The organism is Nocardia sp. NPDC056611, from assembly GCF_042792755.1.
Classification (GTDB): domain Bacteria; phylum Actinomycetota; class Actinomycetes; order Mycobacteriales; family Mycobacteriaceae; genus Nocardia.
On sequence record NZ_JBHTVV010000001.1, the window covers coordinates 1061353 to 1119023 of the forward strand.

The following is a 57671-nucleotide window of genomic DNA, read 5'->3' on the forward strand; positions in this document are numbered from 1 at the left end:
AGCGGGTCCTTGCCGACCTGCTCGGGACCCGAACCCAGCGAGTCGTCCCAGTTCGCGCCCCAGGTGACCTTGGTGTCCTCACCGGTGATCAGCGACTTGGGCTTGGCCACCGGGGTAGTGTCCATCTGCGGGGCGGACAGCAGGTTCTCGTAGTCGTAGCTCCACGGGTCGTAGTAGTCCGACACGGTGGGCAGGTCCGGGTTGGCGAAGATATTGAGCAGCCGCTTCATCCGGGAGCCGGACTTGAGCGTGAGGCGGCCCTTCTTGTCGAGGGTCCACCCGCCCTTCCACTTCTCCTGGTCCTCGTAACGCCGCGGATAACCCTGTCCCGGACGGGTTTCCACATTGTTGAACCACACGTACTCGGTGCCGGCGCGGTTGGTCCAGGCCTGCTTGCAGGTGACGCTGCAGGTGTGGCAGCCGATGCACTTGTCCAGGTTCATGACCATGGCGAGCTGAGCCATGACGCGCATATCAGTACTCCACTTCCTGCGAGCGCTTACGAATCGTGGTGACCTCGTCGCGCTGATTTCCGGTGGGGCCGTGGTAGTTCAGCGCGAACGACTGCTGCGCGTAGCCACCGATGAGATGCGAGGGCTTGATCATGATCCGGGTCAGCGCGTTGTGGATGCCACCGCGCTTGCCCTTGCCGACCTTGGTGTTCTCGCTGCCTTCGATGCGGGGGACATTCACCGCGCGGTCCTGGGCGTGATACATGAACACGGTGCCCTCGGGCATGCGGTGCGAGACGATGGCGCGCGCCACGACGATGCCGTTGCGGTTGATCGCCTCGATCCAGTCGTTGTCGGCGACGCCGATCTTCTTGGCGTCCACGTCCGACATCCAGATCGCCTGCCCACCACGGGAAAGCGTGAGCATGTGCAGATTGTCCTGATACGCGGAGTGGATGGACCACTTGGAGTGCGGCGTCAAATACCGAACGGTCACCCCGTTGCCATCGACGTTGCCGATGCCGGGTTCGGCGAACAGCGCGCTCATGTCCAGCGGCGGCCGGTAGATCGGCAACTGCTCGCCGAGCTCCATCATCCAGTCGTGGTCGAGGTAGAAGTGCTGGCGGCCGGTGAGGGTGTGCCAGGGCTTGGACCGCTCGACATTGATGGTGAAGGGGGAGTAGCGGCGTCCGCCGGTCTCGCTCCCGGACCATTCCGGTGAGGTGATCACCGGAACGGGCCGGGCCTGCGTGTCGGCGAAGGTGATTCGCTTACCCTCGTGCTCGGCAGCCAGATCGGCCAGCTCGGTTCCGGTGCGCTCTTCGAGCGCATGGAACCCTTCCACCGCGAGCCGGCCGTTCGTGGTGCCGGACAGTGCCAGGATCGCCTCGGCCGCGTGGGTGTCCTTGGCCAGAGACGGACGGCCCTGCGCGACACCGGAAACCACCGTGCCGTTCACGCCGCGCAGGTAATCTACCTCGGCATCGGGAATAGTGGTGACACCCTTCGTGGTGAGTCCCAAGGTTTCCACGAGCGGTCCGAGCGCGGCCATCTTCTCCGCGACCTTCGGGTAGTCGCGTTCGACGACAACGAGTTTCGGCATGGTGACACCTGGAACCGGCTCGCATTCACCATATTTCCAGTCCAGTACCCGGCCACCGGCCTGCGCCATGGCGTCGGCGGTGTCGTGCTGCAACGGCATCGCGACCAGGTCCTTGCGCACGCCGAGATGCTTCTCGGCCAGCCACGAGAACCCGCGGGCGATGCGGTGGAACGCCTCGAAATCGGTCTTGGCCTCCCACGGCGGGGAGATGGCCGGGGTGAAGGCGTGCACGAAGGGGTGCATGTCGGTGGAGGACAGGTCGTGCTTCTCGTACCAGGTGGCGGCCGGGAACACGATGTCGGAGAACAGGGTCGTGGACGTCATGCGGAAGTCCATCGACATCAACAGGTCCAGTTTCCCGGTGGCGGCCTCGTCGCGCCATTCCAGTTCCTGCGGCCGAATGCCGGTGGCCTCGGTGGTCTGCAGATTGGAATCGGCGCCGAGCAGATGCTTGTGGAAGTACTCGTTGCCCTTACCGGACGAGCCGAGCAGGTTGGCGCGCCACACGGTGAGGACACGCGGAAAGTTCTCGGGCGCGTCGGGATCCTCGCACGCGAAGCGCAGATCGCCCGACTTGAGTCCATCCACGACGTAGTCGGCGGGCGCCTTGCCCGCCGCGTCCGCCTCGTCGACCAGGTCGAGCGGATTGCGGTTCAGCGTCGGGTAGGACGGCATCCAGCCCAAACGCGAAGCGAGCGCGATATTGTCGGCCGCGGTCCGCCCGGCGAACGCGCCCTTGCTCAACGGCGAGGCGAACGATTCGCTGGTGAACGGGTCGTAGCGCCACTGGTTGTTGGCCAGGTACCAGAACACGGTGCCCTGCATCTGACGCGGCGGCCGCTGCCAGTCGGAGGCGAAAGCCAGTGTGGCCCAGCCGGTCACGGGACGGCACTTCTCCTGGCCCACGTAATGCGCCCAGCCGCCGCCGTTCACGCCCTGGCAGCCGGTGAGCAGCGTCAAGGTGAAGAAGGAGCGGTAGATCTGGTCGCTGTGGAACCAGTGGTTGGTGCCCGCGCCCATGAGGATCATGGACCGGCCCCGGGAACGCTCGGCATTGTCGGCGAATTCGCGCCCGAGGCGTTCGGCCTGTTGGGCGGGGACGCCGGTGATCGACTCCTGCCAGGCGGGAGTGTAGGGCTGAGTCGCATCGTCGTAGCCGGTCGGCCAATTGCCGGGCAGGCCGGACCGTCCGACGCCGTACTGCGCCAGCAGGAGATCGAACACCGTCGTCACCCGTCGCCCCGCGATGACGGTGGTCGGCACGCCGCGGGTGAGGACAGCCGCATCGCTGCCCGCGGAGAGCCCGTCGAAGCGGGGGAACTGCACGGCCGCAACATCATCGGTGCGGCCGTACAGGGTCAGCAGGGGATCGATGTCCCCCAGATCCAGATTCCAACGGCCCTTGCCCGCTTCGTTGAAGCGGTGGCCGAGGGAACCGTTGGGCACCCGGGGAGTGCCGTCCGCGTCCAGCAGGACGGTCTGGTGCTCCACGCCCTCACCGGTGTGGCCGAGATCGGCGGCGGTGAGGAACTTGCCGGGGGTGAAGGTGTGGCCGCTGTAGTCACCGGCGGTGTCCCAGCCGCCGTCGTGCTCGTCCAGCGCCACCAGGTACGGCAGGTCGGTGAAGCGCTTGACGTAGTCGTCGAAGTAGGGAGTCTGCTTGTCCAGGAAGAACTCTCGCAGCACCACGTGGCCCATGGCCATGGCCAGGGCGGCGTCGGTGCCGGGACGGGCGGGCACCCACTCGTCGGCGAACTTGGTGTTGTCGGCGTAGTCGGGGGAGACCACCACGACCTTCTGGCCGCGGTAGCGGGCCTCGGTCATGTAGTGCGCGTCCGGGGTCCGGGTGACCGGGACGTTGGAACCCCACATGATCAGGTATCCGGCGTCGAACCAGTCCGCGGACTCCGGCACGTCGGTCTGGTCGCCGAAGACCTGTGGGGAGGCGACGGGCAGGTCGGCGTACCAGTCGTAGAACGACAGCATGGAGCCGCCGATGAGCGAGATGAACCGCGCGCCCACGGCGTGCGACACCATCGACATGGCGGGAATGGGGGAGAAGCCCGCGACCCGGTCCGGGCCGTACTTCTTGATGGTGTGCACGTGCGCGGCCGCGGCGATCTCGGCGGCTTCCCACCACTCGGCGCGGACGAAACCGCCCTTGCCGCGCGCGGACTTGTAGGTCGTGGCCTTGTCGGCGTCCTCGACGATGGACTCCCATGCCAGCACGGGATCCTTCAGCCGCTCCTTGGCCGCGCGGTACAGCTCGAGCAGCGCGCCGCGCACGTACGGGTAGCGGATGCGCGCGGGAGAGTAGGTGTACCAGGAGAACGACGCGCCACGCGGACAGCCGCGCGGTTCGTACTCCGGTTTGTCCGCGCCCACGCTCGGGTAGTCGGTCTGCTGCGACTCCCAGGTGATGACGCCGTCCTTGACGTAGATCTTCCACGAGCAGGAGCCGGTGCAGTTCACACCGTGCGTGGAGCGCACCACCTTGTCGTGCGACCAGCGGTCCCGGTAGAACTCGTCGGCCTCGCGGCCACCGGTCTTGTGCAGGGTGCGCAAGTCACCGGACACCTCACCGCGGTTGAAGTACTTCCCCAGTCGAAGCAGCGCATCGGCGGACGAGTGTCCGTTCTGCGTGATGGTCATAACGCCCCCTTCGAGCTGGAAAACCGGGCTGCTGGCTCGACTGTAGGGACGTGAAGGGAGGCATCAAAACGGTTTGCTCACAATGCTCGAAACGGATTTGTGAGCTGTGAGATCGCCGCAATGTTCCGGTCACTGAGGGGTAGCGGCCGAGGTCACACGCTCCGGTCGCGACCTGGGAAAACCCTTCCGCGCCCGGTGAAACGTGTTCCCGTGAAGGTGTTTCGGACCAGTGGCGGTGAAGCTTCCGAAACGGTTGGTTCTCGCTTACTTAATATTTGTTAACACACTTTCGAATAGCTGGATGATCGCTGGCAAGGGGACTGGAGATCGGGCGCGGCACGCCTACTCCGCGATCAATTCGGCCTCGGAATCCAGCGCTCGCTGCGCTTCCTCCGAAACTCCCACGGCCCCGGGGTGGTATGTGACGGCCAGGAGCTCACCGCCGTAGCGGAACACACCCCGCCGCTCACGGAGATCCCAGGACACCGGCCCGCGGGCGTCGAGCCCGACCGAGATCCCCGTCCACGGCGACATGCCCGCCAGCTGCACCTGGTCGGGCAGCTCGCCCGCCCGCACCCCGTCGATGCCCAGCGTGAAGTCCCACCGCAGGTGCGGCCGGACCGTCGCCGACAGGGTGAGAAGGCGACTGCCTTCGGCGATTTCGCCCGCGTCGAGGGTGGCATACCGCCCGTAGGCGTTGTAACCGAAGATCAGTCGCCCGTTCTCGACGTAGAGCAGGTAGCCGCCGAGCGGGTCACCGTGCGCGACCAGGACGCCCTCGTCGCCGGCCCGGTAACCGGAGAGTTCGACGGTGATGGTGAAGTCGCGGTAGGCGATGAGCCGCTGGGAGCGGTATCGCTCGAGTGTGGGGGTACCCGGGAGGATCCGGACCGGATCACCGAGCCGCGCCTCCTCGGGCCGCCGCCGCGCCAGATCCTGGCGGGTGAGCAGCGGGAAAACCGTGTTGTGCCAGGCGGCTTCGTCCCACGCGGCGGCCAGCTCGGCCACCTTGCCGGGCAACCGCTCGGACAGGTCGTGCAGCTCGGTCGGGTCGGTGCGGACGTCGAAGAGCTGCCAGCGCGGGTCGTCGATGTCGCGTCCGGGCTCGTGCAGGGCGAGCAGTTTCCAGCCGTCGCGGTAGAAGCCGCGATGCCCGGTCATCTCCGAATACTGTTCGGCATGCTGGGAGATCGCGGACGGGTCGTGCAGCACCCGCGCGGCGGATACCCCGTCGAAGTCCTTGGCGGGCAACCCGTTACGGACACTCGGCCGCTCCAGGCCGATCAGGTCGAGCAGCGTGGGAGCCAGGTCGGTGATGTAGACGTACTCCTGGCGCACCCCGCTGTCGCCGTCGGTCCGCGGCAGCCCCCGCGGCCAGGACAGCACGAACGGCACCCGGACCCCGCCGGCGAAGGTCTGGCCCTTGTAGAACCGGAACGGCGTGTTCGAGGCCTGTCCCCAGCCGCGCGGATAGTGCACGCCGAGCTTGGCGGTGCCGATCAGCTCGTCGTCGTGCGGGACGTCGCGCTCCCATTCCGGCTCGTCGACCTGGGCGAACTGCGCGAAGTAGGTGCGGGTGCCCTCCGGCCCGCCCTCCGCGGTGCCGCCGTTGTCGGAGGTGAACACGATGATGGTGTTGTCCAGCTCGCCGAGCTGTTCGAGGGTGTCCACGATCCGGCCCAGGCTCTGGTCGATGCTGTCGACCATGCCCGCGTACACCTCCATGTACCGCTCGAACCGCGACCGCTGCTCGTCGGTCAGCGCATCCCATTCCTGGGCCTCGTAACCCGGCTCGGTATTGCGCGGCTTCTGCTCGGTCCCGGGCGGGAACAAGCCCTGCGCGAGCTGCGAGGCGAATCGGCTCTGCCGCAGTCGATCCCAGCCCTCGCGGTAGCGACCCCGATATTTGGCCTGATCCTCGGGTTTGGCCTGGAGCGGACCGTGCATGGCGGTGTGCGCGAAGTACAGGAAGAACGGCTTGGCGGCGTCGTGCGCGCGCAGTTCCTTGATGTAGCCGACCGCGCGATCGGTGTAGTCGTCGGTGAGGTAGTAGCCCTCGGGATACTCCTCGATATTCACCGGCGAGCTGTCCGAGATGAGCTGATTCGGGTAGTAGAAGGAGTTCAGGCCCTCCAGGGAGCCGTAATACCGGTCGAATCCTCGTCGCGTCGGCCAGGAATCGCGCCGCGCGGCCGGATGCAGCGTGGCGTCGCGCACCAGATGCCATTTCCCGACCGCGTAGGTCGCATATCCGTTGGCGCGCAGGATTTCCGGCAGCGTCAGCACATCGTCGGCCAGTTCGAGCCGCAGCCCGGGATATCCGGGATCGGCATTGGCGACGAATCCGAAACCGGCCCGGTGGGAATTGATTCCGGTCAGCAGCGCCGCCCGCGACGGCGAGCACAGTGGCGTGGTGTGGAAGTTGGTGAGCCGCAATCCATTCGCGGACAGCCGATCGAGAACGGGGGTGTCTATCTCCGAACCGAACGGGCCGATATCGCTGAACCCCATATCGTCGACCAGCACCACCACGACATTCGGCGCACCGGCCGGCGCGAGCGGCGGATACTGCCATTCCGGTGTGGAATCGGCGGTGGTGCGGCCGATCTCACCGGAGAAACTCTCATAACCACGGGCATGGGCGGGGACTGACATGCTCCCCAGCAAAGGCCGCCCGCCGGTGTGACGGCCAGGGTTTCACTCTGGCTGCGTGCAACCGGTGATCTGTCATGCATTCGCGGTTAGCGTCGCCGCACACAATCCAGCGATCGGTCCACACTCGAGGATTTCCAGATGAATTCGTCCCCCGGCGCCCTCCACCGCCGTCACTTCCTGCGCGGCTCGGCCGTCGCCGCCCTGGCGATCTTCGGCGGCGGGGCGCTGGCCGCCTGCACCTCGGCGGTGAGTCAGCAGAAGGGCGGCGACGACAACGCGCAACCCGTGCGCGGCGGGACCCTGAAGTACGGCGTGCTGGTCGACCTCGTCCCCGCCAACCTGCTCACCAATACCGGCACTACCCCGTACGTGGTCGGCCTGGTCTTCGAGTCCCTGGTGCGGTACCCGCACGACAAGCTCGAACCGCAGCCGCTGCTGGCCAAGAGCTGGACCGTCGCGCCCGACGGCAAGTCCATCACCCTGGAACTGCGCGACGACGTGACATTCCACAGCGGCCGCCCCTTCACCTCGAAGGATGTGGAGTTCTCGCTGCGCACCTACGCCGACCCGAAATGGTCGGGCCAGCTCAAGAGCACCGCCGCCGCGGTGACCGGCATCGACACCAGCGCCCCGCACCGGGTCACGCTCACCCTGGCGCACCCGCTGAGCAATCTGTTCGACCTGCTCGACACCGTGCCCATCCTCGACAGCGAGTCGATCGACCAGCTGGGCACCGGCGAGAAGATCGTCGGCACCGGGCCGTTCCGGTTCGTGCAGCGAATCCCCAACCAGCAGTTGATATTCGAGAAGAACGCGAACTACTGGGTGCCGGAACGCCCCTACCTGGACCGGGTCGAGATCACCGTCATCTCCGACAACCAGGCGCAGCTGAACGCCCTCAAGACCGGGCAGATCCACCTCGCCGACGGCGTCACCTACCGCGACAACGAGAATCTGGCCAAGGCCGACGGCTACCGCGTCCACACCTACGAGGGCGCCGAGCTCGAGATCTACGTCGGCGTGAACGTCGCCGACCCGGTGCTGTCGGACGTGCGGCTGCGGCAGGCCATCGCCTACGCCGTCGACCGGGAGCGCATCATCGCCGAGGTGTTCCGCGGTGCCGGATACGCCGCGAATCTGCCGTGGCCCAAGAACTCCCCGGCCTTCGACGCCGCCCGCAACACCCGGTACTCGCGCGATGCGGCCAAGGCCAAGCAGATCCTGGCCCAGCTGCCGAAGCCGCCGAAGATCCCGCTCACCTACAACACGGCGGTGTCGGCGTACGAGGCCGCCGCGCAGATCGTTCAGGCCAACCTCGCCGAGGTCGGCATCGAGGTGGAGCTCGCGCCCACCGACAACGCCACCTTCGTCAAACAGCTGATCGGCGCGCAATTCCCGGGCCTGTGGATCACCGACCACTCCTGGGCGCAGTTCGTGCCCTCCACCCTCACGGTCAGCGCGTACCCGTTCAACGCCCGGAAGAACGCCTCCCACTTCGAATCTCCCGCCTACGTGGCCGCCGCCGACGCGGCCTGGCAGCTGCCGCGGAGCACCGGCCCGGACGCGGTCCGCGCCTACCAGGCCCTGAGTGATCAGCTGCTGGACAGCCTGTTCCTCATCGAGATCGGCGTCCGGTACTCGCAGGGCTCGGCGACCCGGAAGCTGCACGGCTTCAACTGGACCAAGCGCCGCGAACTCGCGTTGACCGAGGCGTTCCTGGCATGACCGCCTACCTGCTGCGCCGGGTTCCCTCCGCGCTGGCGGTGCTGTTCGGGGCCTCGGTGCTGATCTTCCTGCTGCTGCGGCTGGTGCCCGGCGATCCGGCGACCATCCTCGCCGGAGCCGACGCCACGCCGGAAACCGTTGCGGCCATCCGGCATCAGCTCGGACTCGACCGATCCATCCCCGCCCAGTACCTGTCGTGGCTGCGCGGCGTGGTGACCGGCGACCTGGGCCGGTCGTACCTCATCGGCGGCCAGATCTCCGACCTCATCGGGCGGGGATTGTCCAACACGCTCATCCTCGCGGGGGCGGCGCTCCTGCTCGCGGTCGTCGTGAGCCTGGCGGTGTCGGTCGCGTCGGTGCTGTGGGATCGCCGCTGGCTCAACGCGATCGTGGCCGCCGCGAACACGATCACCGTCGCCATCCCGGTCTTCGTGACCGGTGTGCTGCTGGTGCTGGTCTTCGCCGTGGCCGTCCCCGTCCTGCCCTCGGGCGGCCTGCCGCCGGACGGCTTCCTCACCCGGCCCGACATCGCCGTGCAGTACCTGCTGCTGCCCGCGGTGTGCCTGGCCCTGCCGGTGTCGGCGGCGCTGACCCGTTTCCTCACCGAGGCGCTGCGCACCGAACTCGCCAAGCCGTACGTCCTCACCGCCCGCGCCCTCGGTGTCCCGCGTCGCCGCATCGTCACCCACGACGCGCTGCGCAACGCCCTGCCCGCCATGCTCACCACCCTCGGCATCCAGACCGGCAACCTCCTCGGTGGTGCGGTCCTGGTGGAGGCCGCCTTCGCGTGGCCGGGTATCGGCCGGCTCATCGAAGAGGGCATCAATCGCCGCGACTACCCGGTCGTCCAGGCGCTGTTGCTGTTCTCGGTGGCGGTGTTCGTGGCCATCCAACTGTTCACCGACATCGCCCACGCGTACCTGGATCCCCGAATCCGCATCGGAGGCCGCGCATGAGCGAGAACACCGTGACCGCAAGCGTCCTGCCCGTGGATCCGGTGGCCGATCCGGATCGGTCGCCGCTGCGGGCCTTGACGCGCGGACAGGGGCTGGCCGGAGTGCTGCTCATCGCCGTCATCGCGGTCGCGGCGCTGGCCGCCGGGCCGCTGACGAAATACGGTCCGCTGGAGCAGATTCCGGGGGCCAATCTGCTCGGTCCGAGCGGGGAGCACTGGCTGGGGACCGATCACCTCAATCGGGATGTGTTCACCCGCCTGCTGTACGGCATCCGCGTCGACCTGTTGATCGCCTTCCTCGCGGTCCCGGCGGGCGCGGTCCTCGGCTCGGTCATCGGGCTGGCCGCCACCGTGAATCCGGTCGCGGATGTGCTGGCGCAGCGCGTGTTCGACCTGATCCTGGCGTTCCCGGCGCTCATTTTCGCGATCGCGCTGACCGCCGTCACCGGGCCGGGCGCGCACGCGGTCGCCATCGTGATCATCGCCGCCGAGGTCCCCATCTTCGGCCGGCAGATCCGGACCGCCGTGCTGGCCGTGCGCGAGCAGCCCTTCGTCGAGGCCGCCACCGTGATCGGCGCGAGCACCGCCTGGACCCTGCGCAAACACGTGCTGCCCAATGTGATCGAACCGCTCGGGGTGCAGCTGGCGCTGTCGTTGTCGCTGGCCGTGTTCGTCGACAGCGCCATGAGTTTCATCGGCATCGGGGTGCGGCCGCCGGATCCGTCGCTGGGGTCCCTCATCGCCGAGTCCACCCGCAATCTGGACGCCAATCCCGCCATGGCGGTCGGGCCACTCGTGGTGGTGTCGGCGCTGACGCTCGGATTCCTGTTGATCGCCCAGGCTCTGGGCCGCGCCCGGAGGGTGATATGACCGCCGAGACCTTGCTCGACATTCGTGACCTGGCAGTACGTTTCGGTGCGCGGGAGGTCGTGCACGGCGTGAACGTACAGGTGGCGCGCGGGGAGACCGTGGCGCTGGTGGGTGAATCCGGCTCCGGCAAATCGCTCACCGCGCGCGCCGTGCTCGGGCTGCTGCCCACCGGCGCCACCGCCGCCGGCTCGGTCCGGCTGGACGGGACCGAGATCATCGGCGCCACCGAGGACGAGCTGCGGCCCCTGCGGGGCACCCGGGCCGCCATGGTCTTCCAGGAGCCACAGACCGCCCTGAACCCGGTGCGCCGCATCGGAAGCCAGATCGCCGAGGCCCTGCGCGCCCACCGGCCGATCGGCACGGCGCAGGCCCGCGCCCGCGCCATCGAACTGCTCGGCCTCGTCGACATCCCGGAACCCGAGGCACGGGTCGACTGGTATCCGCACCAGCTCTCCGGCGGGCAGAAGCAGCGGGTCGTGATCGCGCTGGCCCTCTCCGGCGAACCGGACCTGCTGATCGCCGACGAACCCACCACCGCCCTCGACGTCACCGTGCAGGCCGAGATCCTGCACCTGCTGCGGGACCTGCAGCGCCGCAATAACACCGCGATCCTGTTCATCACCCACAACCTGGGCGTGGTGGCCGCCATCGCGGACCGGGTGGTGGTCATGCGGGCGGGGGAGGTGGTCGAAACGCAGCCGGTCCGTGAGCTTTTCGCCGACCCCCGCGAGCCGTACACGCGGGAACTGCTGGCCGCCGTCCCGGTGCTGCCGGAGGACGGCGCGGCGCCGGTGCCCCCGGTGGCCGTGGTGGCCGCCGAGCCCGAGTCGAATGCGGCCGCCGTCGCCGACCCCGAACCGGTGCTGCGCGTCCGCGATCTGTCGGTTGTCTACCGTCGCCACGGCAAGAAGTTCCAGGCCCTGCGGGACGTGTCGTTGACGCTGGCCCCGCGCGAGGTGATCGGCCTGGTCGGGGAATCCGGTTCGGGCAAGAGCACTCTCGGCCGCACCGCGCTCGGCCTGGTGCCCGCGACGGCGGGAGAGGTGGTGTTGCAGGGAGTTCCGCTCACCGGGCTACCGGGTCGCGAACTGCGCGGGCTGCGCAAGAACGTCGCACTCGTACATCAGGACGTGACGGCCTCGCTGGATCCGCGGCGGTCGGTCGAGGACGCGATCGGGGAACCGCTGCGCGTGCACCGGGCGGCCTCGGGCGCGCTGCTCCGCGCCAAGGTCGGCGACCTGCTCGAATCGGTACGGCTGCCGCGTGAGTACGCGACACGCCGCCCCGGCGAGCTGTCCGGTGGGCAACGCCAGCGTGTCGCGCTGGCCCGTGCGCTGGCCCTGGCCCCGCGCCTGCTGGTGGCCGACGAGCCCACCAGCGCCCTGGACGTCTCGGTGCAGGCGCGGGTGCTGGACCTGTTCGCGGACCTGCGCGCCGAGTACGGATTCGCCTGCTTGTTCATCAGTCACGACCTGGCCGTCGTCCATCAGGTGGCCGACCGGGTGGCGGTCCTGCGAGAAGGGCGTATCGTCGAATCCGGCCCGGTCGAGGCCGTGTTCGGCAGCCCGCGCGAGGAGTACACGCGCCGCCTGCTCGACGCGGTCCCCGCCCCGGATCCGGCGCGTTCACGGGAAGCGAAAAACTCTTCCGCGGAACCGCCCCTGGCTGTAGGGGCTTGACGGTAGTTTGGAGATCGGACTCCCCGCCGTCCATCGCCGATCCCGTGTCACATATACCAACAGGATAATTCGGTGATACTGATTGGATTTGCGGCGCTGAGCAGTTCATATCCCAATCTGTGTAAGTATCCGTCCTGAAGCGGATCTCAGTGGTGCCTCTACGGGGAGGCGAGGTGGGCCATCGAGATTCCGAGAAGGAGGGAACCAGTGGGCGCGAGAGCGGTATGCGGACAGGAATTTCGGGAACTCGAAGCACCCACGTTCGGAAACCTGCTGCGGCGGCTGCGTGACAATCGCGGTGTATCCCGCGAACGGCTGGCATTCAATGCGGGCGTAAGCGCCAGCTACATAACGCATCTGGAGAAGGGCGACCGCGGAAACCCGACTCGCGAAGTGGTGACCGCGCTCACCCGCTATCTGGACCGGCTGGACCCGCTGTCCAGCGCAGACCGCCGTCAGCTCGACGACCTCGCCGGCCTGGGATCGGACCAGGTTCCGTCCCCGGCGGAACTGCGCGCGGTCATCACCCCGGAGATGGTCCGCACACTCGATCTGCACAGCCCGAATATGGCCGCCCTCCTGGACATCCGGTCCAATCTGCTGGCGTGCAATGCCTCCTGGCACGACGCGTTCCCGGGGCTGCCCCGGCACGGCAATATGTTGCGCTGGTTCTTCGGTCACGAGCTGGCCGCGAAAGTAATGGTCAACTGGGAGTCGGACGCCCGGCTGATCGCGGGCTGGATGCGTGCATTGATCGGCCGCTCCGGAAATGCCGAAGGATTCGCCGATCTGATCCGGGACCTCGGGGAATTCCCGAAATTCCGGCAGGCGTGGTCCGACGGCGGCGTCGAGTTCGCGCCCCACGTCTTCACCCTGCACATGCGCAACCCGGTCACCGGCGTGCGCCGCCGGGTTTTCGCCCAGACCGGTCGCATCGACGGCGCGGCCTACCCGGGCCAGCTGTTGACCGTTCTCGGTCTGCCCGGCTGAGCCCGGTGGAATGGGGGACGCCGCGCTCAGCCTCGCAGCGGAATGAACTCGGCCAGGACGCCGTCCTCGGCCTCGGCGGGAACGATCACCAGGCCGTCACGGTCCAGCAGATCGGCCAGATGGGCCGTGTGCAGCCGCAGATCGCCCTGGAAGCCGCCACCGGGCAGCGCCCGCGCCGGGACGATGCGGGCCACCGGAGCGGTCAGCTCGGCCGCGTTGGCCAGCGGGCCCAGCACCCGGCGCGCCGGTTTCGCGCCGGTCATGCCCTCCACGGTGGCGCCGATCAGCGCCAGCAGCGTGGAGATGGCCGCGAACGGGTTGCCGGGCAGTCCCAGAACGACTGTGCCGGAGGCGAGTTGGGCAGCCACCGTGGAACCGCCCGGCCGCAGCCGCAGCCGGCGCAGCAGCACGGTGGACTCGGTGCGGTCCAGCGCGGAGCGCAGCTGGTCGGCCGCGCCGCCGCCGGTCGCGCCGACGATGACGAGCAGATCGCAGTCGGCCGCGGCCGCCAGCACCTCGTCGAAGGCATTCTCGGTGTCGCGCAGGTGAACCCGGTCGATCGTGGTGACGCCGTACCAGGCCAGGATGTCGGGCAGCACCGGGCCGATGGCGTCGCGGGTCTGGCCGGTGTGCAGCGGCCCGTCCCCGCGAATCTCGTCACCGGTCATCACGATTCGCGCCCGCACCGGGCCGCGGACCGACGCGGCGGCGACCTCCGCGCTGGCGGCCACCGAGATGAGCGCGGCAGTGACCGGGGTGCCCGCGGGCGCGACTTCCGCACCGGGCAGCCAGTATTCGCCGCGGCGGCGCACATCCTCGCGGATCGGCGTGTCCGGCAGCCGGTACAGGGTGCCGTCGTCATCGATGTGCACGAACTCGTCGCGCACCACCGAACTGGTTCCGTCGGGCACGTGCGCGCCCGTCGCGATGCGGACCGCTTCGCCGTCCAGCAGGCCCACCGGCCGCTCTCCGCCGGCGAATCCGATATCGCGGCGCAGCTGCCAGGGCCCGTCGCCGCTGACGGCGTACCCGTCCATGGCCGACACGTCGAAACGCGGCAGCGCGTCCGCGGCCAGCAGCGGGGCGGCCAGGGTCGCCCCGCGCGCGGCGCGCAGGGTGGCACGGCGCGCCGGCAGCGGGGAGATGCTCCCGCGCAGCACATCCCGCGCCTCGTCGAGCCACAGCGGTTCGGCCGAACGGACCGCGCCGGTGCGCGCCCGGCGCACATCCTCGGGAGTGTCGCAGTCCTCGACGCCGGGCAGCGCGACCATGGCGGTGTCGACCGGCACCAGCGCCTTCATCGGACGATTCACCAGGGAGTCCAGGGACTTCAGCGCGGCGTCCAGGGCGGCACGGCGCCACACCCCGACCAGGTACTGCGGGCGGCCCGAGGCGTCGGCGGCGAAGACCGCGTCGCTCCCGGATTCCCTTGCGTGGGACAGCAGTTCGCTCACCGCGGCCGCGGTGAGGAACGGCATGTCGGCGGCCAGCACCACGATCAGCCCGGCCGGGAACTCACACCCGGCCAGGGCGCCCAAGCCCGCGGCGATGGCGGCGACGGGGCCCGCCCCGGCCGGTATCTCCTGTGCCTGAAGGACTTCCGGCGGCAGTTCGGGCCGGTGCGGTCCGACCACGACCGTGCGCGCGCAGCCGGCCACCGCGGTGAGCGCCGCGTCGAGCATGGATTGCCCGCCGACGACCAGCGCGGGTTTGTCCACTCCGCCCATCCGGCTGGCCTTTCCTCCGGCCAGCACGATGGCGTCGACGGGTGTCACGATCCCGTTCCAGGGTGGGGGAGTGTCAGGGCCTCACTGCGCATGGTTGAAGATCGTAGTGGCACGCTGTTCAAGGGTCGCCGGGCACGCCGGAAACCTGCGCTTGCTAAGCAATTGCCGATAGTCGTTACGTTATGAGATGTGGCACGACACATAGTAGAAATGGTCTTGTTTTAACCTTCGGAACAATCGCATATGGCAGTATCCGAGTCGAGAACTGGCGGAGTATGCGGCGTTCGTCACAGTTCGCACCAGGCGTCACACCGGGTCCCACTGTCCGGAACCAGGAGGACTCAGAGCGATGAAGGTTGGTTTGCTGAGTGTTTGTGGAGAGGGAACGGCGTGGTGCTGGGCGTGAAACCGGATAGGGACTCGGACGATCTGAAGCCGCCGACCTTCGGATTGCTGCTGCGCCGGTTGCGTGATGCGCGAGGCGTATCGCGCGAAAGACTCGCCTTCAACGCCGGGGTGAGCGCCAGCTACATCAGCCATTTGGAGAAGGGCGACCGTGGCCACCCCACCCGCGAAGTGGTGGACGCGCTGCTGCGATATCTGGACCGAATAACCCCGCTGTCCGCCGTCGAGCGCCGCCATCTGCTCGATCTGGCCGGACTCGGCGTGAGTGAATTCCCCACCGTGGAGCAGCTGCGCGCCGAAATCACCGACGACATGCGCCGGGCCCTCGAGCTGCACGAGCCGAATCTGGCCGCGTACGTCGATACGCGCTGGAATGTGCTGGCGTGCAACGAAAGCTATGCGCGCGCATTCCCGGGGTTGGAGCGCGACACCAATATCCTGCGGTGGTTCCTGGGCAACGACGCGGCGCGCGAGGTGATGGTCGAGTGGGAGGAAGAGGTCCGGCTCACCGTGCACTGGTTGCGCGGGCTGATCGCGAGCTCCGGAGATACCGCCTGGTCGGTTGAATTCCTTGCAGAACTCGGACGTTTCGGACTTTTCCGGGAAATGTGGGACGAGGGCATCGCCGCCTACGGACGGCCCCGCGCCACCATGCGCCTGCGCGAGCGGGAGACCGCCCGGCGCTTCGATATCGCGGTCCAGCTGTTCAGCGTCTTCAACGCCGCCTACCCCAGCCAGATCCAGATCTTCCTCGGGATTCCGAGCTGGCACGAGCCCGGGGCCGCTCCCGATGAGACCGCCCCCGATGAGACCGCGTTCGGCGAGGGCGCCGGCCGGCCGTGACCGCCATGGGCACGGCCCGCAGGGTTGCCGCGCGCTCGACCGGCTACTGCGCGGCCTGAATCTCGCGCGCGGCCCGATTCCCGCGCCTGGCCGGCCACGGCGCCGACAGCGCCCGCGCCAGCTTGCCGTCACGCCGCGCGGTGCACTGCTCGACCAGCCGGATCAGCAGGGGCGCAACGACTTCCGGATGGGTCCAGGCCGCACCGTGCCCCGCGCCGGGAATGGTCACCACGCCGTCGGCCCCGGACAGTCCGGCGGTGAGCGCCTCGGACTTCTGGGATGTGCTGTTGCCGTCGTGGCTACCGCGCACCACCAGCGCCGGGGCGGTGATCTCCGATAGTCGGTGCAGTACCGAGCGCCGGTCCATCAGGCAGCGGGCCGCGGGCATGATGGCCGTGCGGTCGGAGCTGTACCAGCGGCTGGTCCAGGCCCGCCACTGCCGCGGATCGGTGCCGCCGATGAGCTGCGGGGCCAATTCGGCCACCAGCGGCGCCAATGGTTCCTCTCCGGTCCAGCGTTCGAAGAATTCGCGGTAGTAGGCCAATTCGGCGGGCGTGCACGCGGTGGCCTCGGTATCGATCAGGGCGAGCCCCTGGACGCGCTCGGGCGCCAGCAATGCCATGCGCAATGCGGAGTAGCCGCCCTGGCTCATTCCGCCGATGATCGCGCGCTCGATTCCGAGTTCATCGAGCACGGCCAATCCGTCGGCCGCGAGATCCCAATAGCTGAACGGTTCGCCATCGGGTGTCTGTGTCCGTCCGTGGCAACGCGCGTCGACCGTTACGAGATTGATACCGGCGGCTGCCAGGGATTCGCGCATCGGATCGAACATCGACTCGTCCATGAAGAAACCGTGGGCGAGCAGTAGCGTGGGGCCGCTGACCTGGCTGGTGGTGTAATGCACTGTTGCTGAACCTGATCGCACATAAGGCATGGTCAGACGATAAACGGCGGAACGCGCCACTCCCTATATGTTTGCCCGCGTGGTGCCAGGCACCCTGCGGTGCGGTTCCCGGCGGGTACCCACACTGGCCAGTGTCAGTACTGCTAGGGGTTTGCCCCAGATTGCCCCAAAACTGGACAACAAGATCACGGGGCCATTTAAATCAGCGCATGGCGCTTTTGGGACAAGCGCATTTTCAAGGGAGGAAACAAATGTTCGACGTCACCACGGCCCGGCGGAACGACTTCCGGATCGACCGCGGCGCGGGATTGCGGGAGTCGCTCGAAGGCCTGTTGCTCCATGACGGTGTCGGCCTCGATGCCCGTATGCGCCACGCGATCGCCGCAGTCGTTCACCTCGCGGTCGACGCGCCGCTGGGCATTCCGGAGGACGCCGAGGAATTCCTGGGCCGGCTGGACGCCTCGTGGTTGTTCGCCGCGTGGAATGACAGTGATCAGGAACTTTCTCTTCTGAATACCCTCGCGGGCGGCGAGGTTCCGGCATTGAGCTGGTGCGAACTCATGTTCACCACCGCGCTCGCGCCGTGGTCGGCGGCTCCGGCGGCTGTGCACGCCCGTCGCATCTTCGTCAATGGTGAGCAGGCGCGGTTGGCTGCGGTCAGTGGTGACTGCGGCATGGGCCGATAAAAACCATACCGCGCGTCTTTCTTTCTGATACTTGTATTGAAGGGATGAGGATTGTGAAGCTGCTTTTCACCAATTTCGATGCCATGTTCGAATCTCTCGCCCGCCGGGACGGAGCCGACTCCGAATCCTGGCACCAGCAGGCCCTGTGCACCCAGACCGACCCCGAGGCATTCTTTCCCGACAAGGGCGGCTCCACTCGCGAGGCCAAGCGCATTTGCTCCTCGTGCGACGTGCGCAAGGAATGCCTCGACTACGCGCTCGCCCACGATCAGCGTTTCGGCATCTGGGGCGGACTCTCGCCGCGCGAACGCCGCCGATTCGAGCGCGGCGCGGCCTGATGGCCGTTCCGGCCCGGCAATTTCGTCGATCCGGCCGGAGTTTTTCCATGATTTTCGTTTGTAAGGAACAGAATTCCTCCGTGGCCCGGGGCCGGTAGCCGGTTCAGTCTTCGAACCGGAACCGGGCCCGCCGCAAGTCCACGCGATCCCCGGCCAGCGGGCAGCCCTCGGCGGCCAGCTGAGCCAACTGCCGGTGCGCCAAATGTGGTGCGGGCGTACCGTTTGCGCGCAGCACCCGATGCCACGGCAGATCGGCGGCGTCGGTGCGCATGATCCAGCCCACCGTGCGCGGTGTGGACAAGCCCGCCGCGGCCGCGATATCGCCGTAGGTGGCGACCCGGCCGGGTGGAATCGCCGCCACCAATTCCCGCACCCGCTCGATTTCGGCTTCGCTGGTGGGCATTTCACGCCTTCCGTGAGATCAGAGCAGAGTGCGGACCAGTTCCGCGGTCCGCGCGGGGCGCGCCTGCGACACCATGTGGTCGCAGTCGAAGTCGTGGACGGTGAGCCGGTCGCCCAGATGCGCGGTCAGCGCCGCCCGGAAGTCCGGGGACACCAGCGGCGGATCCACCTTCATCGCCTGCACCATGACCGTCGGCAGGTCGCGCGGCGGCAGCACGAAGTCGCGCGCGATCTCACCCCAATAGGCGATGATCGCGGGCAGCGTCATCCGCCAGCCGACCCGGCCGTGCGCGGTCGGCACCAGATGCTCGGCCAGCTCGGCGTCCAGCACCGCGGGATCGACCTCGCCCCACGCGGTCTCCAGCTTGTCGAAACGGGCCTGCTCGACACTCTCGTAATCCGGCGACGCCAGCATGGAGGTCGCGATGTCCAGCATGCGCTCGGCGTCCAGGCCGATGGCCGGATCCAGCAGCACCAGACCGCGCACCAGCTCCGGTCGCCGATGCGCCAGATGCACCGCGACGGCCGCGCCGAACGAATGCCCGAGCGCCACCACCGGTTCGCCGGTCCCGAGTTCCGGCAATGCGGCGAGATCATCCACGATCGCCTCGAAATCCCACGGCGGCACGCCGGGCGACCTCCCGTGCCCGCGCAGATCCGGTGCGATGATCCGGACGTCGGGGAGATGTTCGTCGGCCAGGGCCTGCCAGCGCTTGCCGTGGCCCGTCAACCCGTGCAATGCCAGCACGACCGGACCGGTCGGGGGACCGAAACGATGAGTATGAAGCTCCACCACACGCCCATTCTGCTGCCTGCCCGCGCCGTGGGACATCGGGGACCGCGCCCGCCCTGGTCGATCATGAACGCCTCGTGGAATGTGACAGGCGGCACGGACAACTCATGGCAAACGAAAACTGTCGGGCCGGTCTGTTGAAATAGCCGACGTGATGCGATCGGATAGCTCGGTGCAATTGGTGCGCCGAGCCGAGGCGGAGACACTCCCCCGGGAGTGGGACCCCGCCCTCCGGCCGCTCTTCCACGAGCTCGGCGCCGACCCCGGCTGGCGACCCTGGCACGTGCTCGGCGGGCCCGGCACGGGAAAGACCACGCTGCTGGCCGAGGTGGCCGCCGCCCGCATCCTGGCCGGGGCCGCGCCGGAATCGGTGCTGGTCCTCACCTACACCAAGCGGGCCGCCACCGCCGTGCGCGCGGCCATCACCGCCCGCGTCGCCGCGGCCGCCGGCGATCCGGCCGGGTTCGATTCCACCGCGTTCGATCCGGACGTGGCCGGCGTGCCCGGCGCCACCCGGGGGCCGCTGGTGCGGACCGTCCACTCCTACGCCTTCGGCCTGCTGCGCTCCTTCGCGGCCGCCCACGGCAATCCGCCGCCGCGCCTGCTCACCGGATCCGAACAGGACATCGTGATCCGCGAACTGCTGCGCGGCGACCTCGCCGACGGCGCCGCCGGATGGCCCGAACGCCTGCATCCGGCCCTCACCGCGGCGGGGTTCGCTGAACAATTGCGGGACCTCATGTTGCGGGCCACAGAACGTGGTCTGGGACCTGAGGATCTGATCGAACTCGGCCGCGAACATCGTCACCCCGAATGGGTCGCCGCCGGCTATTTCGCCGAACGCTACGAGCAGATCATGATGCTGCGCTGGTCGGTCGGCATGGACGTGCCCGAGGCCAGCGCGCCCGCCCTCGATGCCGCCGAACTCGTCACCGCCGCTCTCGACGCCTTCCATGCCGACCCGGAACTCCTTGCCGCCGAACGTGATCAGCTGCACTGCGTGCTCGCCGACGATGCCCAGCACCTCGATCCCCATGCCGCCCAACTGATCCGCCTGCTCGGCTCCGGCAACGCCGCCACCATCATCGCCGCCGATCCGGACCAGGCCGTCTACACCTTCCGCGGCGCCGACCCCCGCTTCGCCGCCGACCCAGGAGCCCCAGCCGACCGCCGCCTCATCCTCCGCCGAAACCACCGCTCGGCCACCGCTGTCCAAGAAGTAGCCGACCGTATCGCGTCCCGCCTCCCAGGCTCCGCGACCCATCGCACTGCACCCGGCGCGCCCGCCGGACCCACTCGCGACGGGGCGGGGCGTTCGCACGGCGCCCGGACCATCACCGCGCCCGAAATGCCCGAAATGTACTGGGGTGCCGCGCACCTCGAGGGCGAAGTGCGGGTGCAGGTCCTCACCACACCCGCCAAGGAGGCGGCGCTGATCGCCGACCACCTGCGCCGTGCCCACCTCACGCACGGCGTGCCCTGGTCGCGGATGGCCGTGATCGTGCGGTCGGTCCCGCTGTCCCTGGCCCCGCTGCGCCGGGCCCTGCTCGCCGCCGGGGTGCCGGTCCGGCAGCCGCCCGCCGATGTCCCGCTCGCCCGGCGGCGGGGCGCGGCCTGGATGTTGTTGGCGCTGCGCGCGATCACCGCCGGTGACCCGACCGCCGTCCGGCACCCACGACCCATCGCCTTCACCGCCGACGACGCGCTCGACCTGCTCGCGGGCCCCCTGGGCGGCGCCGACCAGATCAGTCTGCGCCGGCTGCGTCGCGGCATCCGGCGCACGGTGATGGAACTCGGCTATCCACAGCGTGACGACGCGGACGCCGCAGCCCCAGCGCCCGCCGACATGGCCGAACCTGTTGTGGTGGAGTCCGATTCGAGTCGTTTCGCCGATCTGGACCGGTCGTCAGCCGAGATCCTCCGGGATCTGCTGGTGGGAACCGGGAATCGGGTCCTGCTCGAGAAGCTCACCACCGTGGAGGCCGCGCCCCTGCGGCGCGTGCTGAAGGCGCTGGGCCGGGCGCGCAAGCTGCGGCGCGAAGGAGCCGGTCTCGAGGACGTGATGTGGGGCGTGTGGACTGCCTCCGCCCTGGAACGACGCTGGGTGGGCCAGTCCGAGCGCGGCGGCGCGGGCGGCATGCAGGCCGATCGGGACCTCGACGCGGTGGTCGGGCTGTTCGAGGCCGCTGCGGCGTACGTCGACCGGCTGCCGCGCGCCACCGTCGAGGGCTTCGTGGAATACCTCGAGCAGCAGGTGATTCCGCAGGACAACGCGCCGATCACCGACCCGGGCGAGGCGGTGACCATCTGCAGCGCGCACGCGGCCGCGGGCCAGGAATGGGACACCGTGGCGGTGGCCGCAGTCCAGGAAGGGATCTGGCCCGACCTGCGGCTGCGCGGCACCCTGCTGGGCGTCGAGGAACTGGTGGACCTGCTCGCGGGCGTGGGCGGCTCGGGGGAGAAGGTGAGCCGGTCCGCGCCGCTGCTGGCCGAGGAGCGGCGACTGCTGCTGGTCGCGTGCAGCCGGGCCCGGCGGTCGCTGCTGGTCACGGCGGTCGAATCGGTCACAGGGGACCAGGATCTGGTGCCGTCGCGCTTCCTCGGCGAGCTGGACGCCGACGCCGCCGACGGACGCCCGGGCAAGATTCCACCGGCCGTGGACCCGGGCCGCGCCCTGGCCATGCACGCCCTGATCGCCGAATTGCGCACCGCCGCTTGTGATCCCGAGTCGGCGCCGGAACGTCGCGCCCGTGCGGCCCGGCAGTTGGCGCGGCTGGCCCAGGCGGGCGTGCGGGGCGCACACCCCGACGACTGGTACGGCACCGCCGAACTCTCCTCGGTGAATCCGTTGTGGGACAGCGAATCCGGGGTCATTTCCCTGTCCCCGTCCACCGTCGACCAGCTCGAGACCTGCCCGCTGCGCTGGGCGCTGGAACGCCACGGCGGCAGCGACGCGGAGAACCCGCACGCCCTCAAGGGCAATCTGGTGCACACCCTGGTGCAGGCGCTGGCCGGGCAGGTCAGCGAAGTCCAGGTGAAGCAGGCCCTGGTGAAGGCGTGGAAGAAGGTCGACCCGACCGCCCGCGACGGCGAAAACTGGCATTCCCGGGCGGAATTGCGCCGCACCGAGACCATGGTCGACACCTTCCTGGCCTGGCTGCGCAATACCCGCGACGAGCTCACCGCCATCGGAGTCGAGGTCCCGGTGGACTGCGTGCTGCCCGCCCGCGGCCCCGGCGAGGTGCCGGTGCGGATCACCGGCCGCGTGGACCGGGTGGAGCGAGATGGCTTGGGCCGCTTCGTCATCGTGGACGTCAAGACCGGCAAGACCCCCATCTCCAAACAGGCCGCCGAGGAGCACGCGCAGCTGGCCACCTATCAGGTCGCCGCCGCCGAAGGCGCGCTCGGCGAGGGCGAACCCGGCGGCGCGCGCCTGGTCTACGTCGCCAAACCCAACGCCAAGGAAGGCGCCACCCAGCGCACCCAGCCGCCGCTGGACGCCGCGGGCGTCGAGAGCTGGCGCGACATCGTGCACCACGCCGCCGACGCCTCGAAAGGTCCCAGCTACCTCGCCATGCGCAATGACGGCTGCCGCCACTGCAAGGTGGCGGGCAGCTGCCCCGTGCAGGACCGCGGCCGCCAGGTGACCGACGAGTGACCACCGCATCCGACGGCGAACCCGTGGCGGGCGACGACCGGGCCGCCGGAGACCGCGTCACCCCGCAACAGCTGGCCGACGCGCTGGGCCTGCCGCCGCCCACCGACGAACAGGCCGCCGTCATCGCCGCCCCGCCCGGCCCCACCCTGGTGGTGGCGGGAGCGGGCGCCGGCAAGACCGAGACCATGGCCGCCCGCGTGGTGTGGATGGTGGCCAACGGCCTGGTCGAACCCGATCAGGTGCTGGGCCTGACCTTCACCCGCAAGGCCGCGCAGCAGCTCACCACCCGCATCCGCACCCGTCTCGCCCGGCTCGCGGGCGCACCCGTCGTCCGCGACCTCGACCCCACCGGGCATCTGCGCGCCCAGCTCGCCGCCGCCGAACCCGAGATCAGCACCTACCACTCCTACGCGGGCCGCCTGCTCACCGAATACGGCCTGCTGCTGCCGGTCGAACCCACCGCCACCCTGCTCACCCAGACCCAGCTGTGGCAGCTCGCCTACCGCGTCGTCTCCACCTGGGACGGCGACCTGGACACCGACCGCAGCCCCGTCGGCGTCACCGAAGCCGTCCTCGCCCTGACCGGCCAGCTCGCCGAACACCTGGTCCATCCCCGCGAATTGGCCACGGCCCACCTGGAATTGGAGCGCCTGGTCCACACGCTCCCCGCCGGGCCCCGCCAGAAAGGCGGCCCCAAACGCGCCCTCACCGACATCGTCGAAGCCCAGCAGGAGCGGGTGGCCCTGCTCCCACTGGTGGACCGCCTCGCCGAGGAACTCCGCCGCCGCGGCGCCCTCGACTTCGGTGCCCAGATGTCGCTGTCCGCCCGCCTCGCCGCCACCCATCCGGAAGTCGGTGTGGCGGAAAGAGACCGCTTCCGCCTGGTCCTCCTCGACGAGTACCAGGACACCGGCCACTCCCAGCGCATCCTGCTCTCCTCCCTGTTCGGCGCGGCCACCATGGTCCCGGAATCCACCGCGCCGTCCGGTGATACGGCCACGGCCCCGCTGTCAGGTGATGCGGCGGCGCTGTCGAACGACCGTGCCGCGGCGCCGGGCGGCGGCGCGGTGCACCCGGAGCGGGTTCGGAAGAACGGTCGAGACCCGGCACGGCGGCCCACCCGCGCCGATGACGCCACCAGCCCCGGCGAACCGGCCGACTCGACCGCCGCACGGGCACGGCGGCAACGGCTGGCGGTGACCGCCGTCGGCGACCCCATACAGTCGATCTACGGCTGGCGTGGCGCCTCGGCGGCCAATCTGCCGCGGTTCACCACCGACTTCCCCAGTGCGCCAGGGGTTCCCGCGCCGGTGCTGCCGCTGCTCACCAGCTGGCGCAATCCGCCCGAAGCGCTGGATCTGGCCAACCTGGTGTCGGATCCGCTGCGTGAGCGGGCGGCGCGGGGCGGGGGAGTGACGGTGGACGCGCTGCGGCCCCGGCCCGACGCCACCGACGGCCTGGTAGCGCTCGCTCTGACGGAAACCGTTGCGATGGAACGGGAATGGGTGGCCGAACGGATCGCCGCCGAATGGGCCGAGGCGGCCGAGGCCGAGAACCCGCCGCCGACCTCCGCGGTCCTGGTGCGGCGCAATGCCGATGCCGCGCCGCTCGCCGAGGCGCTGCGGGAGCGCGGGCTGCCGGTGGAGATCGTGGGCCTGGGCGGGCTGCTGCACACGCCGGAGGTCGCCGATATCGTCGCCACCCTGCGCCTGATCGCCGATCCGGCCGCGGGCAGCGCCGCGGTGCGCATCCTCACCGGCGCGCGCTGGCGCATCGGCGTCTCCGATATCGCGGCCCTGTCCCGCCGCGCCCGCGAGCTGTCCATTCGCCGCCCGGCCGGGCAGGCCGACGCGATCACCGACACCGCCACCCTGGACGAGGCGCTGCGTGAGGTCGCCCCCGAACCCGCCGAGAAGGCGGGCCTCGGCGACGCCATCGCCGATCCCGGTGAGGCGGAACAGTATTCGCCGCAGGGCTTCGCCCGCATCGTGGCGCTGGGCCGGGAACTGGGCGCGCTGCGCGAACGCTCCGGACAGCCGCTGGCCGAACTGGTCGCCGATGTCGAGCGCACCATCGGCGTCGGCGTGGAGACCCAGGCCCGCCGCACCCACGCCGCCGCCGGGCGCGAACACCTCGACGCCTTCGCGGAGGTGGTGGCCGGCTACACCGCCGACCACCGCTCCTCCCTGACCGGGCTGCTCGACTTCCTCTCCGCCGCCGAGGAGGTCGAGAACGGTTTGGAGCCGGGCGAAGTCGAGGTCGCCCACGACCGGGTCCAGGTCCTCACCGTGCACGCCGCCAAGGGCCTGGAATGGGAGGTGGTCGCGGTCCCTCACGTCGTGGACGGCACCTTCCCCTCCGGCACCGGCACCGCCACCTGGATGGGCGCGCTCGCCGAACTCCCCACCTCGCTGCGCGGCGACCGCGCCCAGGAGGACGCCACCGACGGCGTGCCCGTCCTGGACCTGGCCGACCTCTACGACCGCGCCGACCTCGAACGCGCCCTCGACGAACACAAGAAGGCCCTCGCCGCGCGCCGCCTCGACGAGGAACGCCGCCTGTTCTACGTGGCCCTCACCCGCACCGAACGCGCCCTGTTCGTCTCCGCCCACCACTGGGCCGAGACCGGCTCGAAACCCAAGGGCGCCTCCGGGTTCCTGCTCGAACTGAAGAACGAGACCGAGACGCCGGGCTCCTCGCTGTCCGGCGGCGTGCGGATCGACCGCTGGGACGACGCGCCGCTGCCCGGCACCCCCAACCCCTTCACCGACAACCCGCAGACCGCCACCTGGCCCCGCGACCCGCTCGGCGCCCGCCGCGAATTCGTGGAAGAGGGCGCGGCCCTGGTCAAGGCCGCCCTCGACGTGCTGCGCGACGAATCCCGGCCCGAACAGATCGAACTCGACTTCGGCCCCGGATTCGGCGACACGCCAACCGATCCCGAGACCACCGACGGCGCGTCGGACGACCCCGACGACGAGGACCCCGAGGGCTGGGCCGAGGACGTCGACGCCCTCATCGCCGAGCACCGCGCCGCCGAACAATCCATCCGCGAGGTCGAACTCCCCGGCCAGCTCGCCGCCACCGCTCTGGTCGACCTGCGCGCCGATCCCGCGAAACTCGCTGCGCGCCTGCGCCGTCCGCTGCCCTACCCGCCCAGCCCCTACACTCGCCGCGGCACCGCCTTCCACGCCTGGCTGCAACGCTGGTTCGCGGGCGCCCGCCTGCTCGGCTTCGAAACCCTGCCCGGCGCGGCCGACACCGCCGACACCGACGCCGACCTGATGCGCCTCCAGGAAGCCTTCCTCGCCTCCCCGTGGGCCGACCGCAATGCCGTGGAAGTGGAGATCTCCTTCGAGACCACCATCGCGGGCACCGTGATCCGCGGCCGCATGGACGCCGTCTTCCGCCGCCCCGACGGGGCCTGGGTGATCGTGGACTGGAAGACCGGCGCGGAACCCCGGCGCGGCGAAGAGGATTCGGTCGCCGTGCAGCTGGCCGTCTACCGGCTGGCCTGGGCCCGGCTGGAAGCCGCGCGCAGCGGCCGCCCCGAAGCCGACGTGCTGGCCGAGACCTTTGCGGCCTTCCACTACGTCCGCTCCGGTCGCACCATCGCGCCCGCGCACCTGCCCGGCCCGGCCGAACTCGCCGCCATCATCACCACCGCGGCTCCTCGTCGCGCACCGCAAGCGCCGCCGCCGGACGAACCACCGCTGCCGGACGAACCGGACTACGACGATCCCGGGCACACCGAACCGGTCGAGGTCGAATTGCTGCGCCCCCGGCCCGCTTCGGCGCGTCCCGGAACGCCGGAAGGCGCCGCGCCCTCGGCGCGCCCGGGCTCAGAAGCGCCACTCGGCCCGGATGCGCCGCCGGATTTCGAGCCGCCCGCGGACGCGGACACGGGTTCCCGGTCCGGCGCCCCCCGGGATCCCCTGCCCGACTTCGACTTCCCGCTGTCCGACGTCGATTTCCCACCGGATTTCGAGCCGCCACCGGACCCGGAGTACCTGCCGCCGGACCTCCAGGGATGAGCCTGGTCGCGGTCCGAGTTCGCGACGCGCCCCACTGGGAACCGCCGCGCCCTGTTTCGGCCGGTACGCTCCGGACCTGTGTCGCTGCCAGAAGTGCCAGAAATGAACGGTGATTCGCGTGTTGGGTGATTCCTCGCGCGGACTGGCCGGGCTCACCGATCGGCCCGACTTCGCGCTCGTCGGTGTGCTGCGGATCCCGTCCGCCCAGTCCAGCCCCTGGTATTCGCTGCTGCGGCGGCTCGGCCTGGCGGTGCTGCTGCTGGTCGGGGCCACCCTGGTCGTGTACATCGGCCGCGACGGATACAACGACAACGCCCGCGAGCACATGGGTCTGCTGGATTGCGCGTACTACGCGACGGTCTCCCTGTCGACCACCGGCTACGGCGACATCACCCCTGTCACCCCGACCGCGCGGCTGATCAATATTCTCGTGGTCACGCCACTGCGGATCCTGTTCCTCATCGTATTGGTCGGTACCACCCTGTCCGTGCTCACCGAACGATCCCGGCAGGCGTTCAAGATTCAGCGATGGAGGCGCACCGTGCGTAATCACACCGTGGTAGTCGGCTACGGCACCAAGGGCCGCACGGCCGTGGACGCCATGCTCGCCGACGGCGAACAGCCCAGCAATATCGTCGTCGTCGACACCGACCCGCAGGTGCTCGAATTCGCCGCCAACGCCGGACTGGTGACCGTGCAGGGCTCGGCCACCAAGTCGGATGTGTTGCGGCTGGCCGGGGTTCAGCACGCGTCGGCCGTCGTGGTCGCCGCCAACCGCGACGACACCGCGGTGCTGGTCACCCTCTCCGCCCGCGAGATCAACCCCAAGGCAAGGATTTCCGCCGCCGTCCGCGAGGCCGAGAACACGCACGTGCTGCGCCAGTCCGGCGCCGACTCGGTGGTGGTGTCCTCGGAGACCGCGGGCCGGCTGCTCGGCATCGCCACCACCAAGCCCACCGTGGTCGACATGATCGAGGACCTGCTCACCCCCGACGCCGGTTTCGCCATCGCCGAACGCGACGTGGAGACCGAGGAGATCGGCGGCTCCCCGCGCCACCTGCGCGACATCGTGCTCGGCGTGGTCCGCGACGGCAACCTCATCCGGGTAGGCGATCCCGAGACCGACGCCCTCGAGGCACACGACAAGCTGCTGTATCTGCGGCGCGTCCACGCCTGAGCGGAGCGCCCGTCTAGTCTCGGGGTGTGTCAGCTTTTGAGCTCAATGCCGTTCCGGTGCTGTCGCGGACCTCGCTCGACCGCGCCGAACACCTCCGCTCCGACGAACAGGCGCTGAAAGAGGGCTGGCCCCAGGCCAAACTCCTCCGGATGAACAAGCGCGGCCAGGTCCGCGTCGATCAGGGCGGCGTGGTGCTCGAGGCCGCGCTCACCCTCGCCCCCGAACGGGCCCCCGAGGCCGTCTTCCTCGGCGTCGACGGCGACATCCACCTGTGGGCGGTGCGCGACAACGCCATCGAGGGCGAACTGGCCGATCTGCGCGCCTTCGGCGCCACCCTCGACCTCGACGACTTCGGCACCGGCCTGCTGGCCACCGCCATCGCGGTCCTGAACTGGCACGACAAGGCCGCCTTCAGCCCGGTCGACGGCAGCCCCACCACCTCCGCCAACGGCGGCTGGTCCCGGATCAGCGAAGCCGGGCACGAGGACTTCCCGCGCACCGACCCGGCCGTCATCTGCCTCATCCACGACGGCGGCGACCGCGTCCTGCTGGCGCGTCAGCACACCTGGCCGCAGGGTCTGTTCTCACTGCTGGCCGGATTCGTGGAGGCGGGGGAGTCCCTGGAACGCTGCGTCGAACGCGAGATCAAGGAGGAGGTCGGCGTCGACGTCCGCGAGATCCGCTACCTGGGCAGCCAGCCCTGGCCGTTCCCGCGCTCGCTCATGCTCGGGTTCGCCGCGGTCGGAGACCCTGACCAGCCCCTGGCCTTCAGCGACGGCGAGATCGCCGAGGCGTACTGGTTCACCCGGGCCGAGGTGCGCGACGCGCTCGCCGCGGGCGCATGGGGATCGCCCACCGGAGCCACCGGCGGCGAGGCGAAACTGCTACTGCCGGGCTCGATCTCGATCGCCCGGACCATCGTCGAATCCTGGGCCGCCGAGAACTGAGGCGGCGCAACAGGAAGCCGCACACCTACGGGTGTGCGGCTTCTTCGGTATCCAAGAGGCTCAGCCGATGGCGGCGAGGGCTTCCTTGACCTGATGCAGGCTCGGGTTGGTGGCGGTCGAGCCATCGCGGTACTTGATCGTCGGCACAACGTGATTGCCGTTGTTGACGCTGCCGACGAACTCGGCGGCCTCGGGGTGGTCTTCGATGTCGATCACCTCGTAGGTGATCCCGGCCTCGTCGAGCTGGGTCTTGAGGCGGCGGCAGTAGCCGCACCAGGTCGTCGAGTACATGGTCAGATCGGTAGCAGTCACGGTCGATGCAACATACTCACCGCCGATCGTGTTCCTGCCGCGGGGTCATTGTGAGCGGATCGACCGTGGCTCGGAACCGAGCGCGGACCGGGGGTTGACGGCTGAATAGTAAGCGCGCATACTAATTTCATGACGTTCATCGCCGAAGCCTCCGCCACCTCGACCGCCGCTCCCGCCGCCTTCTTCACCAAGTGGGCCGACATGGCCACCTGGCCGGAGTGGAACCAGGACACCGAATGGGTCACCCTCGACGGCCCGTTCGTCCAGGGCGCGACCGGCGTCCTCAAGCCCAAGGGCGGCCCCAAGACCACGTTCGTGATCACCAAGCTCACCGACTCCGAGTTCATCGACACGTCCAAGCTGCTCGGCGCGCGGCTGATCTTCGCCCACGAGGTCGCTACCGTCGCCGGCGCCACCACCGTCACCGTCCGCGTCACCATGGAGGGCCCGCTGCGCGCTCTGTGGATCAAGATCATGGGCGGCGGCCTGCGCGAATCCCTGCAGCGCGATGTCGACGCGCTGGTCGCGGCCGCCGAGGCGGTGCTGGTATGAGCACCCGGTACTGGCTCGGCGTCGTCTCCCGCGACCACGTCCGCCGCGGCGTCGAACTCGGCTTCGCACAAGCCAATCACGGCAAACGCGCCGCCGTGGAACGCATGCACGCCGGAGACGGACTCGTCTACTACTCGCCCCGCACCGGCATGCGCGAGGGCGAACCGATCAAGGCCTTCACCGCCCTCGGCACCATCGCCGAGGGCCCGGCCTGGCAGGTCGAGGCCGGGCCCGATTCAGCAGCCGGGGGCGGCTGCTTCCGCCCGTGGCGGCGCGCGGTCGACTACGACCGCACCGCCCGTCAGACCCCCATCGACACGCTGCGCGGCGAACTGGACCTGACCAGCGTCCCCAACTGGGGCATCGTGCTGCGACGCGGCCTGATCGAACTCACCGCCCACGATTTCGCCGTCATCTCCCGCGCTATGGTCGGCCGGTGATGGCGAATGACGGACTGCACACCGAATTCGAGCATGCCGACGAAAGCCCGGGTCTCTTGCTCTGGCAGGTGACCAACCGCTGGCAGGCCGCCCAGCGCGCCGCCCTGGCCCCCTTCGACCTCACCCACGTCCAGTTCGTCCTGCTCGCCTCCCTGACCTGGCTCACCGGCCGGTCGGGCGGCGACCCCGTCACCCAGCGCGACGTCGCCGACCAGGCCGCCACCGACCCCATGATGACCTCCCAGGTCCTGCGCACCCTGGAACAGAAGGGCCTGCTCGAACGCCACGAACACCCCACCGACAAACGCGCCCGCTCCCTGCGCCCCACCGAATCCGGTGCCGCCCTGGTCAATCGGGCCATCGGCGCGGTCGAAGCCTGCGACCACGACTTCTTCGAACCCCTCGGCGAACAAACCCCCCGCTTCATCGCCGCCCTGCGCCGCCTCCGCGACCGCGACTGAACCGCCTGCGCGACGGCGACCCCCGGCTCCGCCGAACTCGGGCCGAGCCAGCGGCCGCGCAGTCTGATCGAGCATCCGCGCACCGGGGCGGCCGATTCGGAGCCGCCACGCCGATGGCCGCCGGCTATGTCGGAGGGCGCTGTCATGATGGAGCGCGTGACTGCCGCTACCACCCAGGCCCAGCTCCGGCTCGACGACCTCGATGCCGAGCAGGCGGCGGCCGTGCGCGCGCCCCGGGGACCGGTCTGCGTGCTGGCGGGCGCGGGCACCGGCAAGACGCGCACCATCACCCATCGCATCGCGCACCTGGTGTCGGCCGGGCACGTCCGGGCCGATCAGGTGCTGTCGGTGACCTTCACCGCCCGCGCGGCGGGGGAGCTGCGGAACCGGTTGCGGGCGCTGGGTCTGAGCGGCGAGGCCGGGCAGGTGCAGGCACGCACCTTCCACGCCGCGGCGCTGCGGCAGCTCAAGTACTTCTGGCCGCAGGTGGTCGGCGACGTGCCGTGGCGGCTGATCGACGGCAAGTTCCCCATCGTGGCCCAGGCCGCGGGCCGCGCGGGCCTGCCCACCGACACCGACAGCCTGCGCGATCTGATCAGCGAGATCGAATGGGCCAAGGGCTCGCTCATCGCGCCCGAGGACTACGCGGGCGAGGCGGCCCGCCGCCACCGCGACGTGCCCTACGAGGCCAAGAAGGTCTCCGCGGTCTACACCTATTACGAGGCGCTGAAGAACACCCCCGACGGCCTGCTGCTCGACTTCGACGATCTGCTGCTGCACACCGCCGCCGCGCTCGAGGACTACTCCTCGGTGGCCGAGGAGTTCCGCGGCCGCTACCGGTGTTTCGTGGTGGACGAGTACCAGGACGTCACCCCTCTACAGCAGCGGGTGCTCGACGCCTGGCTCGGCGATCGCGACGACCTGACCGTGGTCGGCGACGCCAACCAGACCATTTACTCGTTCACCGGCGCGAGTCCCACGTTCCTGCTGGACTTCTCACGCCGCTTCCCCGAGGCCACCGTGGTCCGCCTGGAACGCGACTACCGGTCCACCCCGCAGGTGGTGTCGCTGGCCAACCGGGTGATCGGCGCGGCCCGCGGCCGCATCGCGGGCACCCGGTTGCAGCTCATCGGGCAGCGTCCCGACGGTCCGGAACCGGCCTTCGCCGAATACGACGACGAGCCCGCCGAGGCCGCCGCCGTGGCCAAGGCGGTCGCCAAACTGCTGAGCAAGGGCGTGCCCGCGGCGGAGATCGCCATCCTCTACCGCATCAACGCGCAGTCGGAGGTCTACGAACAGGCGCTCACCGAGGCGGGCATCCCGTATCAGGTGCGCGGCGGCGAGGGCTTCTTCCAGCGGCCGGAGGTGCGGCAGGCGGTGTCCGCGCTGCGCACCGCCGCCAATCGCGACGACCTGCCCGATGCCCGCGGCTCGAGACTGGTGACCCTGGTGCGCGCGGCGCTGGCCGGCGTCGGGCTCACCAAGGAGGAGCCGGTCGGCGTCCAGGCCCGCGAGCGCTGGGCCTCGCTGGTGGCGCTGGTCGCCCTCACCGAGGAATTGGCCGAGGCCGAACCCGAACTCGATCTGTCCGGCCTGCTGCGCGAGCTGGCCGCCCGCGCCGAGGCCCGGCACCCACCGACCGTGCAGGGCGTCACGCTGGCCTCGCTGCACGCGGCCAAGGGCCTGGAGTGGGACGCCGTCTTCCTGGTCGGCCTGGCCGACGGCACCCTGCCCATCCAGCACGTGCTCGGCCCCGACGCGACCGTGTCCGACGAGGCCGCGTTGGAGGAGGAACGCCGCCTGCTCTACGTCGGCGTCACCCGGGCCCGCGAGCACCTCCAATTGTCCTGGGCGCTGGCCCGTTCCGCGGGCGGGCGCAAGGTGCGCCGCCGCTCCCGGTTCCTCATCGGCCTGGTCCCCGACGATTCCCCGGCCTCGCGCATCGCCACCCACACCACCGAGCGGCCCAGCGGCCCCAAGCGGGTCCACCCGACCTGCCGGATCTGCGGCCGCCCGTTGCTCAATACCCAGGCCACCATGCTGGGCCGCTGCTCGCGCTGTCCCGCCGACATCGACACCGGACTGCTCGAGGCGCTGAAGGAGTGGCGCCGCGAGAAGGCCGACGAGCTCAAACTGCCCCATTTCGTGGTGTTCAGCGATACGACCTTGACAGCGATCGCCGAACAACGCCCGGCCGACGATCGCGCCCTGGTCGCGATACCCGGGATCGGCGCGAAGAAGCTCCAAACCTACGGCGCGGAGGTGCTCGCTGTTGTGAGGTCGAAAACCGCAGGTCAAAAATAGGTTGTGCGTATCTGTATGGATACCTAATGTGGTTCAGGTGCACCGGGGAAGACCCCGTGCGCGACAAGCACTGATCGCAAACGAGTGAAGGAGGGAGGCAGACCAATGAACAGCAACGCAGGCATCGCGACGACCGGCATCACCGCCGGCCGCGTCAGCATGGCGTCAGTCATGTCCGTTGCGCCCGTCTCCCTGGGGATCCTCGCTTCGCAGGGGATTCGTGTGTCCGGCCTCAGTGGCGATCTTGGTCTTCAGGTCTTTGCAAGCAAAGCCCAAGCGGATCAGCAGATCGTGATCAAGCAGGACAAGCCCGAGGGCAATTGGTACCCGGCAACCGCAGTCGTTGACACCGTCACCGGCTCGGCCGTCGAAACCGTCACAGGCGCAACCGGATCCGAGCGACCGGTGCATCTGCTGGCAGCCCGCCCCAACACCACCGACCCAGCGTCCGTGAACAGGAGTCGACACCGAAGTCGACTCAGGTAGGGATTCACCTCCCAGACCTCCTGGCCACGGATCGCGACAGACGCGAAACCGTGGCCATAGTTTTATCGGCCTCCAGCCACCGGCACCGGTTTCGCGAAACCTACGAACGACCGATGCACGAGCTGAAGGAGAACGACGTGTCCACCACGGTCATCCGTGAACGAGTGACATGCCGCAACACCGTGGCCAACACGACCGCCCGCACCCGCCGGGCCGTCACCATCAATGTCCCCTGCCGCGCCGGCAACCCCGACCTGTGGTTCGCCGAGGCTCCGGCCCAGCTGGAAGAGGCCAAGGCGCTGTGCGCCAGCTGCCCGATCCGTCAGGGCTGCCTGTCGGCCGCCCTGGATCGTGCCGAGCCGTGGGGTGTCTGGGGCGGTGAGATCTTCGACCAGGGTGTCGTGATCGCCCGCAAGCGCCCGCGTGGCCGCCCGCGCAAGGTCACGGTGGCATGACCGCCCCGGCTTCCGGGGGAATTGAACGCATACGACCCGCTTACCTGGAGGTAGGCGGGTCGTTTTGCGTCTCCTGACAACAACTCTCGTGGCTCTCAGGGGCTTACCCTGAAACCCCTGTCGCCAGAGCGCCGGGGCGAGGCTTCTTCGAAACCCTCTGCCTACGAAGCCGCTCGGCGGGTTTCGGCGTAGCCGGGGACCCAGTCGTTCATCAGTTTCATGAAGGGGACTTCGGCGTCGAGCTGAGCGCAGATGCCGACCGAGCCGCCCAGGACCCGGAAGATCATCACGTGTTCGGCCGGAAGTTGCAGGGAGCGAGCAGTTTTCATCATCTCGGCATTGGAGATGTCGGTGGCCTTGCCCGCGACGCGCTGCATCCAGCGGCGGGTGAAGTGGAAGGTCTCGGTCTTGATCGGGTCGGTGAAGGGGCGGAGATAGTCCTGAATCTCCTGGATGCTCACCGTCTTTCCGGGAATGACCCAGCCATTGTCGTGCAGCAGCGCCACCAGCTCGTCGAAGCGGTCCTCGACCTCCAGCGCCACCAGTTCACCCAGGACCTTGGGGAAGCCGCTGGGCAGCGGGGCGCAGGCGCCGTAGTCGATGACCGCGAGCCGCCCGTCCTCGAGCACCATGAAGTTGCCCGGATGCGGATCGGCGTGCAGCAGTCCCGCGATGGCCGGTGAGCTGAAATGGAATTCGCCCATCAGCGCCGCCACCCGATTGCGCAGCTCGACCGTCCCCTCCGGATCGGCCATGCCCTGCTGGATGATTCGCGAGACCGGGGTGGCGTTGTCGAGCCATTCGGTGACGATCACCTTCGGCGCGCTGGCCACCACCTTCGGCACCAGGAAGCGGGGGTGCCCGTGGAACGCCTTGGCGAACTGTCGCTGGTGCCCGCCCTCGATCCGGTAGTCCAGCTCCTCCTCGGTGCGTTCGCTGATCTCGGCGAGGATCGGCTTGATCTCCGCGCCGGGGATCAGCGCGCCCATCATGCCCGCCATCCGATTGAGTGTCTTGAGATCGGCGCGCAGCGCTTCGTCGGCGCCCGGGTACTGCACCTTCACCGCGACGGTCCGGCCGTCGGACCAGATCGCCTTGTGCACCTGGCCGATGCTGGCCGAGGCGGTGGGCTGGTCGTCGAATTCCCGGAACCGTTGCCGCCAACCGGTTCCCAGCTGCTGGTCGAGCTGCCGGTGCACGGCCGCGACCGGCATAGGCGGCGCGGCGGCCTGCAGCTTGGTGAGCGCCTCGCGGTAGTGCTCGCCGAACTCCTCGGGGACGGCGGCCTCCATCACCGACAGCGCCTGTCCGAACTTCATGGCCCCGCCCTTGAGCTCCCCGAGCACGGCGAACAGCTGTTCGGCGGCCTTCTGATTGAGCTCGGCGTTGATCTCCTGCTTGTCTCCCCCGGCAAGTTTGCGGCCGAACCCGACGGCCGCCCGCCCTGCGATGCCGAGCGGAATCTTGGCCAGCTTGGCATTGCGGGAAGAGCGCTTGCTCACAATCTCTGACACGTTCCCATCATGCCGATGTCCCAGACGGTTCGCCATGGGATTCGGGTGTTCTGCCGGGTGACGAGGGGGAGTGGTTTCCATCACACCACCGCGTCCGCGCCGCAACCGCAGTCGGGATGCGGCGTCCAGGTCCGCCGATCCAGCCGCGGGAGGTCCGGGTCCCATTCCAGGGTGGCGTTCAAACTCGCGGGTGGCCGCTCCGCGCGGCCGCGGGCGACGGTCTCGATCTCGCGCAGCGCCAGCGCCGCGGTGAGCGCGGCCACCGCCGGGGAGGCGCACCCGACCCGGCCCAGCAGCTGCGCGGACAGTTGCGGCCAGGCCGGTTCGGCCGCCGTGCGGTACAGGTCCGCGCAACGCAGGCAAGCCGTTTCGCCCGGCAGCACCAGCGGGCCGACGATTCCGGCCCCGTCGCGGATCCGCACCTGCAGGTGCGGGACGCGCGCCCGCATGAGGTCGGCGATCAGCGCCGGATCGGGCACCAGCGTGTCGGACAGCACCAGCAGATCCGGCCGCTCCGGCCACGGCCCGCCGCTATCCGGCACGCCCGGACGCCCATGAGAGTGCCTGGCCCGCAGCCCGATCCGGTGCAGCCCGTCGAGCAGCGCGTCCGCCAAGGGCCCACGCCCATGCACCCGCACCGTCCGCAGCCGGCTCCGCGGCTCCGCCGCCGCCAACAGACCGGCATCCGCCAGCTCCCCCAGCAGCGTCCGCGTGTCCTCGACCGCGAACCCCAATTCCCGCGCCTGCCAGAGGATCTCCGACTCGGTCCGCGACCCGTCGAGCAGCCGCACCAACGCAGGCCCCGACTCCACGGGACCGCGCGGTCGCAGAATGACCGCGCGCTCCGGACTCCACCCCAGCTGCACCGCGCCATTCGGTCGCACCAACACCGTGATCCGCGGATGCAACATCGGTCCGCGACTGAAGGTGATCGCCCCACGCGAAGGCGTCGTCGCAGGTCGCGGCGAGGTCGCCACCGCCGTGCGCGGTGGAGCTGCGGTTGCCCCGCGTGGGTGAGCCGCGGTCGCGGTGCACGGCGGAGTTGCAGCGGCCCGTCGGTGAGCCGCGGTCGCGGTCCGCGGTGAAACCACCGCTTCCGCATGTGGGTGAGCCGTCGCTGCCGCGCGTGGGTGAGCCGCCGTTGCCGTTCGCGAGGGAGCCGCCGTTGCCGCGCGTGGAGGAGTGACTGATGCCGTTCGCGCGGGGGACGTGGCGGTTCGAGCGGGGGCCGGTGTTGTCGGTGTGGAACTTATTGCCGTCATAGTGTCAGTCTGCGGGCTCCCGGAAAAGCGGAAACCCGCGAAAACGCTTGTTCATCAGCGGTTTCGCGGGTTATCCACAACTCTTATTTGGTGTCTTCCCCGTCCGAGGTTCCGGCCTCGGCGTCGCCGCCCCGGGCCTCCTTCTCGGCCCGTTCGCGCGCCTCGGTCTCGGCCAGCTGCGCCAGCGGATCGTCGAACACCGTCGACCCGCCGCCCAGCACCGAGTCGATGAAGCCCGCTGGGGAGTCCAGATCCGAGGAGTCGGGCAGCAGGTCCGGGTGCGCCCAGACGCCGTCGCGCTTCTCCAGGCCGGTGTCGTCGGTCAGTCGCCGCCACAGCGCGGCGGCCTCGCGCACCTTGCGCGGTCGCAGTTCCAGGCCGACCAGGGTCGCGAAGGTCTGCTCGGCGGGGCCGCCGGTGGCGCGGCGGCGGCGCAGCGTCTCGGCGAGCGCGCTCGCTCCGGGCAGCCGGTCGCCAACGGCGTCGCTCACCACGGTCTCCACCCAGCCCTCGATCAGGGCGAGCAGGGTTTCCAGCCGTTCCAGCGCGGCCTTCTGCTCGGGCGTGGTCTGCGGTTCGAAAGTCCCTTGGGACAGCAGCTCTTCCAGCTTGGACGGATCCTGCGCCAGGGTCATCGGGTCCAGGCCCGCCGCGGCCTGCTCGATGGCCGAGAAGTCCATCTTGATGCCGCGCGCGTAGTCCTCGACCGCGCCCAGCACCTGCTGGCGCAGCCACGGCACGTGCGCGAACAGCCGCTGGTGGGCGGCCTCGCGGGCGGACAGGTAGACCAGGATCTCGCTTTCGGGCTGCTCGAGCCCGGCGCTGAATTCGGAGATGGCGGTGGGCAGCAGCGCGGCGGTGCCGGCGGGACCCAGCGGCAGCCCGATGTCGGTGGAGGTCAGCACCTCCTTGGCGAGCTGGCCCAGGGCCTGGCCCAGCTGCGAACCGAAGGCGAGCCCGCCCATCTGGCCGAGCATGCCCATCATCGGCCCGGCGAATTCGCGGGCCTCGGCCGGCAGCGTCGCGGTCCACATGCCCGAAACCTGTTCGGCCACCGGGTCGCAGAGCCGCTTCCAGGTGGGCAGCGTCTCCTCGATCCAGTCGTTGGCGGTCCAGGCGACGGTCTTGTTCGCGCCGGCCGGGAAGGTGGTGGCCGCGTCGAGCCACAGTTCCGCCAGGTGCGAGGCGTCGGTCACGGCCTTCTGCGCGCCCGCGGAGACCGGCGTGACGCTCGCGCCCAGCTGCTGGCGGGCCAGCCGCTTGGCGATGTCGTAATTGACCGGTCCGGCCTGGGCGGCGCCCGGCTGACCCATGCTGGAGAACATGGCGCCCAGCTGCGAGAGCATCTGGCCGAGTTGCGAGGGATCGAATCCGCCACCGCCCGGGCCGCCCATGGCGAATCCGAACGGGTTGTTCGCATCAGAACCGCTGGACTCGTCGCCGGGCTTGCGCTCCGGGTCGTCGTCGCGATTCGAGAATCCGAACGGGAAATCACTCATACCCACTACGGTACTGGAGCCGCGGATCACACGAACCGCCGAGCGGAGCGCGGCAATGGCCTCGATGACCAGTACCCTTGGCCGCGTGAACCGTCGGATATTCACCCTGCTCGCCGCTCTGATCCCGATTCTGGCGCTGGGTATCGTTGGCAGTGTCGTCACGGTGCCGTTCGTGGCGCTCGGACCAGGTCCGACCTTCAATACGCTGGGCGAATTCGACGGCAAACAGGTGGTCGACGTGCAGGGCGCGGAGCTGAAATCCGCTTCCGGCAATCTCAATATGACGACCGTCTCCGTTCGCGATCAGCTGAATATCTTCGACGCGTTCCGACTGTGGATCGGCGGCGAACACGGATTGGTGCCGCGCGCCGAGGTGTATCCCCCGGGGCAGACACGTGACGATGTAGACAAATCCAATCAGCAGCAGTTCAAGGATTCCGAGGACTCCGCCGAATTGGCGGCGCTGAACTATCTGAAGCTGCCGACCGCGGTCCAGCTCGCGAATGTCTCCGACGACGGCCCCGCCAAGGATGTGCTGCGCAAGGGCGACGAACTGGTGACCGTGGACGGCAAGCACATCGTCACCGCGAAAGACGTTGTCGCCGCGGTCTCCTCGGTCAAGCCCGGGACCGCCATCGGCGTGGTCTTCCGTCGTGACGGCGTTGAGCAGACCGCCGAGATCACCCTGGCCCCGCGCCCCGACGACTCCGGCAAGGGCTACTTGGGCATCACCCCGGACGAGATCTCCAAGGGCCCGATCAAGGTGGCGTTCAATCTCGGCGAGATCGGCGGCCCCTCGGCCGGACTCATGTTCACCCTCGCCCTGATCGACAAGCTCACCCCCGGCGACCTGGCCGGCGGCAAGTTCGTGGCCGGCACCGGCACCATCGATCCGGACGGCAAGGTCGGCCCGATCGGCGGCATCCAGTACAAGATGATCGCCGCGCGTGAGAAGGGCGCCGAGACCTTCCTGGTCCCGGCCGCCAACTGCAACGAGGCCGCGCAGCGCACGCCCGCGGGCCTGCGCCTGGTGAAGGTCGAGAACCTGTCCGGCGCGGTCCAGGCCCTCGACGACATCAATGCGGGCAAGGACGCGCCGACCTGCGGCTGATCCTCGCCCGGCGCGGGGTCAGAACTCGTCGGGGTCGTTCTCGAGGGTGTGCCGCAGCGCCTCGACCAGGTTCGGGGCGAGGTTCGGCGCGGTGCGCAGGTCGAGGTCGCCGAACGGGTCCTCTTCCTCCTCGCTGGGCCGCACCTGCAGCAGCGACAGCGAGGTGCCGTCACGCAGCACGCCGACGTACAGCCGGGCGTCGCGGCGTTCGGCGTGGGTGAGCGCCGCCTGGCGACCGGCCTGGTCGGCGGCGTCGCGGTCGGCGAGCAGCGGCGCGATGGCGTCGTCGAGCGACTGTTCGGCGGTGGGCGGCAGCACCACGATCTGCTGCACCAGCACACAGCCCTCGACCGAGGCCGGCCAGCTGGTGGTGCCCAGGAATTCGTCGAGCGCCATGGCGTCGGCCTCCCCGGCGATGTCCTCCGGGAACGGCTCCTGCGCAATGGGAGTCAGCGCGTCCTTCTCGTCGAGCTGATCGAGCAGCGCGGGCTCGGCGGCGACCAGGTCCGCGGTCGGGACCAGCGCGAACATCTGCGGCGGCCGATCCCAGCCTTCACCGTCGGCATACTCCGCGACTTCCCGAATGCACCGGTACAGGGCCGACGCCGCCCACTGCTCTGGATTCACCCGGTCATCCTCGCATCTCGTGAATCCCTGTCCGACGCGGCAGGTGTTGGGCCGCGCGGCGGGCGTTTTACGTAGAGTGGGGCGCGAACGGTCCCCTGGGACCAGCTCGCATCATCGGACTGCGACGTTCGGCGCCGGTTTCCCGGCTCGGACGTCGCCGGACCCTGGGAGAGTGGCATCGTGGGCATGCGCCCCCCGACCGGCTTACCTTCGCTGTCGCGACGCAGCCGCATTCTGCTCGTCACGGCCCTGGTGCTGGCCGCGCTGTTACTGGTCGGGCCCCGGCTGACCGACGCCTATACCAACTGGTTGTGGTTCGGGGAGGTGGGGTTCCGCAACGTCTACCACACCGTGCTTCTCACCCGGGCGCTGCTGTTCCTGGTGGTCGCGGTGGTCGTGGCGGCGATCATCTGGCTGGCGCTGCTGCTGGCCTACCGCACCCGGCCGGTATTCGTGCCGGTGAGCGGTCCCGGCGATCCGATCGCCCGCTACCGCACCACGGTGATGAGCCGGCTGCGTCTGTTCGGCCTGGGCATCCCGCTGCTCATCGGCGTGCTGTCGGGTCTGGTGGCGCAGTCGAACTGGGTGACGGTGCAGCTGTTCCTGCACGGCGGCTCGTTCGGGGTGCAGGACCCGCAGTTCCATCTCGACGTCGGCTTCTACGCCTTCGACCTGCCGTTCTACCGGATGGTGCTGAACTGGCTGTTCGTGGCGGTGGTGATCGCGTTCTTCGCGAACCTGGTGGCGCACTACGTCTTCGGCGGGCTGCGGCTGTCGGGGCGGGAGGGCACGCTGAGCAATTCCGCGCGGGTGCAGCTGGCGATCCTGGCCGGAATCTTCGTGGCGCTCAAGGCGGTCGCCTACTGGTTCGACCGGTACGCGCTGCTGTCGAGCACCCGCAAGGAGCCGACCTTCACCGGCGGTTCCTACACCGACATCAACGCGGTGCTGCCCGCCAAGCTGATCCTGCTGTCCATCGCGGTCATCTGCGCCATCGCCTTCTTCGCCGGGGTCGTGCTGCGCGACTTGCGTATTCCGGCCATGGCGGCGGCGCTGCTGGTGCTGTCCTCGGTGCTGGTGGGCGCGGTGTGGCCGCTGCTGGTGGAGCAGTTCTCGGTGCGCCCGAACGCGGCCACCAAGGAGCGCGCCTACATCGAGCGCAATATCGAGGCCACCCGCGCCGCGTACGGGCTCACCCCGGACAAAGTCGAGTACGTCAACTACAAGGGCGTCGCGACCAATGAACAGGTCAGCTCGCCCGCCGACCAGCAGACGATCAAGAACATCCGCCTGCTGGATCCGAACCTGCTGACCCAGACGTTCATTCAACGCAACCAGCAGCTGCAGAACTTCTACGGCTTCCCCGACCCGCTCGACATCGACCGCTACACCGTCAACGGTGAACTGGGCGATTACGTGGTGGCGGCGCGCGAGCTCCAGCCGCAGAACCTGTCGGAGAACCAGACCAACTGGCTCAACAAGCACACCGTGTACACGCACGGCAACGGCTTCGTGGCCTCGCCCGCCAACAAGGTGAACGCGGCCCCGCCCAAGGAATCCCAGCAGGCCGGGCAGAGCGCGGGCAGCACCGATTCCAACGGCGGCTACGGCTATCCGGTGTTCACCGTCGGCGACATGTCCACGGTCAGCGACCTGATCACCAAGAAGGCCGGGCTCAAGGAAGCCATCCCGGTCGATCAGCCGCGCATCTACTACGGCGAGCTGATCTCCAAGAGCGACGCCGACTACGCCATCGTCGGCGCCAACGGTCAGACCCCGCGCGAATACGACACTCCTACCGACCAGTTCACCTACAACGGTGCGGGCGGCGTGAAGATCGGCAACTGGTTCAACCGGCTGGCCTTCGCGGCCAAGTACGCCGAGCGCAATATCCTGTTCTCGGGCGCCATCGGCTCGGATTCGAAGATCATCTTCAATCGCAATCCGCGCGAACGGGTCACCAAGGTGGCACCGTGGCTGACCGCCGACGGCGATGCGTACCCGGCGGTGGTCAAGGGCCGCATCGTCTGGATCGTGGACGGCTACACCAGCCTCGACAACTACCCGTACGCGCAGCGGACGCCGTTGGACGGTGCGGTCGAGGACAGCATCGACCAGGCCACGGGGCGTCTACTACCGCGTAAGGAAGTCTCCTACATCCGCAACTCGGTGAAGGCGACGGTGGACGCCTACGACGGCACCGTGACCCTCTACGAGGTGGACAAGACCGACCCGGTGCTGAAGGCCTGGGAGGGCGTGTTCCCGAACTCGGTGAAGCCGGAGAGCGAGATCTCCGACGAACTGCGTTCGCACTTCCGCTATCCCGAGGACCTGTTCAAGGTGCAGCGCGAGATGCTCGCCAAGTACCACGTGGATGATCCGGTGGAGTTCTTCAACGGCAATGCCTTCTGGTCGGTGCCCAATGATCCGACCCAGGAGGGCGCGGCCAGTAGTGCGCATCAGCCGCCGTACTACGTGCTGCTCGGCGATCCGAAAACCGGTAAGCCACAGTTCAATCTGACCAGCGCCATCGTGGGCTACAAGCGGAACTACATGTCCGCCTACCTGCAGGCGAATTCGGATCCGCAGAACTACGGCAAGCTGACGGTGCTCAAGTTGCCCGCGGACTCGCAGACCCCGGGCCCGGGGCAGACGCAGACGTCCATGACGACGGCCGATCAAGTGTCGAGGGATCGGAACCTGTTGACGGGCGGCAATGTCAACAAGATCAAGTACGGCAACCTGCTGACGCTGCCGGTTGGCGATGGCGGCATTCTCTACGTCGAACCGTGGTACCTGGAACGCAATACCGGTGGTCCGAACGCGCCGTCCTTCCCGCAGCTGGTGAAGGTGCTGGCGAGCTACCGCGACAAGGTCGGCTACGGCGCGACGGTCAAGGAAGCCCTCGACCAGATCCTGCCCGCCGCGGGCAATGCCGCGACCGATCAACCAGGACAAGCGGTTACACCGCCGACCCCGGGCGCGACGCCGCCGGCCAATCCGCCTCCGCCGACCGGATCCACCGGTAAGGACGCGGCGGTGAAGCAGCTCGACGACGCGTTGCGGCAGGTGCAGGACGCGCAGAAGTCGGGCGATCTGGGCGCGCTGGGCAAGGCGCTCGAGCAGTTGCAGACCGCGGTGAACAACTACCAGAAGGCCGGTGGCTGATCCGTTGACGTGAGAGGCGCTGTCATCCGTTGGATGGCAGCGCCTTTCGCTTTGCGCGACACGGAAATTACTGTCGCACAATAAGAATTATTGCCTCGAAATAGCGAAAGGTGCCGCGTCGCCATTGACGCAGCACCTTTCCATATCTTCCGGAAAAGGAAGGAGATTCGGGCTACTTGCCCCAGGTCTCGATGAGGCCGGCGTTCGAGGCGAGGATCTGGTTGTACTGATCCTGCATGCCCAGCTGCCCGGCGACGGTGTTGGCGACGCTCTTGGCCTGGTCGATCAGGGCCTGGCGGTCGGTGGGGGCCGCGGGGGCGACGGGCGCGGGGGCGGCGGGCTCCGGGGCGGGCTCGGGCTCGGAGATGCCCGTGCGCAGGTACTGGCCGCAGACCGGCCAGGCGCCGACGCCCTGGGAGGCGAGCACGTTCTCGGCCACGCGGATCTGCTCGGCCTTGCTGGCGTTGGCGGCGTTGCCGGAACCACCGTTGGCGGCCCAGGTGCTCTGCGAGAACTGCAGGCCGCCGTAGTAGCCGTTGCCGGTGTTGATGCCCCAGTTGCCGCCGCTCTCGCACTGGGCGACGCCGTCCCAGTCGTGGGCCGGAGCGGCGGAGGCGGTCGCGGTGAAGCCGAACGGGACGGCAACAAGTGCGCCGGTGACGGCGGCGAGGCCGAGGGCGCGGGTGTTGATCTTCCGGTTCTGTTTCATGTGTTTTTCCCTCCCTGTGCCGACCGGCCCGGCGCGGATGCTCCGCCGTGTCCCTGTCCCCAGGAGTCGGGGTGCTCGACCGCGGGACAGGGTTTCCGGAGTGCAGCGGTTCGAGTCGGAGCCCATCGCAGGTTTGGTCCGGGCCGCGACTGACGATAACGAGGAAATCTCGGTAGATCACGTCTTGATAACGTCAGAATTGCATGAAGCGAATGACTGGAAAATCGGCATTGATGCAGGTTGGCTATGCTGTAAATGCTGATCCGGAACGGTCTGTTATCTCACCGTGATGTGACTCGAATCACCGGGAATTTGTGACACCGGTCACGTTTCTGGCGTATGTCAACGGCCATACGCGTACGCGAGGCTCTCAAATGGGAGATTTTCACTTCGATTACTCCGCTTACGGGCAACCGTCCGGTCCGATTCGCTCCGCGACCTTCGCCCAGCGTGCTCACATCTCCCGTGAAATCCCGCCTGACCAGTCGATTTGGTGCATCTGCTCGGCCGTGTGTAATGTTGTGTTCACCGACGCGGGGTGGAGCAGCTCGGTAGCTCGCTGGGCTCATAACCCAGAGGTCGCAGGTTCAAATCCTGTCCCCGCTACTACGAAAAGGCCCGGAACCATCAGGTTCCGGGCCTTTCTCGCGTCTACGGACGAGTACGCGCCAACAGTTCGCCAGGATCATGTACTGAGCGGCCGCGCGCCGGCGCACGTCCTGCTCGTCACTGCTCCAGACGAACGCGACATGTCTGCGGAACGCCACGCCGCACTGGAACCGGAGGTTGGCGTCGCCGACCCAGATCGCGTACCTCGGTCTCGAAGCAGCGCGCCGCGCCCAGCTCGGCGGGGGAGTCGATGTCGCGCTTGATCTACTCCGAGAATCGGCTCGAACGTAGCCCGCCGTTGACCTTGAATGCCTACCGTGGCGCACGTCGGCCCCCTCTGCGGGGGCGCGCAGACCCCCGGCATTGCCCCTGGGCCTTCGTGGCATTCCCCGCGCGGTCGACCTCGGCGTACACCGCCGACAGCGCGGGATTCGGGAGCATCACGATGATGCGACCGTTCGATCATCAGAAAGGTTCGGCAATGTTCGCAATGACCAGGCAAACGGTGGCTCGGGCCGTCCTTGCCGGTGCTGTTGCGGTGGCTCCGGTCACCGCCGTGACCGTCCCGACCCAGGCCGATGTGGTCACCAACTACACCCCCACCCCTGTCGATCAGCACTCGGACCAGGTCGGGGATAGCAAGCACTTCTTGTTCCCTCCGGGCTGGGGAATCCCTCCGGGCTGGTACAAGCATCTACTGCCGTTCGAGTTCTTCGATTGGTTCGATTGGGACTAGCCGAGCTTCCGGCGATCCTCGAGCGCATCGAGGATCAGGTCCAGGCCGTAGGCGAATTCGCCGGTGTGGTCGTAGTCCGTCCCGAGGGCGTGGTCGACGATCATTTCCCGCAGGTACGGCAATTGGTCGGGCGGCACGCGTTCTAGGATCGCGCCCGCGACGTCGTCGACGTCGGCGGGCGTCGTCGCCGGCAGGTTGGCCTCGTGGAGAACGTATCCGCTGGTGTAGCTGTCGATGAGCGACACCGCGTGCGCGGCGAGTGGAAGCGGGAAGCCCGCTGCGCGAAGTACGCCGAGCACCGCGTCGTGGCTGCGGAGCGTGGCCGGTCCCGGGTTGCGCCGGGAGTCCATGAGTCCGAGCGCCCAACTGTGCCGCGAGAGAACCTCTCGGGCTGACCGGGCGCGCACGCGAATCGCGTCACGCCAGTCGCCGCCTCCGGGTGCGGGGAGTTCGATCGCCGCGAACACCGTGTCGACGACGCCGTCGAGGAGGCCGTCCTTGTTGGGCACGTGGTGGTACAGCGACATCGCCTCGACGCCCAGCTCCTGAGCTACCCGCCGCATCGTGATCGCTTCCACGCCACCGCGATCCGCGACTCGGATGGCGGCCTCCAGTACGCGTTCCCTGCTCAGTGGTTGCGATGGTCGCGACACGGCGGCTCCCTGGACGAGGTGTTGACAGGCTTACGATCGTAAGCCAACCTTACACATGTAAGGATGACTTACGACCGTAAGGCTCGAAGTCATGCGCACTACCGTCAGAAGGAGATGCACCATGCCGATGCCGAGATGGTGGGGGCACGTGAACAAGCGGGTGTTCAACCCGCGCGCGATCGCGAGCGGGAAGTGGCCCGTGCTGACACATGTCGGCCGGGTCTCCGGCGCGACGTATCGCACCCCGATGGACGCCTACCCGGTCGACGGCGGCTACCTGTTCGTCCCCGTGTACGGATCGCGCTCGGATTGGGTGCGCAATGTCCTGGCGGCCGGCGGAGCCGGCCTCCGGATCGACGGGACCGACGTGGAACTCACCGCACCGCGCCTGGTCGGAGCGGACGAGGCCATCCAGGCCTTCCTCAACGGGGCGGTGCGTCCACCGAAATTGCTCCGCATCACCGAGTTCCTCCGCATGAACCTGGTCGCGGACTGATCGTCCGCGGTTTCGATCCTCTCCCGCTACTTCCTCACAGCGCCTCTGCGATCAGGTTCGCGAAGGCTTGTCCGCCTTGGGCATTGGGGTGGAACGGCGCGGCCGGGGCGGCGGGCAGCAGTGGCTCGATCCAGCGGTCCCGCGGGGCGGCGCACGAGTCGTGTCCGAGGCTGGCTCGACGCAGATCGACGAAGGTCGCGCCGTGCGTGGCGGCCTGTTCGGCGATGCGGTCGCCGAGACGGTCGATGGTGGTCTGCAGGTAGTCGGCGTCGCGGGCCGTGATCGGGGCGGCGAGGTCCGGGCATCCGCCGGGACGCAGGTATTGGCCGTAGCTGGTGATCATGACGCGCGCGCGGGGTGCGCGGCGCGCGATCTCGTCGAGGGTGGCGCCGATGGTCGAGGCGGCGGTGTCCACCTTGTCCGCGAGTTGATCGACGCCGCCGCCGGTGAAGCGGTCCACGCAGGCGCGGGCGGCGTTGTCCGGCGCCGGGCTCAAGCAGCCGAGCAGGTCCTGGAACAGTCCGGCGTCGTTCGCTCCGATGGTGAGGGTGACCAGGTCGGTGCGCGCGCTGAGGGCGTCGTACTGCGGTGTCGCGCCGCGTCCCCATCCGGGACCGGCTTTGTCGAAGTCCTGGGCTTTGGCTCCGGAGCAGGTCACGTTACGGAAGTTCCGGATGCCCAGGGTGGCGGCCAGTCGTGCCGGATACCCGTTGTCGACCGACCGCAGGCAGCTCGCCGAGTCGCCGCTCTGGGCCGGTACCAGGGGTCCGGCCGCGAACGAGTCGCCCAGGGCGACGTACTCCTCATAACCGTGCGGGCCCGCGTCGGCCGCCGCGGGCGTCGTGAGCAGTGTCGCGAAAGCCGCCGCGGCGGCGAGGCCGGTCAGTGCGGAACGCATATGTCCTCATCTCGATCGAGGCTGAAATCTGTGCGAGTGTACAGATTATTCGAATCTGTGCGTTTGTACAGGATTTCTGGGTGATTCGCTGTGCCGCTGGGGGTTTCGGAGAGCTACTCGGCTTCCGGCCCGACCCGTCGCCGCAGCAGCCGGTCGGCCGCGTCGCGTTCGGGCCCGGCGAGATGCGACAGCGTCAGCGCGCGCAATGCCTGATGCAGGGAATCGGCTTCCACCGCGCGGGTGCGCGGTCGGCCGAGGCGATGCAGCAGGAAACCGTCGATCATGGCCACGATCTGTCCCGCCGCCTCCTCGGGATCGACGGCCCCGCAGGCGCGCAGCACCCGGGCGGCGAGCGCTTCGAACTGTTCGAGCGCCTCGGTGACGGGACCTTCCAGTTCGGGTCGCCGCCCCGCGTCCAGGTACAGCTGGAACTGGGCGATCACCGCGGTGCGGGAGCGGGCGGCGGTGACCGCGATGAGCCGCAGCAGTTCGTCGAGGGTGGGGCGGTCGGCGAGCGCGTTCTCGAACATCGGCCCGAATTCGGCGATGCGGTCGCGGACCTGCAGCGCCAGCGCCTCGTCGATCAGATCCTGGACGGAGGCGAAGAAGTATCCGGTCGTCGCACCCGGCAGTTCGGCGCGGGCCGCCACCTTGCGATGGGTCACGGCCGCGGGTCCCTGCTCGGCGATCAATTCCAGCGCCGCGCGGACCAGCGCCTCGCGCCGCAGCCGGCTGCGTTCCTGGCGGGGTTGCTCGCGTGCGGGACCGCCCATGCCTCCAAACCCTGTTCGGCGCACGGGCCTCCGGCATCCTGTGCGAATGCCCAGATTCTAGTGGCCGAGCCGCGGCCGGCGAATTCATCGGCCGTGAATGGGGGACCGGAAATGGCCGTGCCGCCCTGAATCAGTGCGCTGACCCGGCGAAATGCTTTCACAATCAAAACCTGTGGATCCATCCGAAATCAGCGTTTCACAGGGAAAAGACATCGCCCTACAGTTCTGCCGATGAGTCGGCCGCACCCGGTTCGACGCTCAAATCAACCGCATTGCGTCCGAAGGATTCCAATGACACACCGAGCAACTCGGCACGGTATCGCCGCCGGCACCGTGACCGCCGCGGCGGCCTTGACCCTGCTGAGCACCGGCGTGGCACACGCCGCCCCCGACTCCGTCACGTGGACCGACCGCGTCGCGAGCGTCACCCGCACCGTCAGTGACGCCACGCCCAAGGCCGGCGACACCATCACGGTCACCACCAAGTTCGAGCGCAGCACCGGTCCCGACCTGCAGCTCAACTGGGTCAAGGACTTTCACGACGCCTGCCTGACCTACGTCACCGACTCGGCCAGGATGAACGACGGCACCGGCGACAAGGCTGTCGAGCCTTATCTCGAGATCAGGCCCGGCTTCACCGCGGGCGATTTCATGGCCACCAGCTACCGCGTGTTCGTCAAGGCCGCCAGCCCGGCCACCCTCACCGTCAAGTACACCGTCGGTGCGGGCTGCACCCGCGGCGTCCCCCTCTCGAGCGGCGCGTCCTACCAGGGTTCGCTCGGTAAGGGCGATTACAACAGCTACGGCCCGTTCATCACTGTCGCCAAGGACAGTGACGGGGGCGGCGGCGTCTCCACCGGCAGCCTCGGTTCGCTGCTCGGAACCGGTTCCAGCAAGTAGCACGCGGTTATCGACCTTCGGATGAGGAACTCGAATGACGTTGATTGAACACCGTTTTCGGCGGCGGCCAGGGTGGGAAGCGCTGTCGGCGTTCACCTTGGTCTCCGCGATGCTGCTGGCCCTGGGGATGTATTTCGCGCCTACCAGCGAAGCTTGGCCATGCCTGTTTTCCGGATCTGCCGGCTGCGGAGGTTCGGGTCCAGGGGGATCGGATCTGAAAGGCCCGCTCAGTACCCGTGGGCGCTATATCGTCGACGCGAACGGGAACCGGGTCAAACTGCAATCCGGTAACTGGCACGGCTCCAGCGGCACCTGGAACGGCAGCGGCGACGACGAGGACCCGGCCAACAACCAGGGCGGCGAGGTCGGGCATCGAGCGCCGCTCGGCCTGGAGCGCGTCTCGATGGACAAGCTGGTCAAGGACTTCAAAGCGCTGGGGCTGAACAGCATTCGCCTGCCGTTCTCAAACGAGATGATCTCCGACGATCGGCCGGTGCGCGGTCTGACCGCCAACCCCTCGCTCAACGGCCTCAAGCCGCTCGAGGTCTACGACCGGGCGGTTCAGGCGCTGACCGATGCCGGGCTCGGCGTCATCCTCAACAACCACACCACCACCACGAAATGGTGCTGCTCGAACGACGGCAACGAATTCTGGAATTCGGGCCAGGACACCGGCAAATGGGTGGACGACTGGGCGTTCATGGCGGCCCGGTACAAGGGCAACCCCGGCGTCATCGGCGCGGACCTGCGCAATGAGATCCGGCGGACCACCTGGCACGACCCCAACGTGGGCTGGGGCGACAACCAGGACTGGGAGGCGGCCTCCCGCCAGGCCGGTGATCGAATCCTGACCACCGCCAACCCGAATCTGCTCATCATGATCGAGGGCCTGAACTGGACCGGCATCCCCTCCGATCTGTTCCCGCACGAACGCCCCATGCTGAAGCCGCAGAGCTGGCTGAGCTCGACGCTCACTCGCTCGCACAAGGTCGTGTACAGCGCCCACTTCTACGGCTACATCGGCCCGAACCACACCGGCGCGACCGGCTTGGGCGAAACCCACGACACTCGCTTCCGCGAAATGTCGCGCGATGACCTGTTCCGCTCGATGGACGAGCTCGCCGGGTATGTGGCGACGACGCCCGACAAGCACTTCACCGCACCGGTGTGGATCAGTGAATTCGGCGTCGGAACCCAGGGCAGTGAGCAGGACAAAGCGTGGTTCGCGAACATGGTCGATTACCTGATCAGCCGCGACCTGGACTGGGCCTACTGGCCGATCGTCGGTTACCAGACCCCGGATCAAGGCGATAACTGGGGACTGCTGCGCTACGCCGCCGACGGCAACCTGAGCAGTGTCACCTCCAATGGCGGTGACTGGCGCGGTGGATACTTCCGTCGACTGGTGGGCGAGAAGGGCAAGTCCGGGCAGGTCGCGCCCATGCGCGCCTGGTCGATGCTCTACGGCACCAACGCCGACCACAACGCGTCCCTGCGGGCGGGCAACGATTGGGATTCCGGCGCAACGAAAATGGTGTGCCCCGATGACCAGCGCCTGATCGGGATCAGCGCGACCGGCAGGCGGGGTCTGTGCACTGACTCCAACGAGGGCGACCTGTGGAGGCCCGGCACGCTCGCGAACAAGGTGAACGAGGAGAAGGTGGACACCGACTGGGCCAACGGGTTCACCAAGTACCAGTGCCAGAACGGGCAGTTCATGATCGGCTACAGCCTGAACGGTGGCGGCATGTCCGCCATCCTGTGCGCCCCCGGCCGCATCCCCCTCGCCGGCGCGGGTCGCACCGTGTGGGACGACAGGGGTGACAACCGCCCGGCCTCCGGTGAAGGCGGGGACTACGCCAACAACCATTACAAGGGCCAGTGCAACTCCGACGAGTATGCCGCGGGCATCGGCTTCTCGTGGAACTCCCGAGGCGGTCATCCGGACGCCCTGTACTGCCGCAAACTCAAGTAGGCACGCTCGCTGAGTAACTCGAGCCGCACCCGGCCAACCGGGTGCGGCTCGATCTGTGTCCGGGCGAGGACGCGGTGTCCTCTGCCGGGACTTGTTGGATCCCAATGGGTTCAGGTCTCGCCGGGCACGCCTGGATCGTTGCCGGATGGGCCGAGCCAGTCGCCGTCGACCGGATCTGGAACGCCTGCTGGCGAATTGAGCCGCTATCGCGTCGCGTTCGCCGCGGGCGACCAGGTCGCCGCCGGAGCCGCTGTCGCGGGGCAGCGTAGTCCGCGGCCCGGACCACGCCACCGGCTGGGGCAATCCGCCTGCGTGAGCGGTCACCTCGCGACGCTCGGATGCATCTCATCGCCAATGTTCTCGTAGCTGGGAACCAGACAGGAAAGCGGCCCGGAACCTTGTGGTTCCGGGCCGCTTTGTGTTCAGCCGGCGGGGTCGTGGCTATTTGCTGGACCCGGTGCCGCCGAGCAGGGAGCCGAGGCTGCTGAGAATGCCGTCCGCGCTACCGGTGCCGCCGGTGCCGCCGGTGCCGCCGAGCAGGGAGCCGAGGCTGCTGAGGATGCCGTCGGCGCTACCCGTGCCGCCGGTGCCGCCGGTGCCTCCCGTTCCGCCCGAGGACGTGACGGTGACGCTCGCGGTCGCCTGCGAGCCGGAAGCGGCGTTGGAGCCGGAGTATTCGGCGGTGATGGTGTGCTGGCCGGCGGCGGCGGGCGTCCACTGGACGGTCGCCTTGCCGTTGCTGCCGACCTGCGCGGTGCCGATGACGGTGCTGCCGTCCTTGAAGGTGACCGAGCCTCCGGCCTGGGCCGGCGCGATGGTCGCGGTCAGGGTGACGGCCTTGCCGGCCACCGCGCCGGTCACGGGCGCGAGCGTGGTGGTGGAAGTGGCGGTCGAGGCCTTGGAGACCGTGATCGCGGGCCCCTGGCTGGTGAAGCTGGCTTTCCCGGCGCTCGACAGGTATTCGATACCGCTGTCGAGCTCCAAGCCCTCCTCGCAGTCGGTGCCGACCGTGTACTGGGCGCTGAACAGGGCCGGTGAGCCCGCCTTCGCGACCACCTTGTAGCTGGTGGCGGTGAAGTCACCCGCGATGAAGTCGTCCTTGATGTCCAGGTAGGGCTCGACCTGGTGCTCGCCGCTGGTGTCGGTCAGCTTCGCCGAATTCGTGACATAGGTCAGGCAGGCGTCGTGGAAGTCCTTGAACCAGTTGATCTTCTCGTCCGAGCCGGTTCGCTCGATCTTGGTGCTGACGGTGATCTTCTCGCCCACCCGCGGAGTCGTATTGCTCACCGTCCGGGTGTAGTGGCTCGAGCCGTTGTCCCAGCTGATCGTCGTCGGGGCCGCGCCGGCGGCGGCGGAACCCAGCAGCGTCACCGCGCCGAGGGCGACGGTGGCGGCCGCGCCGACAGCGGCGCGGGCGGTTACGTGTGTCATGGAGATGTCCTTTGTCTTGACGGGATTTCGGAACTCCGTCCGATGCGTCGAGCACCGCCGGCCGATCCGGCTGTGGGAGAAGAACCGGCGGCCGGCGGTGCCCGACAGGCCCCCGCTGCGGAGGGGCCGTATGCGAGCCGGGATCTATCGGCTCGCACGTTCTTTCGCGGTGTCGGGCCTCGCCTAGGACCCGGCGGAACCGGTGAGGGCCGCCAGACCCGGGAGACGCGACGACCCCGAGTTGCTGTTGCCGGACCCGGAGTTGCCGCCCGGAGTGCCACCGGGGTTGCCGCCCGGGTTCCCGGCCGTCACCGTGGTCCTGGTCAGGGTCGGTGCGGAACCGGGATAGCACTTCACGGGCACGTCGATCGCGCCGAGGATCGTGCCCGAATCCACCGATGCGGTGAAGGTGAGACCCGGATCGTCGAAGCTGGTGCCCGCGAGAGCGCTGGTGATGGTCCCGGCCGCGGACGCGGTGACGTTCACGGTCACCGCGGGCAGGGTGAAATCGGCTCCGGCTGTGGCGGTCCCGGGAGCGTCGAGGGTGATCCGGCCCCCGGACTGTCCGACCGTCGCGGCGACCGTGCCGCCGGACACCGTGCTCGACACATACGTCGAATTCGTCGGAACCGGCATGGACAGCTTGAATCCGCGCAGACTGCGGAGGGCATGGCCGGAGACCGAGTCGGGGACCTGCTGGGCAGCCGGCGTGAGCGTAATCGCCACCGCGTCACCGACGCTCGCGACGCTCGGTGCGGTGCCCGACACCCCCAGCGCCATCGTGAAGGTCTGGGCGTCTCCGATCGGGGGCTTGGCCTGGCACTGGAAATCGACGGTCGACGGCGCCTGCGGATCCGCCTGGGCGGGACTCGCGGCGAGGCCGAGCGGCAGCAGCGCGAGGGACGTGACGACGGACGCTCGCACGAGGCTGGGCTTCATGGATGTACTCCTCCGGCAATAGGGCGTGGAATGGGAGGGTTCGGGGCTTCACAATTCGCGCCCGAATGTCGTGATCACGCTAGAACACCCTGGGGGACAAGAAAAATCAGAATATCGGGTCCATTCACAAGGCTGATCTGTCAATTGCCGCCAGGATTGACAAGTCGAACCTGGCGATCGGCAACAAAGAATGATTTATCGAGAGATTCCAGGTCGGGTAGGGTCTGGATCGGCCAGGAAGCGCATCCGGCGCGATTGACAGCCAGTGGTTGTCAATGACCATGAAATTCTGATTTTACTCGGGTTTGCTTGTGGGCTAACGTCTTTCGACGTCGACCAGAAAGGGGGTCGCCGTGGCGCCGCCCAAGAAGTACCCGGATGCGCTGCGGGCGCACGCCATCCGGCTGTACCGGGAATCTGATCCCAAGCCGACCTTTCGCGGAATGGCCGCCGAACTCGGCGTGCATCATGAAGCGCTGCGCCTGTGGATCAGGCAGGCGGAAAGCGAAGCGGGCATGGTCGGATCGAGTCGCTGTGCGCGCATTTCCGAGGAGAACAGGCGACTCCGTAAGCGCATCGCGGACCTGGAACGGCTGATCGCGATCATGCGCGCCACCAGGGTGCCGGTCGCGCCGATCGGCGACCGAATGCGTCTGTAATGAACGCGCAGCCGATCAAGTCGGTCTTCGCGGACAACCCCGGCCTGGGGCTCATCGCACACGCTTGATCGTGTCTCGAACACAGTTGATGGGGTGGCACCGTACAGCGGTGTCACCCCATCAACCGTGTTCAGTGAAAGCTGTTGGCCGCGCGGGTAATGGGCGAGGCCTGTGTCGGTGGTATTCCGTCCAACGGGCATCAATTGACGCGCCGATAGACAATTCGGTCTCCGGGCCACGAGAAAAACGTCGGCCGAGGGGCAAAATTGTCCTGCGGTTGCCTTTGTGATCGACGATCACGGTTGGAAAGGCATCGTCCGGTCGGTGAAGTCGGGGCGTTGCAGCGGGTCGACCAGGTCGTGGCGGGTGTCTCGGATCTTCGTGGCCACGTCGACGAATGAGCGCACCAGGGCGCTCTCGCCCGCCGCGCGCCAGCCGACGGCGACCTCGCTCGGGGCGGCGCCGGTGATCGGCACCAGCCGGATCCCCGGGAACGGCAGCCAGCGTGCGGCGGCCACCGTGACCACGATGCCGAGGCCCAGGGGCACCTTGTACTGGGATTCCAGCGCCGACGCGGTGCGGTGGGTGATCGGTGCCGGGCGGCCGTCGCGGTAGGCGTCCAGTTCCCAGAAGGCGTTCCATTCGGGGTCTTTGGAGGACGCGCCGATCATGGTCTCGTCCACCAGGTCTCCGACGTGGACCTGGGTGTGGTCGGCGAGCCTGTGGTCGGTGGGGAGCATGACCATCAGGGGTTCGGCGAACAGGGTTTCGCAATGAATTCCCTTGTCGGCGAAGGGCCGCCGGACGAGTGCGACGTCCACCGCGCCATCTCGAAGCCCCGCGCTCGGGTCGTCGTAGCTGGACTGCCGCTGCTGCACGGTGACCCCGGGATGGCGCTGCTGGAACGCGTCGAGGATCGGTTCGGTGAGGGTAAGAGCCGCGCCTTCGAGCGTCCCCAGGACGAGGCGATCCTGCTCCGCGTGCTGGATATCGCGGGCGCGTTCGATCGCCGTGTCCAGGTTGTCGGTTCGGCTGATGTCCCGCAGAAACGCCGAACCGGCTGCCGTCAGCTCGATGGCGGGTGTGGTGCGGGCGAACAGGACGATGTCCAGCGCCCGCTCCAGCTGCCTCATTTGTGCGTTCACGCTCTGCTGGGAAATGCACAGCTGCTGCGCGGCGCTGGCGAAACTCTTCTCTTCGGCGACCGTCATGAGGCAGCGCAATTGTTGGGTATGCACCTGCATGCTCTGAATTCTAGACACGTGATCGCTGTCTACGTATTTACAATTTGCACTTGTCAGTGGAGGGGAATTCGTGATTTCTGATCGGAAGTTATGGCGTGCCGACTCTTCGGGTCTCGAATTCGCCTGGCACTGCGAGATATTCAGCCGTAGAGCTGGACGAAGCGTTCCAGGGAGCGTTCGATGTCTCCGCGCAGGGCGCGCGCGACCGCCGAGCCGATGGGCCCGAACAGGGGTGCGCCGCCCAGTTCGAAGTTCGCGGTGACCTGCGAGCCGGTCGAACTCGGTGCGACCCGCAGTTCGATGCCGAACTTGGTGCCGCCGATTCCGGAACCGTTGAGGATCAGGCGGTTCGGGGGTTCGGCGGTCTTGACCGTCCAGGTGACCCGGTTGCGGAAGCCTTTGACGGTGGCGACGCCGATGAGCCGGGTGCCGGGCGTGAGGTCGTCGGGGACCGGGCCGCGCCAGCCTTCGTGCAGGGTCAGCCACTTGTCCAGTTCGGGCAGGTCGGAGGCGTGCGACCAGGCCTGGTCGGGCGGGATCGGGACGTCTACGGAAACCTTGAGCTTGGCCACGGGTGTGATGGTATCCGTTACATGGCGTACCACTGAATGTGCGGGGTCGGTTCGGCGGTTCCTCAGCAAGCCCACAGGCAATTCGGGAGCGGAGCAGGGGTTTCGCCCGTTGAATGGGTAGTGCTGGTCGTCAGCACCCCGTGAGACCGAGTCCCAGGAGGTCGGGTCGTGCACACCGAAGCCATCGAGGTGGAAGAAGCCGATGCCGGCGCGCTGCTCGTCCGGGTTGCGGGGTCGGGGGTGACCCGGCTGGGGCGGCGGACCGTCAACGCGGACGCCTTCGCCACCTTCACGGATACGCGGAGTGGGCGCAGCGCTTTCGTGGTGGCAGACGGGGTCGGTGATCATCTGGCCGCGGCCCGGGCGGCACGGCTGGCGGCCTCGATCGCGGCGAAGGTGGCGGTTACGGAGGGCGCGCAGGCCGCAATCCTGGCGGCGCAAAAGGGATTGGTGGACGAGCTACCCGAGTCGGCCGCCGACTGTGTGCTGGTGGTCGCGGTGCTGCCGAGCCAGGGGCAGCCGGACGGTCCGTGCGATGTCGCGTGGGTCGGCGACTGCCGGGCCTACCGATGGAACGGCCGTGTCCTGCACCGCATGACCACCGACCACACGGTGGCCGAGTACTTCCGGGCGCGCGGGCACGATCCGCTGCCCGGCATGCGGCATCTGGTGACCACGTCGGTGCGCACGGTGCGCCCCGGCGACATCGGCCGGGCCTCCACCGGGTCGAGCGCGGGGCGGCTGCTGCTGTGCAGTGACGGGGTGGGCAAGCAGCTGGGCATGCCGCTCATCAAATCGATCCTGGCGCAGGGTTCCTCGGTGGGTCAGGTCGCGGAGGGGTTGGTCGGTGCGGCGCTCGCGCGTGGCGGCACCGATAACACGACCGCGTTGGTGGTGGACGCGATTCGCTGACTCGGCAGGACAATTTCCCCGAATCCCCACATACTGGACGAGCGACCAACTAGCTTGGGCTCGACCGTTTCACTGGGCAGTATCGGGGTTTCGCCGTGGCAGACAGATCGACATCCATTCGCGCACGCATCGGCGAGCTGCTCCGGACGCGCCGGGCCTCGGGTCCGCTTCGGGTCCTGGTGGTGCTGTTCCTGGTGGTGCCGACGCTCATCTCGGCGGTCTACATGTGGATCATGTGGGACCCGGAGCTGTATCTGAAGCGGATCCCGGTGGCGGTCGCCAGCGACGATGTGGGCGGCGTCTCCGACGGCAAGGCCCAGAACATGGGGACCGAGATTCTCGACACCCTGGTGTCCGGCGGCGAGCTGCAGTTCCATCGGGTCAGCAGCGCTGAAGCCGTGCAGGGCCTGCGCGAGAGCCGCTACGCGTTCTCCGTCGTCATTCCCGCGGATTTCACCCGCAGTGTGCTGAGCGTGACCGATCCCGTGCCGCAGCGCGCCCGAATCGCGGTCTGGTACAACGACTTCAACGGCACTCTCGGCCCCGCCGTCGCCAATAGCGTGATCGCCGACGCTCAGAATCAGATCGCCGCCACCATCGGCCGCAGCTACGCCTCGCAGATCCTGGTCGGCGTCAACAGTCTCGGCGCGGGCATCGGCGACGCGTCGAAGGGTGCGACCCAGTTGGCGCAGGGCACCGCTCAGCTGGCCGACGGCTCCGGACAACTCTCGAGCGGTCTCGACGAGGCCGCCACCGGCGCTTCCCAACTGGTCGCGGGCACCCGCGAACTCCACACCGGCACCGTGCAACTCGCCGACGGCGCCCACGAACTGATCACCGGCACCGACCAGCTCGGCACCGGCGCGACCCAGATCCGCGACGGCGTCGACCAGATCATCACGCCCCTGCTCGACGTGGTCGAACCCGCCGGAAAGCTCGCGACCCAACTGAACCCGCTGCTCGACGAGCTGAGCAAGAAC

47 protein-coding genes and 1 tRNA gene (2 of these 48 only partly in view) are annotated in these 57671 nt (G+C 68.6%); 28 read left to right on the forward strand and 20 right to left on the reverse strand.

Annotated features, from left to right (window positions below):
- The 3 genes from narH to ACFRAQ_RS04860 form a co-directional block, all read right to left on the reverse strand.
- On the reverse strand, positions 1-464 hold the beginning of the coding sequence (gene narH, locus ACFRAQ_RS04850; RefSeq protein WP_379095835.1) for a nitrate reductase subunit beta. The gene continues 1252 nt to the left of window position 1, outside the view; the window shows 464 of its 1716 coding nt (coding positions 1-464); its start codon is at positions 462-464; its stop codon lies beyond the left edge, outside the window.
- 10 nt (positions 465-474) lie between these two features.
- The gene (locus ACFRAQ_RS04855) at positions 475-4206 is read right to left on the reverse strand and encodes a nitrate reductase subunit alpha (RefSeq protein ID WP_379094223.1); all 3732 of its coding nucleotides are present in this window, start codon (positions 4204-4206) and stop codon (positions 475-477) included.
- A 342-nt stretch (positions 4207-4548) separates the two neighbouring features.
- The gene (locus tag ACFRAQ_RS04860) at positions 4549-6861 is read right to left on the reverse strand and encodes an arylsulfatase (RefSeq protein ID WP_379094225.1); all 2313 of its coding nucleotides are present in this window, start codon (positions 6859-6861) and stop codon (positions 4549-4551) included.
- A gap of 138 nt (positions 6862-6999) precedes the next feature.
- On the opposite strand from ACFRAQ_RS04860, the gene ACFRAQ_RS04865 reads away from it, so the two are divergent.
- The 5 genes from ACFRAQ_RS04865 (at position 7000) to ACFRAQ_RS04885 (ending at position 13080) form a co-directional block, all read left to right on the forward strand.
- On the forward strand, positions 7000-8586 hold the full coding sequence (locus ACFRAQ_RS04865; protein ID WP_379094227.1) for an ABC transporter substrate-binding protein: 1587 nt from the start codon (positions 7000-7002) through the stop codon (positions 8584-8586).
- A complete protein-coding gene (locus ACFRAQ_RS04870; protein WP_379094229.1) occupies positions 8583-9542 on the forward strand; it encodes an ABC transporter permease in 960 nt (319 codons plus the stop codon). The genes ACFRAQ_RS04865 and ACFRAQ_RS04870 overlap by 4 nt, the downstream gene beginning before the upstream one ends.
- On the forward strand, positions 9539-10411 hold the full coding sequence (locus ACFRAQ_RS04875; protein ID WP_379094231.1) for an ABC transporter permease: 873 nt from the start codon (positions 9539-9541) through the stop codon (positions 10409-10411). The genes ACFRAQ_RS04870 and ACFRAQ_RS04875 overlap by 4 nt, the downstream gene beginning before the upstream one ends.
- Positions 10408-12090, forward strand: a complete 1683-nt coding sequence (locus ACFRAQ_RS04880; RefSeq protein WP_379094233.1) for a dipeptide ABC transporter ATP-binding protein — start codon at positions 10408-10410, stop codon at positions 12088-12090. Before ACFRAQ_RS04875 ends, ACFRAQ_RS04880 begins: the two co-directional genes overlap by 4 nt.
- Positions 12091-12297: 207 nt before the next feature.
- Positions 12298-13080, forward strand: coding sequence for a helix-turn-helix domain-containing protein (locus ACFRAQ_RS04885; protein ID WP_379094235.1), 783 nt, complete (start codon positions 12298-12300; stop codon positions 13078-13080).
- Between the two features lie 26 nt (positions 13081-13106).
- Here the strand turns inward: ACFRAQ_RS04885 and ACFRAQ_RS04890 are convergent, their stop codons facing one another.
- Complete coding sequence (locus tag ACFRAQ_RS04890) at positions 13107-14855, reverse strand: NTP transferase domain-containing protein (RefSeq protein ID WP_379094237.1); 1749 nt, start codon at positions 14853-14855, stop codon at positions 13107-13109.
- A 354-nt stretch (positions 14856-15209) separates the two neighbouring features.
- On the opposite strand from ACFRAQ_RS04890, the gene ACFRAQ_RS04895 reads away from it, so the two are divergent.
- Positions 15210-16055 (forward strand): helix-turn-helix domain-containing protein, encoded by an 846-nt coding sequence (locus ACFRAQ_RS04895; RefSeq protein ID WP_379094239.1) that lies wholly within the window; start codon positions 15210-15212, stop codon positions 16053-16055.
- Positions 16056-16098: 43 nt separating this feature from the next.
- Here ACFRAQ_RS04895 and ACFRAQ_RS04900 read toward each other — a convergent pair whose 3' ends face one another.
- Positions 16099-16959: an alpha/beta fold hydrolase gene (locus ACFRAQ_RS04900; RefSeq protein WP_379094241.1), complete on the reverse strand. Its 861-nt coding sequence runs from the start codon at positions 16957-16959 to the stop codon at positions 16099-16101.
- Between the two features lie 251 nt (positions 16960-17210).
- On the opposite strand from ACFRAQ_RS04900, the gene ACFRAQ_RS04905 reads away from it, so the two are divergent.
- A complete protein-coding gene (locus ACFRAQ_RS04905) occupies positions 17211-17645 on the forward strand; it encodes a hypothetical protein (RefSeq protein ID WP_379094243.1) in 435 nt (144 codons plus the stop codon).
- A 44-nt stretch (positions 17646-17689) separates the two neighbouring features.
- A complete protein-coding gene (locus ACFRAQ_RS04910) occupies positions 17690-17983 on the forward strand; it encodes a WhiB family transcriptional regulator (RefSeq protein WP_357286987.1) in 294 nt (97 codons plus the stop codon).
- A 103-nt stretch (positions 17984-18086) separates the two neighbouring features.
- Here ACFRAQ_RS04910 and ACFRAQ_RS04915 read toward each other — a convergent pair whose 3' ends face one another.
- Positions 18087-18386 (reverse strand): MGMT family protein, encoded by a 300-nt coding sequence (locus ACFRAQ_RS04915; protein ID WP_379094245.1) that lies wholly within the window; start codon positions 18384-18386, stop codon positions 18087-18089.
- Between the two features lie 18 nt (positions 18387-18404).
- Positions 18405-19181, reverse strand: coding sequence for an alpha/beta fold hydrolase (locus ACFRAQ_RS04920; protein ID WP_379094247.1), 777 nt, complete (start codon positions 19179-19181; stop codon positions 18405-18407).
- Between the two features lie 151 nt (positions 19182-19332).
- On the opposite strand from ACFRAQ_RS04920, the gene ACFRAQ_RS04925 reads away from it, so the two are divergent.
- The 4 genes from ACFRAQ_RS04925 to nudC all read left to right on the forward strand — a co-directional run bounded on the left by ACFRAQ_RS04925 (position 19333) and on the right by nudC (position 28994).
- Positions 19333-22836, forward strand: a complete 3504-nt coding sequence (locus ACFRAQ_RS04925) for an ATP-dependent helicase (RefSeq protein ID WP_379094249.1) — start codon at positions 19333-19335, stop codon at positions 22834-22836.
- Positions 22833-26870: an ATP-dependent helicase gene (locus ACFRAQ_RS04930; RefSeq protein ID WP_379094251.1), complete on the forward strand. Its 4038-nt coding sequence runs from the start codon at positions 22833-22835 to the stop codon at positions 26868-26870. Before ACFRAQ_RS04925 ends, ACFRAQ_RS04930 begins: the two co-directional genes overlap by 4 nt.
- 118 nt (positions 26871-26988) lie before the next feature.
- The gene (locus tag ACFRAQ_RS04935) at positions 26989-28047 is read left to right on the forward strand and encodes a potassium channel family protein (RefSeq protein WP_379094253.1); all 1059 of its coding nucleotides are present in this window, start codon (positions 26989-26991) and stop codon (positions 28045-28047) included.
- A 26-nt stretch (positions 28048-28073) separates the two neighbouring features.
- A complete protein-coding gene (nudC, locus tag ACFRAQ_RS04940) occupies positions 28074-28994 on the forward strand; it encodes an NAD(+) diphosphatase (RefSeq protein WP_379094255.1) in 921 nt (306 codons plus the stop codon).
- 60 nt (positions 28995-29054) lie between these two features.
- Here the strand turns inward: nudC and ACFRAQ_RS04945 are convergent, their stop codons facing one another.
- Entirely contained in the window at positions 29055-29306 is a 252-nt protein-coding gene (locus ACFRAQ_RS04945; protein WP_357286972.1) for a mycoredoxin, read from the reverse strand.
- A 129-nt stretch (positions 29307-29435) separates the two neighbouring features.
- Between ACFRAQ_RS04945 and ACFRAQ_RS04950 the strand changes: the two genes are divergently transcribed.
- The 6 genes from ACFRAQ_RS04950 (at position 29436) to ACFRAQ_RS04975 (ending at position 34004) form a co-directional block, all read left to right on the forward strand.
- On the forward strand, positions 29436-29858 hold the full coding sequence (locus tag ACFRAQ_RS04950) for an SRPBCC family protein (RefSeq protein WP_379094257.1): 423 nt from the start codon (positions 29436-29438) through the stop codon (positions 29856-29858).
- Complete coding sequence (locus ACFRAQ_RS04955) at positions 29855-30298, forward strand: EVE domain-containing protein (RefSeq protein WP_379094259.1); 444 nt, start codon at positions 29855-29857, stop codon at positions 30296-30298. Before ACFRAQ_RS04950 ends, ACFRAQ_RS04955 begins: the two co-directional genes overlap by 4 nt.
- A complete protein-coding gene (locus tag ACFRAQ_RS04960; protein WP_379094261.1) occupies positions 30298-30759 on the forward strand; it encodes a MarR family winged helix-turn-helix transcriptional regulator in 462 nt (153 codons plus the stop codon). The genes ACFRAQ_RS04955 and ACFRAQ_RS04960 overlap by 1 nt, the downstream gene beginning before the upstream one ends.
- A gap of 147 nt (positions 30760-30906) precedes the next feature.
- Positions 30907-33063, forward strand: coding sequence for an ATP-dependent DNA helicase UvrD2 (locus ACFRAQ_RS04965; RefSeq protein WP_379095838.1), 2157 nt, complete (start codon positions 30907-30909; stop codon positions 33061-33063).
- Between the two features lie 105 nt (positions 33064-33168).
- Positions 33169-33549 carry a hypothetical protein gene (locus ACFRAQ_RS04970; protein ID WP_379094263.1) on the forward strand — a complete coding sequence of 127 codons (381 nt, stop codon included), beginning with the start codon at positions 33169-33171 and terminating at the stop codon, positions 33547-33549.
- 113 nt (positions 33550-33662) lie between these two features.
- Positions 33663-34004, forward strand: coding sequence for a WhiB family transcriptional regulator (locus tag ACFRAQ_RS04975; RefSeq protein WP_357086867.1), 342 nt, complete (start codon positions 33663-33665; stop codon positions 34002-34004).
- A gap of 161 nt (positions 34005-34165) precedes the next feature.
- Here ACFRAQ_RS04975 and ACFRAQ_RS04980 read toward each other — a convergent pair whose 3' ends face one another.
- From ACFRAQ_RS04980 to ACFRAQ_RS04990, 3 genes are all read right to left on the reverse strand, one after another.
- Positions 34166-35554 carry an ABC1 kinase family protein gene (locus ACFRAQ_RS04980; RefSeq protein WP_379094266.1) on the reverse strand — a complete coding sequence of 463 codons (1389 nt, stop codon included), beginning with the start codon at positions 35552-35554 and terminating at the stop codon, positions 34166-34168.
- 44 nt (positions 35555-35598) lie between these two features.
- A complete protein-coding gene (locus ACFRAQ_RS04985; protein ID WP_379094268.1) occupies positions 35599-36408 on the reverse strand; it encodes a hypothetical protein in 810 nt (269 codons plus the stop codon).
- Positions 36409-36863: 455 nt separating this feature from the next.
- Complete coding sequence (locus tag ACFRAQ_RS04990) at positions 36864-38279, reverse strand: zinc-dependent metalloprotease (protein WP_379094270.1); 1416 nt, start codon at positions 38277-38279, stop codon at positions 36864-36866.
- An 85-nt stretch (positions 38280-38364) separates the two neighbouring features.
- Between ACFRAQ_RS04990 and ACFRAQ_RS04995 the strand changes: the two genes are divergently transcribed.
- Positions 38365-39390 carry a PDZ domain-containing protein gene (locus ACFRAQ_RS04995; RefSeq protein ID WP_379094272.1) on the forward strand — a complete coding sequence of 342 codons (1026 nt, stop codon included), beginning with the start codon at positions 38365-38367 and terminating at the stop codon, positions 39388-39390.
- An 18-nt stretch (positions 39391-39408) separates the two neighbouring features.
- On the opposite strand, the gene ACFRAQ_RS05000 is transcribed toward ACFRAQ_RS04995, so the two are convergent.
- Positions 39409-40017, reverse strand: coding sequence for a PPA1309 family protein (locus ACFRAQ_RS05000; protein WP_379094274.1), 609 nt, complete (start codon positions 40015-40017; stop codon positions 39409-39411).
- A gap of 180 nt (positions 40018-40197) precedes the next feature.
- On the opposite strand from ACFRAQ_RS05000, the gene ACFRAQ_RS05005 reads away from it, so the two are divergent.
- Positions 40198-43185 (forward strand): UPF0182 family protein, encoded by a 2988-nt coding sequence (locus tag ACFRAQ_RS05005; RefSeq protein ID WP_379094276.1) that lies wholly within the window; start codon positions 40198-40200, stop codon positions 43183-43185.
- Between the two features lie 172 nt (positions 43186-43357).
- On the opposite strand, the gene ACFRAQ_RS05010 is transcribed toward ACFRAQ_RS05005, so the two are convergent.
- The gene (locus ACFRAQ_RS05010) at positions 43358-43894 is read right to left on the reverse strand and encodes a transglycosylase family protein (protein ID WP_379094279.1); all 537 of its coding nucleotides are present in this window, start codon (positions 43892-43894) and stop codon (positions 43358-43360) included.
- A 532-nt stretch (positions 43895-44426) separates the two neighbouring features.
- Here ACFRAQ_RS05010 and ACFRAQ_RS05015 point away from each other — a divergent pair.
- Together ACFRAQ_RS05015 and ACFRAQ_RS05020 are read left to right on the forward strand one after the other, a co-directional pair.
- Positions 44427-44500, forward strand: a tRNA-Met gene (locus tag ACFRAQ_RS05015).
- Between the two features lie 493 nt (positions 44501-44993).
- Positions 44994-45239 carry a hypothetical protein gene (locus tag ACFRAQ_RS05020; protein WP_379094281.1) on the forward strand — a complete coding sequence of 82 codons (246 nt, stop codon included), beginning with the start codon at positions 44994-44996 and terminating at the stop codon, positions 45237-45239.
- Here the strand turns inward: ACFRAQ_RS05020 and ACFRAQ_RS05025 are convergent.
- Positions 45236-45892: a TetR/AcrR family transcriptional regulator gene (locus tag ACFRAQ_RS05025; RefSeq protein ID WP_379094283.1), complete on the reverse strand. Its 657-nt coding sequence runs from the start codon at positions 45890-45892 to the stop codon at positions 45236-45238. The two genes, ACFRAQ_RS05020 and ACFRAQ_RS05025, sit on opposite strands and share 4 nt — an antisense overlap.
- 121 nt (positions 45893-46013) lie before the next feature.
- On the opposite strand from ACFRAQ_RS05025, the gene ACFRAQ_RS05030 reads away from it, so the two are divergent.
- Entirely contained in the window at positions 46014-46388 is a 375-nt protein-coding gene (locus ACFRAQ_RS05030) for a nitroreductase family deazaflavin-dependent oxidoreductase (RefSeq protein ID WP_379094285.1), read from the forward strand.
- 34 nt (positions 46389-46422) lie between these two features.
- On the opposite strand, the gene ACFRAQ_RS05035 is transcribed toward ACFRAQ_RS05030, so the two are convergent.
- Together ACFRAQ_RS05035 and ACFRAQ_RS05040 are read right to left on the reverse strand one after the other, a co-directional pair.
- Positions 46423-47286: an SGNH/GDSL hydrolase family protein gene (locus ACFRAQ_RS05035; protein WP_379094287.1), complete on the reverse strand. Its 864-nt coding sequence runs from the start codon at positions 47284-47286 to the stop codon at positions 46423-46425.
- Positions 47287-47399: 113 nt separating this feature from the next.
- Positions 47400-48059 carry a TetR/AcrR family transcriptional regulator gene (locus ACFRAQ_RS05040; RefSeq protein ID WP_379094289.1) on the reverse strand — a complete coding sequence of 220 codons (660 nt, stop codon included), beginning with the start codon at positions 48057-48059 and terminating at the stop codon, positions 47400-47402.
- 291 nt (positions 48060-48350) lie between these two features.
- Between ACFRAQ_RS05040 and ACFRAQ_RS05045 the strand changes: the two genes are divergently transcribed.
- Together ACFRAQ_RS05045 and ACFRAQ_RS05050 are read left to right on the forward strand one after the other, a co-directional pair.
- A complete protein-coding gene (locus ACFRAQ_RS05045) occupies positions 48351-48959 on the forward strand; it encodes a hypothetical protein (RefSeq protein ID WP_379094291.1) in 609 nt (202 codons plus the stop codon).
- Positions 48960-48993: 34 nt separating this feature from the next.
- Complete coding sequence (locus tag ACFRAQ_RS05050) at positions 48994-50934, forward strand: glycoside hydrolase family 5 protein (RefSeq protein ID WP_379094293.1); 1941 nt, start codon at positions 48994-48996, stop codon at positions 50932-50934.
- Between the two features lie 441 nt (positions 50935-51375).
- Here the strand turns inward: ACFRAQ_RS05050 and ACFRAQ_RS05055 are convergent, their stop codons facing one another.
- Both ACFRAQ_RS05055 and ACFRAQ_RS05060 read right to left on the reverse strand, forming a co-directional pair.
- The gene (locus tag ACFRAQ_RS05055) at positions 51376-52365 is read right to left on the reverse strand and encodes an Ig-like domain-containing protein (RefSeq protein WP_379094295.1); all 990 of its coding nucleotides are present in this window, start codon (positions 52363-52365) and stop codon (positions 51376-51378) included.
- Positions 52366-52548: 183 nt separating this feature from the next.
- Complete coding sequence (locus ACFRAQ_RS05060; protein WP_379094297.1) at positions 52549-53304, reverse strand: hypothetical protein; 756 nt, start codon at positions 53302-53304, stop codon at positions 52549-52551.
- A gap of 353 nt (positions 53305-53657) precedes the next feature.
- Here ACFRAQ_RS05060 and ACFRAQ_RS05065 point away from each other — a divergent pair, with 353 nt between their 5' ends.
- A complete protein-coding gene (locus tag ACFRAQ_RS05065) occupies positions 53658-53963 on the forward strand; it encodes a transposase (protein WP_379094299.1) in 306 nt (101 codons plus the stop codon).
- A 296-nt stretch (positions 53964-54259) separates the two neighbouring features.
- On the opposite strand, the gene ACFRAQ_RS05070 is transcribed toward ACFRAQ_RS05065, so the two are convergent.
- Both ACFRAQ_RS05070 and ACFRAQ_RS05075 read right to left on the reverse strand, forming a co-directional pair.
- Positions 54260-55207: a LysR family transcriptional regulator gene (locus tag ACFRAQ_RS05070; protein WP_379094301.1), complete on the reverse strand. Its 948-nt coding sequence runs from the start codon at positions 55205-55207 to the stop codon at positions 54260-54262.
- A gap of 140 nt (positions 55208-55347) precedes the next feature.
- Positions 55348-55779, reverse strand: a complete 432-nt coding sequence (locus ACFRAQ_RS05075; RefSeq protein ID WP_379094303.1) for an SRPBCC family protein — start codon at positions 55777-55779, stop codon at positions 55348-55350.
- A 168-nt stretch (positions 55780-55947) separates the two neighbouring features.
- Here ACFRAQ_RS05075 and ACFRAQ_RS05080 point away from each other — a divergent pair, with 168 nt between their 5' ends.
- Together ACFRAQ_RS05080 and ACFRAQ_RS05085 are read left to right on the forward strand one after the other, a co-directional pair.
- Positions 55948-56691: a PP2C family protein-serine/threonine phosphatase gene (locus ACFRAQ_RS05080; RefSeq protein WP_379094305.1), complete on the forward strand. Its 744-nt coding sequence runs from the start codon at positions 55948-55950 to the stop codon at positions 56689-56691.
- A 95-nt stretch (positions 56692-56786) separates the two neighbouring features.
- On the forward strand, positions 56787-57671 hold the 5' end (the start) of the coding sequence (locus tag ACFRAQ_RS05085) for a YhgE/Pip family protein (protein WP_379094307.1). Its footprint extends 1101 nt past the window's final position; the window shows 885 of its 1986 coding nt (coding positions 1-885); its start codon is at positions 56787-56789; the stop codon falls past the right edge of the window.

Bases quoted from the DNA above. Each gene is read 5' to 3' on its own strand.
- ACFRAQ_RS04860 (WP_379094225.1), bottom strand. From the start codon at position 6,861: ATGTCAGTCCCCGCCCATGCCCGTGGTTATGAGAGTTTCTCCGGTGAG.
- ACFRAQ_RS04955 (WP_379094259.1), top strand. From the start codon at position 29,855: ATGAGCACCCGGTACTGGCTCGGCGTCGTCTCCCGCGACCACGTCCGC.
- ACFRAQ_RS05030 (WP_379094285.1), top strand. From the start codon at position 46,014: ATGCCGATGCCGAGATGGTGGGGGCACGTGAACAAGCGGGTGTTCAAC.
- ACFRAQ_RS05040 (WP_379094289.1), bottom strand. From the start codon at position 48,059: ATGGGCGGTCCCGCACGCGAGCAACCCCGCCAGGAACGCAGCCGGCTG.
- ACFRAQ_RS04870 (WP_379094229.1), top strand. From the start codon at position 8,583: ATGACCGCCTACCTGCTGCGCCGGGTTCCCTCCGCGCTGGCGGTGCTG.
- ACFRAQ_RS05020 (WP_379094281.1), top strand. From the start codon at position 44,994: ATGACCAGGCAAACGGTGGCTCGGGCCGTCCTTGCCGGTGCTGTTGCG.
- ACFRAQ_RS04915 (WP_379094245.1), bottom strand. From the start codon at position 18,386: ATGCCCACCAGCGAAGCCGAAATCGAGCGGGTGCGGGAATTGGTGGCG.
- ACFRAQ_RS04975 (WP_357086867.1), top strand. From the start codon at position 33,663: ATGCACGAGCTGAAGGAGAACGACGTGTCCACCACGGTCATCCGTGAA.
- ACFRAQ_RS05060 (WP_379094297.1), bottom strand. From the start codon at position 53,304: ATGAAGCCCAGCCTCGTGCGAGCGTCCGTCGTCACGTCCCTCGCGCTG.
- ACFRAQ_RS04905 (WP_379094243.1), top strand. From the start codon at position 17,211: ATGTTCGACGTCACCACGGCCCGGCGGAACGACTTCCGGATCGACCGC.
- ACFRAQ_RS05070 (WP_379094301.1), bottom strand. From the start codon at position 55,207: ATGCAGGTGCATACCCAACAATTGCGCTGCCTCATGACGGTCGCCGAA.
- ACFRAQ_RS04990 (WP_379094270.1), bottom strand. From the start codon at position 38,279: ATGAGTGATTTCCCGTTCGGATTCTCGAATCGCGACGACGACCCGGAG.
- ACFRAQ_RS05010 (WP_379094279.1), bottom strand. From the start codon at position 43,894: ATGAAACAGAACCGGAAGATCAACACCCGCGCCCTCGGCCTCGCCGCC.
- ACFRAQ_RS04950 (WP_379094257.1), top strand. From the start codon at position 29,436: ATGACGTTCATCGCCGAAGCCTCCGCCACCTCGACCGCCGCTCCCGCC.
- ACFRAQ_RS05050 (WP_379094293.1), top strand. From the start codon at position 48,994: ATGACGTTGATTGAACACCGTTTTCGGCGGCGGCCAGGGTGGGAAGCG.
- ACFRAQ_RS05035 (WP_379094287.1), bottom strand. From the start codon at position 47,286: ATGCGTTCCGCACTGACCGGCCTCGCCGCCGCGGCGGCTTTCGCGACA.
- ACFRAQ_RS04960 (WP_379094261.1), top strand. From the start codon at position 30,298: ATGGCGAATGACGGACTGCACACCGAATTCGAGCATGCCGACGAAAGC.
- ACFRAQ_RS04910 (WP_357286987.1), top strand. From the start codon at position 17,690: ATGAGGATTGTGAAGCTGCTTTTCACCAATTTCGATGCCATGTTCGAA.
- ACFRAQ_RS05055 (WP_379094295.1), bottom strand. From the start codon at position 52,365: ATGACACACGTAACCGCCCGCGCCGCTGTCGGCGCGGCCGCCACCGTC.
- ACFRAQ_RS05045 (WP_379094291.1), top strand. From the start codon at position 48,351: ATGACACACCGAGCAACTCGGCACGGTATCGCCGCCGGCACCGTGACC.
- ACFRAQ_RS04970 (WP_379094263.1), top strand. From the start codon at position 33,169: ATGAACAGCAACGCAGGCATCGCGACGACCGGCATCACCGCCGGCCGC.
- ACFRAQ_RS04855 (WP_379094223.1), bottom strand. From the start codon at position 4,206: ATGACCATCACGCAGAACGGACACTCGTCCGCCGATGCGCTGCTTCGA.
- ACFRAQ_RS04880 (WP_379094233.1), top strand. From the start codon at position 10,408: ATGACCGCCGAGACCTTGCTCGACATTCGTGACCTGGCAGTACGTTTC.
- ACFRAQ_RS04980 (WP_379094266.1), bottom strand. From the start codon at position 35,554: ATGGCGAACCGTCTGGGACATCGGCATGATGGGAACGTGTCAGAGATT.
- ACFRAQ_RS04925 (WP_379094249.1), top strand. From the start codon at position 19,333: ATGCGATCGGATAGCTCGGTGCAATTGGTGCGCCGAGCCGAGGCGGAG.
- ACFRAQ_RS04965 (WP_379095838.1), top strand. From the start codon at position 30,907: ATGGAGCGCGTGACTGCCGCTACCACCCAGGCCCAGCTCCGGCTCGAC.
- ACFRAQ_RS04865 (WP_379094227.1), top strand. From the start codon at position 7,000: ATGAATTCGTCCCCCGGCGCCCTCCACCGCCGTCACTTCCTGCGCGGC.
- ACFRAQ_RS04875 (WP_379094231.1), top strand. From the start codon at position 9,539: ATGAGCGAGAACACCGTGACCGCAAGCGTCCTGCCCGTGGATCCGGTG.